61 protein-coding genes and 3 pseudogenes (2 of these 64 only partly in view) are annotated in these 57,223 nt (G+C 42.4%); 26 read left to right on the forward strand and 38 right to left on the reverse strand.

What is annotated here, in order from left to right:
• From V7K85_RS27605 to V7K85_RS27630, 6 genes and pseudogenes are all read right to left on the reverse strand, one after another.
• Positions 1-130, reverse strand: the beginning of a protein-coding gene (locus V7K85_RS27605) for a Uma2 family endonuclease (protein WP_334818505.1). Its footprint begins 440 nt before the window's first position; the window shows 130 of its 570 coding nt (coding positions 1-130); it begins with the start codon at positions 128-130; its stop codon lies off the left edge, out of view.
• Between the two features lie 13 nt (positions 131-143).
• Positions 144-290, reverse strand: coding sequence for a DUF5615 family PIN-like protein (locus V7K85_RS27610; RefSeq protein ID WP_334818506.1), 147 nt, complete (start codon positions 288-290; stop codon positions 144-146).
• 16 nt (positions 291-306) lie between these two features.
• Positions 307-654 (reverse strand): DUF433 domain-containing protein, encoded by a 348-nt coding sequence (locus V7K85_RS27615; RefSeq protein WP_334818507.1) that lies wholly within the window; start codon positions 652-654, stop codon positions 307-309.
• A 184-nt stretch (positions 655-838) separates the two neighbouring features.
• Positions 839-4,166: pseudogene (locus V7K85_RS27620) on the reverse strand (NACHT domain-containing protein).
• A gap of 96 nt (positions 4,167-4,262) precedes the next feature.
• Positions 4,263-5,270 (reverse strand): SPFH domain-containing protein, encoded by a 1,008-nt coding sequence (locus tag V7K85_RS27625; RefSeq protein ID WP_334818508.1) that lies wholly within the window; start codon positions 5,268-5,270, stop codon positions 4,263-4,265.
• Positions 5,271-5,435: 165 nt separating this feature from the next.
• On the reverse strand, positions 5,436-5,870 hold the full coding sequence (locus V7K85_RS27630) for an NfeD family protein (RefSeq protein WP_334818510.1): 435 nt from the start codon (positions 5,868-5,870) through the stop codon (positions 5,436-5,438).
• 233 nt (positions 5,871-6,103) lie between these two features.
• Between V7K85_RS27630 and V7K85_RS27635 the strand changes: the two genes are divergently transcribed.
• Together V7K85_RS27635 and V7K85_RS27640 are read left to right on the forward strand one after the other, a co-directional pair.
• Positions 6,104-8,077, forward strand: coding sequence for a protein phosphatase 2C domain-containing protein (locus tag V7K85_RS27635; RefSeq protein WP_334818512.1), 1,974 nt, complete (start codon positions 6,104-6,106; stop codon positions 8,075-8,077).
• Positions 8,078-9,484: 1,407 nt separating this feature from the next.
• Positions 9,485-9,706 carry a ferredoxin-thioredoxin reductase variable chain gene (locus tag V7K85_RS27640; RefSeq protein WP_334818725.1) on the forward strand — a complete coding sequence of 74 codons (222 nt, stop codon included), beginning with the start codon at positions 9,485-9,487 and terminating at the stop codon, positions 9,704-9,706.
• A 5-nt stretch (positions 9,707-9,711) separates the two neighbouring features.
• On the opposite strand, the gene V7K85_RS27645 is transcribed toward V7K85_RS27640, so the two are convergent.
• The 6 genes from V7K85_RS27645 to V7K85_RS27670 form a co-directional block, all read right to left on the reverse strand.
• Positions 9,712-9,933: a hypothetical protein gene (locus tag V7K85_RS27645; RefSeq protein WP_094329446.1), complete on the reverse strand. Its 222-nt coding sequence runs from the start codon at positions 9,931-9,933 to the stop codon at positions 9,712-9,714.
• Positions 9,934-9,993: 60 nt separating this feature from the next.
• Positions 9,994-10,671, reverse strand: a complete 678-nt coding sequence (locus V7K85_RS27650; protein WP_334818727.1) for a YdcF family protein — start codon at positions 10,669-10,671, stop codon at positions 9,994-9,996.
• Between the two features lie 285 nt (positions 10,672-10,956).
• Positions 10,957-11,466, reverse strand: coding sequence for a hypothetical protein (locus tag V7K85_RS27655; protein ID WP_334818514.1), 510 nt, complete (start codon positions 11,464-11,466; stop codon positions 10,957-10,959).
• A gap of 82 nt (positions 11,467-11,548) precedes the next feature.
• A complete protein-coding gene (locus V7K85_RS27660) occupies positions 11,549-13,117 on the reverse strand; it encodes a bifunctional aminoglycoside phosphotransferase/ATP-binding protein (RefSeq protein ID WP_334818516.1) in 1,569 nt (522 codons plus the stop codon).
• Positions 13,118-13,208: 91 nt separating this feature from the next.
• On the reverse strand, positions 13,209-13,826 hold the full coding sequence (locus tag V7K85_RS27665; protein ID WP_334818518.1) for a 50S ribosomal protein L25/general stress protein Ctc: 618 nt from the start codon (positions 13,824-13,826) through the stop codon (positions 13,209-13,211).
• 69 nt (positions 13,827-13,895) lie between these two features.
• On the reverse strand, positions 13,896-15,239 hold the full coding sequence (locus V7K85_RS27670; RefSeq protein WP_334818520.1) for an adenylosuccinate synthase: 1,344 nt from the start codon (positions 15,237-15,239) through the stop codon (positions 13,896-13,898).
• Positions 15,240-15,443: 204 nt separating this feature from the next.
• On the opposite strand from V7K85_RS27670, the pseudogene V7K85_RS27675 reads away from it, so the two are divergent.
• Together V7K85_RS27675 and V7K85_RS27680 are read left to right on the forward strand one after the other, a co-directional pair.
• Positions 15,444-15,898: pseudogene (locus V7K85_RS27675) on the forward strand (Uma2 family endonuclease); the annotation flags it as partial.
• A 270-nt stretch (positions 15,899-16,168) separates the two neighbouring features.
• Positions 16,169-18,370, forward strand: coding sequence for a PAS domain S-box protein (locus V7K85_RS27680; RefSeq protein ID WP_334818522.1), 2,202 nt, complete (start codon positions 16,169-16,171; stop codon positions 18,368-18,370).
• Between the two features lie 282 nt (positions 18,371-18,652).
• On the opposite strand, the gene V7K85_RS27685 is transcribed toward V7K85_RS27680, so the two are convergent.
• On the reverse strand, positions 18,653-18,973 hold the full coding sequence (locus V7K85_RS27685) for a hypothetical protein (RefSeq protein WP_334818524.1): 321 nt from the start codon (positions 18,971-18,973) through the stop codon (positions 18,653-18,655).
• A 647-nt stretch (positions 18,974-19,620) separates the two neighbouring features.
• Here V7K85_RS27685 and V7K85_RS27690 point away from each other — a divergent pair.
• The gene (locus tag V7K85_RS27690; RefSeq protein WP_334818526.1) at positions 19,621-20,499 is read left to right on the forward strand and encodes a phosphodiester glycosidase family protein; all 879 of its coding nucleotides are present in this window, start codon (positions 19,621-19,623) and stop codon (positions 20,497-20,499) included.
• Positions 20,500-20,635: 136 nt separating this feature from the next.
• Here the strand turns inward: V7K85_RS27690 and V7K85_RS27695 are convergent, their stop codons facing one another.
• Complete coding sequence (locus V7K85_RS27695; protein ID WP_334818528.1) at positions 20,636-20,833, reverse strand: hypothetical protein; 198 nt, start codon at positions 20,831-20,833, stop codon at positions 20,636-20,638.
• Here V7K85_RS27695 and V7K85_RS27700 point away from each other — a divergent pair.
• Positions 20,832-21,143, forward strand: coding sequence for a threonine dehydratase (locus V7K85_RS27700; RefSeq protein WP_334818530.1), 312 nt, complete (start codon positions 20,832-20,834; stop codon positions 21,141-21,143). The two genes, V7K85_RS27695 and V7K85_RS27700, sit on opposite strands and share 2 nt — an antisense overlap.
• A gap of 440 nt (positions 21,144-21,583) precedes the next feature.
• Here V7K85_RS27700 and V7K85_RS27705 read toward each other — a convergent pair whose 3' ends face one another.
• Together V7K85_RS27705 and V7K85_RS27710 are read right to left on the reverse strand one after the other, a co-directional pair.
• Positions 21,584-21,832 (reverse strand): PIN domain-containing protein, encoded by a 249-nt coding sequence (locus V7K85_RS27705; protein WP_334818729.1) that lies wholly within the window; start codon positions 21,830-21,832, stop codon positions 21,584-21,586.
• Positions 21,833-21,950: 118 nt separating this feature from the next.
• Positions 21,951-22,199 (reverse strand): hypothetical protein, encoded by a 249-nt coding sequence (locus tag V7K85_RS27710; RefSeq protein ID WP_334818532.1) that lies wholly within the window; start codon positions 22,197-22,199, stop codon positions 21,951-21,953.
• Between the two features lie 332 nt (positions 22,200-22,531).
• Between V7K85_RS27710 and V7K85_RS27715 the strand changes: the two genes are divergently transcribed.
• Positions 22,532-25,435 (forward strand): tetratricopeptide repeat protein, encoded by a 2,904-nt coding sequence (locus tag V7K85_RS27715; RefSeq protein WP_334818534.1) that lies wholly within the window; start codon positions 22,532-22,534, stop codon positions 25,433-25,435.
• Positions 25,432-26,355 (forward strand): trypsin-like serine peptidase, encoded by a 924-nt coding sequence (locus tag V7K85_RS27720; RefSeq protein ID WP_334818535.1) that lies wholly within the window; start codon positions 25,432-25,434, stop codon positions 26,353-26,355. Before V7K85_RS27715 ends, V7K85_RS27720 begins: the two co-directional genes overlap by 4 nt.
• 407 nt (positions 26,356-26,762) lie before the next feature.
• Here the strand turns inward: V7K85_RS27720 and V7K85_RS27725 are convergent, their stop codons facing one another.
• Complete coding sequence (locus tag V7K85_RS27725; protein WP_334818537.1) at positions 26,763-26,972, reverse strand: hypothetical protein; 210 nt, start codon at positions 26,970-26,972, stop codon at positions 26,763-26,765.
• A 386-nt stretch (positions 26,973-27,358) separates the two neighbouring features.
• Here V7K85_RS27725 and V7K85_RS27730 point away from each other — a divergent pair, with 386 nt between their 5' ends.
• Both V7K85_RS27730 and mutL read left to right on the forward strand, forming a co-directional pair.
• Positions 27,359-28,408: an adenosine deaminase gene (locus tag V7K85_RS27730; protein WP_334818539.1), complete on the forward strand. Its 1,050-nt coding sequence runs from the start codon at positions 27,359-27,361 to the stop codon at positions 28,406-28,408.
• 246 nt (positions 28,409-28,654) lie between these two features.
• A complete protein-coding gene (gene mutL / locus V7K85_RS27735; protein ID WP_334818541.1) occupies positions 28,655-30,358 on the forward strand; it encodes a DNA mismatch repair endonuclease MutL in 1,704 nt (567 codons plus the stop codon).
• A gap of 546 nt (positions 30,359-30,904) precedes the next feature.
• On the opposite strand, the gene V7K85_RS27740 is transcribed toward mutL, so the two are convergent.
• The 4 genes from V7K85_RS27740 to V7K85_RS27755 all read right to left on the reverse strand — a co-directional run bounded on the left by V7K85_RS27740 (position 30,905) and on the right by V7K85_RS27755 (position 32,986).
• Positions 30,905-31,555 carry a hypothetical protein gene (locus V7K85_RS27740; protein ID WP_334818543.1) on the reverse strand — a complete coding sequence of 217 codons (651 nt, stop codon included), beginning with the start codon at positions 31,553-31,555 and terminating at the stop codon, positions 30,905-30,907.
• A gap of 412 nt (positions 31,556-31,967) precedes the next feature.
• Positions 31,968-32,096 (reverse strand): hypothetical protein, encoded by a 129-nt coding sequence (locus V7K85_RS27745; RefSeq protein WP_334818545.1) that lies wholly within the window; start codon positions 32,094-32,096, stop codon positions 31,968-31,970.
• A gap of 52 nt (positions 32,097-32,148) precedes the next feature.
• Positions 32,149-32,304: a hypothetical protein gene (locus tag V7K85_RS27750; protein WP_334818547.1), complete on the reverse strand. Its 156-nt coding sequence runs from the start codon at positions 32,302-32,304 to the stop codon at positions 32,149-32,151.
• 499 nt (positions 32,305-32,803) lie between these two features.
• Positions 32,804-32,986, reverse strand: a complete 183-nt coding sequence (locus tag V7K85_RS27755; RefSeq protein WP_334818549.1) for a CsbD family protein — start codon at positions 32,984-32,986, stop codon at positions 32,804-32,806.
• A gap of 428 nt (positions 32,987-33,414) precedes the next feature.
• Between V7K85_RS27755 and V7K85_RS27760 the strand changes: the two genes are divergently transcribed.
• Both V7K85_RS27760 and V7K85_RS27765 read left to right on the forward strand, forming a co-directional pair.
• On the forward strand, positions 33,415-34,302 hold the full coding sequence (locus V7K85_RS27760; RefSeq protein WP_334818551.1) for a TIGR02587 family membrane protein: 888 nt from the start codon (positions 33,415-33,417) through the stop codon (positions 34,300-34,302).
• On the forward strand, positions 34,299-34,697 hold the full coding sequence (locus tag V7K85_RS27765; protein WP_334818553.1) for a TIGR02588 family protein: 399 nt from the start codon (positions 34,299-34,301) through the stop codon (positions 34,695-34,697). Before V7K85_RS27760 ends, V7K85_RS27765 begins: the two co-directional genes overlap by 4 nt.
• A gap of 164 nt (positions 34,698-34,861) precedes the next feature.
• Here V7K85_RS27765 and V7K85_RS27770 read toward each other — a convergent pair whose 3' ends face one another.
• From V7K85_RS27770 to V7K85_RS27785, 4 genes are all read right to left on the reverse strand, one after another.
• Positions 34,862-35,629: a ChaB family protein gene (locus V7K85_RS27770; RefSeq protein WP_334818555.1), complete on the reverse strand. Its 768-nt coding sequence runs from the start codon at positions 35,627-35,629 to the stop codon at positions 34,862-34,864.
• Between the two features lie 161 nt (positions 35,630-35,790).
• Positions 35,791-36,330: a Dps family protein gene (locus V7K85_RS27775; protein ID WP_334818557.1), complete on the reverse strand. Its 540-nt coding sequence runs from the start codon at positions 36,328-36,330 to the stop codon at positions 35,791-35,793.
• 387 nt (positions 36,331-36,717) lie between these two features.
• Complete coding sequence (locus V7K85_RS27780; protein WP_334818558.1) at positions 36,718-37,074, reverse strand: hypothetical protein; 357 nt, start codon at positions 37,072-37,074, stop codon at positions 36,718-36,720.
• Between the two features lie 742 nt (positions 37,075-37,816).
• Positions 37,817-38,917, reverse strand: coding sequence for a glutamate--cysteine ligase (locus V7K85_RS27785; RefSeq protein WP_334818560.1), 1,101 nt, complete (start codon positions 38,915-38,917; stop codon positions 37,817-37,819).
• Positions 38,918-39,355: 438 nt separating this feature from the next.
• Between V7K85_RS27785 and V7K85_RS27790 the strand changes: the two genes are divergently transcribed.
• From V7K85_RS27790 to obgE, 3 genes and pseudogenes are all read left to right on the forward strand, one after another.
• Entirely contained in the window at positions 39,356-40,033 is a 678-nt protein-coding gene (locus V7K85_RS27790; RefSeq protein ID WP_334818562.1) for a Mo-dependent nitrogenase C-terminal domain-containing protein, read from the forward strand.
• 33 nt (positions 40,034-40,066) lie between these two features.
• Positions 40,067-40,439 (forward strand): annotated as a pseudogene (locus tag V7K85_RS27795) (four helix bundle protein).
• 167 nt (positions 40,440-40,606) lie between these two features.
• Entirely contained in the window at positions 40,607-41,635 is a 1,029-nt protein-coding gene (gene obgE, locus V7K85_RS27800) for a GTPase ObgE (RefSeq protein WP_334818566.1), read from the forward strand.
• A gap of 15 nt (positions 41,636-41,650) precedes the next feature.
• Here obgE and V7K85_RS27805 read toward each other — a convergent pair whose 3' ends face one another.
• From V7K85_RS27805 to V7K85_RS27845, 9 genes are all read right to left on the reverse strand, one after another.
• Positions 41,651-44,479 carry a PAS domain S-box protein gene (locus V7K85_RS27805; protein WP_334818568.1) on the reverse strand — a complete coding sequence of 943 codons (2,829 nt, stop codon included), beginning with the start codon at positions 44,477-44,479 and terminating at the stop codon, positions 41,651-41,653.
• Between the two features lie 367 nt (positions 44,480-44,846).
• Entirely contained in the window at positions 44,847-46,037 is a 1,191-nt protein-coding gene (locus V7K85_RS27810) for a tyrosine-type recombinase/integrase (RefSeq protein WP_334818570.1), read from the reverse strand.
• 120 nt (positions 46,038-46,157) lie between these two features.
• Positions 46,158-46,559 (reverse strand): hypothetical protein, encoded by a 402-nt coding sequence (locus V7K85_RS27815; protein ID WP_334818572.1) that lies wholly within the window; start codon positions 46,557-46,559, stop codon positions 46,158-46,160.
• A gap of 293 nt (positions 46,560-46,852) precedes the next feature.
• The gene (locus V7K85_RS27820) at positions 46,853-47,536 is read right to left on the reverse strand and encodes a hypothetical protein (protein WP_334818574.1); all 684 of its coding nucleotides are present in this window, start codon (positions 47,534-47,536) and stop codon (positions 46,853-46,855) included.
• 118 nt (positions 47,537-47,654) lie between these two features.
• Positions 47,655-48,017 (reverse strand): hypothetical protein, encoded by a 363-nt coding sequence (locus tag V7K85_RS27825; RefSeq protein ID WP_334818576.1) that lies wholly within the window; start codon positions 48,015-48,017, stop codon positions 47,655-47,657.
• Positions 48,007-48,129, reverse strand: a complete 123-nt coding sequence (locus V7K85_RS27830; RefSeq protein WP_257798110.1) for a hypothetical protein — start codon at positions 48,127-48,129, stop codon at positions 48,007-48,009. Before V7K85_RS27830 ends, V7K85_RS27825 begins: the two co-directional genes overlap by 11 nt.
• Positions 48,126-48,341 (reverse strand): hypothetical protein, encoded by a 216-nt coding sequence (locus tag V7K85_RS27835; RefSeq protein WP_334818578.1) that lies wholly within the window; start codon positions 48,339-48,341, stop codon positions 48,126-48,128. Before V7K85_RS27835 ends, V7K85_RS27830 begins: the two co-directional genes overlap by 4 nt.
• A gap of 4 nt (positions 48,342-48,345) precedes the next feature.
• Positions 48,346-48,507 carry a hypothetical protein gene (locus V7K85_RS27840; protein WP_334818580.1) on the reverse strand — a complete coding sequence of 54 codons (162 nt, stop codon included), beginning with the start codon at positions 48,505-48,507 and terminating at the stop codon, positions 48,346-48,348.
• A gap of 459 nt (positions 48,508-48,966) precedes the next feature.
• Positions 48,967-49,362, reverse strand: a complete 396-nt coding sequence (locus tag V7K85_RS27845) for a hypothetical protein (RefSeq protein ID WP_334818582.1) — start codon at positions 49,360-49,362, stop codon at positions 48,967-48,969.
• A gap of 193 nt (positions 49,363-49,555) precedes the next feature.
• Between V7K85_RS27845 and V7K85_RS27850 the strand changes: the two genes are divergently transcribed.
• Positions 49,556-49,843, forward strand: a complete 288-nt coding sequence (locus V7K85_RS27850; protein WP_334818584.1) for a hypothetical protein — start codon at positions 49,556-49,558, stop codon at positions 49,841-49,843.
• 152 nt (positions 49,844-49,995) lie between these two features.
• Here V7K85_RS27850 and V7K85_RS27855 read toward each other — a convergent pair whose 3' ends face one another.
• Complete coding sequence (locus V7K85_RS27855; RefSeq protein WP_334818586.1) at positions 49,996-50,343, reverse strand: KGK domain-containing protein; 348 nt, start codon at positions 50,341-50,343, stop codon at positions 49,996-49,998.
• 375 nt (positions 50,344-50,718) lie between these two features.
• Between V7K85_RS27855 and V7K85_RS27860 the strand changes: the two genes are divergently transcribed.
• The 10 genes from V7K85_RS27860 to V7K85_RS27905 all read left to right on the forward strand — a co-directional run bounded on the left by V7K85_RS27860 (position 50,719) and on the right by V7K85_RS27905 (position 55,431).
• A complete protein-coding gene (locus V7K85_RS27860; protein WP_334818588.1) occupies positions 50,719-50,940 on the forward strand; it encodes a hypothetical protein in 222 nt (73 codons plus the stop codon).
• A 112-nt stretch (positions 50,941-51,052) separates the two neighbouring features.
• On the forward strand, positions 51,053-51,334 hold the full coding sequence (locus tag V7K85_RS27865; protein WP_334818590.1) for a hypothetical protein: 282 nt from the start codon (positions 51,053-51,055) through the stop codon (positions 51,332-51,334).
• On the forward strand, positions 51,331-51,594 hold the full coding sequence (locus V7K85_RS27870; RefSeq protein WP_334818592.1) for a hypothetical protein: 264 nt from the start codon (positions 51,331-51,333) through the stop codon (positions 51,592-51,594). Before V7K85_RS27865 ends, V7K85_RS27870 begins: the two co-directional genes overlap by 4 nt.
• A 31-nt stretch (positions 51,595-51,625) precedes the next feature.
• The gene (locus V7K85_RS27875; RefSeq protein WP_334818594.1) at positions 51,626-51,934 is read left to right on the forward strand and encodes a hypothetical protein; all 309 of its coding nucleotides are present in this window, start codon (positions 51,626-51,628) and stop codon (positions 51,932-51,934) included.
• Positions 51,925-52,431 carry a hypothetical protein gene (locus V7K85_RS27880; protein WP_334818596.1) on the forward strand — a complete coding sequence of 169 codons (507 nt, stop codon included), beginning with the start codon at positions 51,925-51,927 and terminating at the stop codon, positions 52,429-52,431. Before V7K85_RS27875 ends, V7K85_RS27880 begins: the two co-directional genes overlap by 10 nt.
• Complete coding sequence (locus V7K85_RS27885; protein WP_334818598.1) at positions 52,385-53,305, forward strand: hypothetical protein; 921 nt, start codon at positions 52,385-52,387, stop codon at positions 53,303-53,305. Before V7K85_RS27880 ends, V7K85_RS27885 begins: the two co-directional genes overlap by 47 nt.
• A gap of 2 nt (positions 53,306-53,307) precedes the next feature.
• A complete protein-coding gene (locus tag V7K85_RS27890; protein ID WP_334818600.1) occupies positions 53,308-54,288 on the forward strand; it encodes a hypothetical protein in 981 nt (326 codons plus the stop codon).
• Positions 54,289-54,392: 104 nt separating this feature from the next.
• Complete coding sequence (locus V7K85_RS27895) at positions 54,393-54,545, forward strand: hypothetical protein (protein WP_334818602.1); 153 nt, start codon at positions 54,393-54,395, stop codon at positions 54,543-54,545.
• A gap of 17 nt (positions 54,546-54,562) precedes the next feature.
• Entirely contained in the window at positions 54,563-54,928 is a 366-nt protein-coding gene (locus V7K85_RS27900; RefSeq protein WP_334818604.1) for a hypothetical protein, read from the forward strand.
• 215 nt (positions 54,929-55,143) lie between these two features.
• The gene (locus tag V7K85_RS27905; protein WP_334818606.1) at positions 55,144-55,431 is read left to right on the forward strand and encodes a hypothetical protein; all 288 of its coding nucleotides are present in this window, start codon (positions 55,144-55,146) and stop codon (positions 55,429-55,431) included.
• 87 nt (positions 55,432-55,518) lie between these two features.
• Here the strand turns inward: V7K85_RS27905 and V7K85_RS27910 are convergent, their stop codons facing one another.
• From V7K85_RS27910 to V7K85_RS27920, 3 genes are all read right to left on the reverse strand, one after another.
• A complete protein-coding gene (locus V7K85_RS27910) occupies positions 55,519-56,556 on the reverse strand; it encodes a DUF5331 domain-containing protein (RefSeq protein WP_334818608.1) in 1,038 nt (345 codons plus the stop codon).
• Positions 56,557-56,604: 48 nt separating this feature from the next.
• Entirely contained in the window at positions 56,605-56,943 is a 339-nt protein-coding gene (locus V7K85_RS27915; protein WP_334818610.1) for a (2Fe-2S) ferredoxin domain-containing protein, read from the reverse strand.
• Between the two features lie 87 nt (positions 56,944-57,030).
• Positions 57,031-57,223: the end of a cysteine synthase A gene (locus tag V7K85_RS27920; protein ID WP_334818612.1), read on the reverse strand. Its footprint extends 782 nt past the window's final position; only the last 193 of its 975 coding nucleotides appear in the window; its start codon lies off the right edge, out of view — the gene reads right to left on this strand; its stop codon occupies positions 57,031-57,033.

Genomic DNA, 57,223 nt, shown 5'->3' on the forward strand with positions numbered 1-57,223 from the left:
TGTGTTTTCCTTGTGGCATAGGCTTTTGGTAGATTTGTCTGTTAAAATACTCGCTTGCTGGTTTTCTTTCTGGTAGTTTTAAGAACTCTTCTACATTTAGTGCTGTGGTTGGCTGAATAGATAATGTCATAACTTTTAACTTATCAAAGCTTGATTATTTTCTCACTCACCATATCATCAGAAATTCCGGCTTTGCCTGCTTCTTGTATGGTGATAATATCATGTCCAAAAGTACGTAATAATTCTACTGATTTACGGGGAAACTGCTCATCTGCTAACAACCTTGACATACATTAACAGGATATTTTAAGAAGCATTTAAAATAGCATCAGCTTGTTCTTGTTCGTGAATAGGAGTATCAATTTCGTCAGGGAATGCTTCAGCATAAAGCCATGCTATTACTAAGTCAGCTGCACTAAGTTGAGGATATTGATCTAGAATATCAGCATCTTTAGCACCTTGTCGTCGATAACTTACCAACAACCAAACAGGAATGCGCGTTCCGGCAATACAAGCATCAGCACCCATTACACCAGGGGTTTTGGTAATTCCATGATTGTTGGTATTAATACCTTGGGTTAAGATGCGAATTGATTCAACCTTTTCGGCTGCTGTTAGGGATAGTAACTGTGTTTCTAACTCTTGGGCTGTCATTGAACACTATCTAAGATTAACTATATTTTAACGGGGCTTGAGAATTTACTACACAAACGCGACGCCGAATAGCCCGTCGGAGACATCGCACGAACTTACCGTCAGGTATCGCCTAAAATTTATTCCCCATCTCCCACAAGTGCATTAACTCCACAATTATCAGAAGTGTAATAGGCTAAAAGTATTAAGCTCCATCTTCCATAGCACCTAATGCTTTGAGAGTTGCTTTTTTAGATTCGGTTAAACCTGTAACGCCTGTAATGTTCATCTCTTCGTAAGGTCTTTTTGGTCTAAGGGTTCTTATGCAATTACCTGTGCTAGTATCCCAAAGCATTATTGTGCCATCACAACTACAACTAGTAAGCATTTATACTATCCAGACTAAAAGCAATTGAACGAATCCAAAGAGAATGACCTTGTAAAATTTTCCGGCATTTACCGCTGTTTATATCCCAAAGTATTACAGTTTGGTCGTCTGCACCACTAGCTAGAGTTTTACCATCTGGACTAAAGGCAACTGCCGATACTGATTTAGTGTGACCTTGTAAAGTTTTCCAGCATTCACCCGTGAAGGGACACCATAACCCAACGCTTTCATTAAGAGTACCACTAGCAAGAATCTTACCTTGAGGACAGAAAGAAACTGAATTTACAGAACTATTGTGTCCTTGTAAAATTGTTAAGCATTTACCAGTGCAGGTATCCCATAGCCTTATAGTTCTATCATGACTACTGCTAGCAACTTTATTACTATCGTGACTAAAGTCAACCGAAAGTATTGCGTTAGTATGTCCACTAAAAGTCAAAATTTCTTCGCCAGTAGCAACTTTCCATATACGAATAATGCCTTCACCATCACCAGTGGCTACAAATTGACTATCAAAACTATATACAACTGAGAAAATTGCACCAAATAGTTTAGTAAAAATACTATCAACCAAATTTGCTTGTGCAAGATTAACATGACGCAAGCTAGCCTCAGTAAAATCAGCACCTTTAATTACCGTACCGCTTAAATCTCTTCCATCCAACGCAGCCTTATCCACTTTTACCAAAACTGTCGCTGCATTCCCCCCGACATAACCCACTTCATCTTCACTTTTTCCCCGTGTCCCCTCGATAATCTTGATAACTGACTCCTCAGGGTCAATATCAACCATCCCCAGCAACAAATCCATCACCGCTTTCGTTAAAGGTGCTTGACCAAAAGTTACTCTCAACTTCTCCAACGATTCGCTTATAAATCTCTTCAATACCACAGTTGGCAAAATCTCTCCAGCCGCATCTACCTGACGACTGAAATAAGAAGACCAACTATAATCAACAGGCGCAACATCATGATTTATCTGGAACCGCACCCGCGCTAAATCCGTAAAGTCATTTGCTAATACTCCCAACTCTGCCGCAAATTTATATGCAACAAAAAACTCTAATAAAGACCGATGCGCTGGAGTATAATCACCATCAGCATTGCGAATCAGCATTGTTTGCCCCATCATGTCGTAATGCCAATGGTCTAAATCCTTCTCTTCTTGCACCACCGAACCAAATAACCGCCGAATTCTGTCAGGGAAAAGCCGATAATTGAGGCTCATTTGGTCAGTAGACAGCATTTACCAAGAAAGTTCGCACAAAAAGTATAGCTTTTCTGCCAAAGATGTAAACGTGCGATCGCTCTTAATATCCCGTTCCATTTTCCGCCGCACTGCATACAAGTAAACTCGCGACATATCCACAGGTTTACCCGCCTCAATATCTGGCAAAGCTTCCAAAATTAACTCTGTCATCACCGGACGACGGGCTAAATCCAATAATTGCGGATTTCCCATTACTTGTTCAACCGTTGCAACTTCCGTTTGATGCGACAACACTAGCCGAATTTGCTCGTCGTTAAATTTTTCCAGTTCCAGCACTTCAAACTGTGGTGTTTCCCCTGTTAGTTGCTTGGTAGATGCTTGCAACTCGGCATTGAGTAAAGCGCGTCCTTCCTTCGCGTCGGGAAAATGTTCCGTGCGACAAGTCAGGACAACCTTAGCACCGGGAACCACCACTTTAGCCAGTTCCCAAAAGTTATTAATCATCTGCTGACGGTCAACTTTTGCTGCCATTTCGTCAAAACCATCGAAAATTAGCAGCAATTTACCCATGCCGTTCAACTGGTCAAAGACTTCGCTAGTTAAACGAATATTGTGTTGTGTAAAAAAGAACCCTGCCAAAACGTTCTCAACATTTATTGCTTTGGCAAAATCCCGCAGCGTAATTACCAAAGGCAAACGGGGACGCTCAATACCGCGTTTTTGGGCATCTCGGTAACGTTGCAATGCCACCCAAGCATAATGGAAAGCAAACCAAGTTTTCCCCGTACCAAATTCTCCTAGTATAGAAATATGCTCTTTGGCAGGATCGTCCAACCACACATCAATATAACCATCAATCCAACCATCGCGATCGCCATAGTGACTAATACCGATGCGTTGCTTAGTATCAGGGTCAATTTCCTCTTTTGTGCAGGCTAAAGGAACGTATTTTGTATCTATTTGCCGCCGGATAATTTCTGCTTCCAACCAATCGAGATAATCGCTAAAATCGGCATCTTGATCAATGAGTTCGTCAAAAGTGTAACAACCTAAATGGCGATTTTCCTCCTTTTCTACCTCATTCCGTGCCGCTCGTGCAATCCGTCTGGCTGTTACTAACCAACCTTCATCAGTTCTCTGCTGCTCCACAGAAGAACGCAAAACAGCGACATCTTTGAGTCCAACTTCGCCCTCAATTCCCCGGATCAGGATGCGGTCATATCGGTTACGTCGTGTTGGCACATTGATAATCCACTCAAAATATGAATCACCCCAAATTTCATACTTTTCAAAGCGGTAGCCCAAGGTTTCAAACCAGCCGCGCATTTGTTGAGCTAAAGCTATAGCTCTACATTGATTTTCGGTGGATGTTTCGGCCTCCAGCAGTGCGGGGGAACTTTGTGCAGCCAACCGCGCCATTTCTGTACGAATACCTTCCAGCGTCGGCAACCTATCGAGTAGTTCTTGGATATTTGCAATGCGTTTTTGCAAAGAGCCAATTTGTTGACTCATAAGTGTATCTGCTGGGTTGCGAGTGCGTTTAGCAACTTCCGCAAAAACAATATAAAACGCGGCAATTTCTCGTCTAATGTCAATTCCCAAACTTCTAATGTCATCACCCAACGCATAAGCATCAAGCCAAGCATCAACTCCAGAAAGCAAAATTGAGGGGTTATTATGGTCAAATGCTTTGCGGAAAGCTTGTTTTATTGCTTCTTGGCGAAAAAGTTCTAAAAGAGGCTTGGGTTTCCCAACGCCGTACTCTACCAGTGCATAAGCATAAACCCCACTAAAATCTGCTGGTGGATGCTCTGGGTCAAGTTTAAACTGCTGAAGTAATTTAATTACAGTCTCATTGCGCTGAATTTTTTCCTTAATTAAAGGATTAGCGATCGCAATAATAGCGTTGATGACCTGTTCTGGGTTAATTATCATTAGTCATTAGTCATTAGTCATTAGTCATTAGTCATTAATCAGGAGGCAGGAGTTATTATTCTTCCTCTGCTCCTCTGCTTTTCTGATCCCCTACTCCTAACCAGGGCGGTTATTTTCTAATCCTGGTATTTGTTTAGAAAACAACTCGTTAGAGTTAACCTGACCATCTGAAACGACAGAGCGTATACCCTCTAAGGCAGCAGGAATGGAGCGCGGATCTATAAAAATTACCTTACTGCTATCGCTTTTACCAATTGTCGCGCCCATATCGAGATAGCCCAAGGCAAACAGAACTTCTACTGCTTTATTCGCATTGGGGTTAGTGTGGAGTTTTTGGGCAAGAATTTCTGCTGATTCTGCGATCGCCTGCGCTTTTAGAACTTGTTGCTGACGTTCTGCTTGAGCTTTCAGAACGATCGCTTTTTGTTCAGCTTCTGCTTGCAGAATTGTCGATTTTTGACGAGCTTCTGCATCCAGGATTTGCGCGTCAGCTTTACCTCTGGCGCTATTAACAGCAGCTTCGCGTTCCCCCTCAGAAGTTAAAATTGCTGCCCGTTTGCGTCGTTCTGCCGACATTTGCAATTCCATCGATTCTCGCACTGCCTGAGAGGGAATAATATCTCGCAGTTCTACCCGCGTCACTTTCACACCCCAAGGATCGGTAGCAACGTCCAAATCCTGTAATAAAAGTTCACTGATGTGGGAACGAGCAGTAAAGGTTTGATCCAACTCCAGTTGCCCCATTTCGGCGCGAATTTGAGTCAGCACCATGTTTACCATTGCCGCCTGAAGATTTTCTACCTTGTACCAGGCTTTTTCCATATCCACGATCCGCCAGTAAAACACTGCATCCACCTCAATGCCAACGTTGTCACGGGTGATGCACTGTTGGGGAGGAATATCTAAGACTTTTTCTCGGATAGTTTCTCGGTAGACAATTCTATCTACGAAAGGAATGACAAAGTTTAGTCCTGGTTCCAGTTTTTTGTTATAACTACCCAATCTTTCTACCAAAGCTTCATTGCCCTGATTGACGACTTTCACAGACCCCGCTACGGCAGAACCACCAAGGGCTAAAAAGACGAGCAAAAAGAACTGTTCCATTGTGAATCTCCTGATTTTTAACTAAAAAGGTGTCACTAGAAAGGAGAAGGGGCAGGGGCGAGGGAGAAAAACGACTAATGACTAATGACTAATGACTAATGACTAATGACTAATGACTAATGACTAATGACTAATGACTAATGACTAATGACTAATGACTAATGACTAAGAATTCAACAAATTTTCTGGTATCACAATCAAAGTAGTACCTTCTCTCCTAACCACATAAACTCTTTGATGGGGTGATATGGTGAATTTGTCATCGTCACATCGTGCCTGCCAAGAATTTCCCTCATACAGCACCCGCCCTGTTTTCCCAGGCAGAATTTCTGTTAAGGTTTCAGCTATAACTGCATCCCGAATTTTAGATTTGCGTTGTCGCGGTTGCAAAAACCGACGGGAAAGCAAAACTAGTGTGGTGGAAAATAATAGCCAAACTATAACTTGCAACCATACACTTCCCAAACCCACTCCAGACAGCAGCGCCACTACAAAAGCGCTAATTCCCATCATGAAGGCGACAAACGCCGATGGTAAGAACAGTTCCATTAGACACAGAACCGCTCCCGCCAGAAGCCAGATTAAGGTAAGACTTGGCATAGCGCCATCCTAAACTCTACATTGACGTAAATGCATTTCTACGATTAGATACAGCCAGACTTAAGTTATTTACAGAAAGCAAAACTTGGTTTTTTTACCAATAATTTTGATTAATTTCAGTAACAAGGTATAGCTAGCGGTACACAAATCCAGTCTATTCTACCCTTCAAGTCATTGCCAGCTAAAATTAATCGAAGTTCATGAGTTGATTGATTTTTTAAATTTATAGCTTTATGATTTCTACTCAACTGATAATTTATTGCATAAATCCAGGCTGTAATCGCCCCATTAATCCTATGGGAGATAGTGTTTGTGCTAGTTGCCAAACTCCTTTAGTTCACCGCTATCTTTGGGCTACTGGCTCATCGTCTGCTCAAATCCCACCAGGTACAAAGGTTGCAGATAGATACGAAGTAATTAGTCACCAGATTTGGCTAGATACTCAACCGGGACTGCCGCCAGATGTATCTGAAGAATTGCCAAAGGAAGTAATTCCTTATCTACGATTATATCAAGAGCGGTTGCATCTGCCCCAGGCTTATGGATTTGCTAGTGACCTTGAGGGAAATACAACTGATATCCTCTTATTGGAAAATGTGCCGATAGATGAGACAGGAAATATCTATCCAACTATTGTTGAGGCATGGGAGCAAGCAACGGGGGTACGACAAGTTTATTGGCTGTGGCAAATTCTCCAACTTTGGACACCTTTATCAGAATTGGGACTTAGCCACAGTTTACTGGTAGTAGATAATTTGAGAGTCCAGGGTTGGTGTGTGCGACTGTTGGAACTCTACCAAACACCAGCAGATGAGAAACTGAGTTTACAAAATCTGGGTGAGTGTTGGCAGTTTTGGGTAGCGTCTGCAAAGGCATCAGTAGCCAAAGGCTTACAGAACATAGTCCAGCAGATGTGTGAAACTGAGGTTGAGTTAGAGGCTATTAATATTCAACTCAATAATTTACTACTAGCATCTGCGGCAGAATTACCATTAGTCCTGAAGGTGGCAGGCTCTACAGATATTGGGCCAATTATGGCACAAAATGAAGACGCTTGCTACCCCAATGTTTTGAGTGACTTAGATGAACTCTTATTGCCTTACTTGTCGATTGTTTGCGATGGCATTGGTGGACACGAAGGCGGCGAGGTTGCCAGTAAGTTGGCAGTGCAGTCTGTAAAGTTGCAAATTCGCGCTTTACTAACGGAGGTTACAGAACAAACTGTACTTGTACTACCAGAGTTGTTGCAGGAACAACTAGAAGCAAGCTTGCGGGTGGTAAATAATCTGCTTTGTGCCCGCAATAACGAACAAAAACGCCAAGGCAGAGAACGCATGGCTACAACCATTGTAATGGCGCTACAAGTTCCGCAACGAGTGCAGACTAGTACTGGATGGCAATCAAATAATACCCATGAACTTTACTTGGCTAATGTTGGCGATAGCCGTGCCTATTGGATTACTCACAATTATTGTCAACTACTGACAGTAGATGATGATGTGGCAACGCGGGAAGTCCGCTTTGCTAAAAGCTTGTATCGAAAGGCACTTCTTAGACCAGATGCTAGTGCCCTAACTCAAGCATTGGGGACAAGAGATGCAGAATCTTTGCGTCTCAAGGTTCAGCGATTCATTGTGGAAGAAGATGGCATCTTGCTACTGTGTTCTGATGGTTTAAGTGACAATAACTGGGTGGAACAATCTTGGCAAAATTATGCAATACCGGTGTTAACAGGTGAAGTGACAGTTGAAGATGCTGTCCGCAACTGGATTAACTTGGCAAACGAAAAAAATGGGCGTGATAATACGTCGGTTGTTCTCACTTATTACCGTGTCTCCCCGGAATACTTAGTACCTATGACTCCGGCGTTGCCAGAAGAGATTATAGAAGCAGAAATACAAGAGGAACAAGAGGAACCAATTTCCTTGACAGAAAGTTCGCGATCGCTTCTAGATTTGGATTTAGATTTGGATCTAGATTTGGATCTTTCAGAAGAACCATTTACCAGCCCAGAAATCCCACCAACCGTAATTACAAAACCTAATCGGGGTAAACGTTTGGTAATGCTAGGGGGAGTGTTGGCGTTGCTTGTGGGAGGTACAAGTTTGGGATTATTTGCTTGGTGGCAATTTAATCCTCAAGGATTCCAGCAGATGTGTCGGCAACTTCCTCAAAGAATACAGCAACTTTGTCCGCCTGGAAAGTAAAGAATGGGGACTGGAAAATATATTACACCAAAATATTGTAATGTTGATGATGAATATTTTAGTATTGATAAGAAATATTCTCATGTTGATTAGGAACATTGCAATATTCCTTATGAATGTCCGAATGTTGATGATGAATATTCCAGTATTGATAAGAAATATTCTCATGTTGATCAGGAACATTGCAATATTGCTTATGAATGTTCCAATGTTGATGATGAATATTAGAATGTTGGTAAGAACGGCTTCTACATTTAGGATGACGGACAATAAAGTGGCGATAACTAGTGAGCCAAGTTCTAGAAAATTGGCGTGAGTTTTTAACACTCCAGGACGGCACTTGCTTCTCCCTACAGCCCTTTGGGCATCCTACGGCAGGCGCTAGGGACTGTTTTCAAACCCCAAATTAGACTTAAAAGTAGGTTGGGTTGCGCTACGCTTAACCCAACCTACTTTTTGAGTTTGAAAACACGCCCTAGCCTTTCACGAATGAGAGAAGGGGAGACGCGCAAGGGTGCAATGCCTCAAATTGATGGGGAAATCCGCTACAGTCTTTACCATTCCAGCTTCCGCGATTTTATTAAGCAAGCAAATTTTGGTTATACTCTATAGCGTTTCTGTGTTGAGTCCAATAAAGACCTAACCCCCAACCCCTTACGCCAGTTGCTACAACTCTTGGAAAATACGCAATGCACTGGCTCCCCTACAAGGGAAGGGGGGTAAGATTCAAAGCTAATATGCTTGAGTTACGGATAATTGTAGGTTGGGTTGTAGCTTGCTTGTATTGTAGGGGTACGTAGTGAAACCCAACAAAGTCGCTAAAATGTTGGGTTACCCTTCGGGATCTTGCTACGTTCCTCAAACGCCACTTGCTATCATAGCGGGAACGCTAAGAGCGAACAACTCTTGGAAAATACGCAACGCAGTGGCTCTCCAACCTACGCTGGTTTTGGTTTTTGGCTTTAACCCAAGCGTATTGGATTCAAAGCCTCTCTCATTTTAGGAGAGAGGAATGGAAGTGAGGTCAGAGTACATTCGATAATAACAGCGCGTCTGCTATCCACGAAAATTGGTGAGAGAGTTGACCTGGGGAACATCCTAGAGTGAAGATAAAAGGGTTATATCTCTTGTCAAAGTACTAAGCACATTTGATATCGCTTCATTTTCTTTCGTTTCCCAGGTTATGGGGTAAAACCGGAAGGTGGGAGCGATAAATATTAACGCGGCAAAAACTTGCAAAAGTATGCACGGATAGCTAAAACGTGCCTGGATGCAGAGGGTTAAATGCGCCGTCGCACCCCTGTGAAGCGTCAAGAAATAACTGATTAAATCAAATTTTAAGCAATTTAATCATATATTTTGTAGCAGATACTTGTGAAAAAGCAAATGCTAGGTGTAAATGTTGTTATGAAAGTTGGCGATCGCATCCGCGTTAAAGATTCGGTAGTAGTGTATCATCATCCTGAACATCGGAATCAGGCTTTTGACATCAAAGGCACAGAAGGCGAAGTTACAGGTATTGCCACCCAATGGCAAGGCAGACCCGTAAGCGCTAATCTGCCGATTTTAGTTAAGTTTAGTAAAAAGTTTAAAGCCCATTTACGTGAAAATGAGTTAGAAGTCATCTAAATGGCTCATCGGCGGCGAAACCACTGGAAAATATTCAGTTCGCCGCGCATTCTTTTAAGCTCTTGGCGGTGCTGTTCTGCTGTTGTATAATACCATTCACAATAACGCTGAAACTCTGACCGTGACCGAACTTCGTGGTAGAACTGGTGGGTTGTTTGGTAAGCGGCAAAAGCTTCCTCAACTTGAGGTTGAGGGGATGGCATAATATAAGGTAAGTTTTTAGACATAATGTTAATAAAGTTAGGAGTTAGGAGTTAGGAGTTAAAAATTCATAATTCATAATTTGATTAAAGCCAACCGCGTAAGCGATAAACTAAAGAACCAATGTACTCTTTTAAAGCGGTGGTAAATTGGTGTAAGTTGTCGGTATCAGGTAATAAATTTAGTATAGCGGCTTTGGGACTGCTGGCGAGTTCTTGCAACTCACCCTCAGTAACCAGAAAGTCAGTGGGTGCAGGAATGGCATTGATTGCTTGACGCTGGAAAATCTGAAGCGATCGCGGCATGTGTATTGCCGAAGTAACTAATAATACTTGACGAATCCCACGAGATGACAAAATTTTTCGGACATTCACTGCATTTTGATAAGTATTCAGAGAGTCAGGTTCTTGGACAATCGCCTCAGATGGAATACCAATAGATGTGAGTATTGTTGCCATATCTGCCGACTCTGGTGAACCACTTCCACGCCAATCAATGCGGCCTCCGCTCAGAATGATTATAGGCGCTCTTTTCTGGCGATATAGTTGTGCAGCATAAATCACGCGGTCGCCTGATTCACTCAAATCGACGGTAGGTCTTGGGGGAAAAGCGGATTTGGTTGCGCCACCCAAAACCACAATCGCTTCTGTAACTGGTATTTGGGCTGGTGGAAGATTTTGCCATTCTAGCGATCGCACTAATGATTTAGCAGTCCAAGCATTACTACAAAATAGCAATAAAGTTAGGGCAAAAGCAATTGCGATCGCCGCAGTGCGCGGTCGTTTCTACAATGTTACTAATGCTACTACCAAGCTCGCGCAGGCTAGTCCTAGTGGATAAAAAAATAGTGGCAGTAATTTAGATAGATATAATAAACATATTATTGGGGCATGGGGAATAGGGAATAGGGACTACGAAAGAAGCAGGGGAAGAAGAACTATTGATTATTGACCAATACCCAATGACGCCAGTCGCCTCTTTGAAGGGAGACGCTACGCGAACAAGTCGGGAAACCCGCCCACGGCGCTGGCTCCCCAATGCCCAAATTACTACTTTTTTTCCCAAAACCTGAAATTGAAACTACTTCCAGCAGTGCGACGGTAACGACGGGCGGTTCTTCTTGTTTGCCGTTTGTTGTTCCTCTCGTTCGTTGGTTCAACTTCACCCTCTTCTGACTCTTCAACTTGCAACTGAGTTCTAGTTACTTCCTTACTTCCCCACCAAGCAGTAATCCAGCCTCCAGCTAAAGCGCCTATTCCACCTAGCAAGATACTCATGGGTGCTGGATATCCCAAATATACAAAGCCAAGCATGAAAAATAACCAGTATTTCAGTCCCGTATCGACGCCATCAGAAGAAGCTACAGTTGGAGCTTGGGTGCTATTATTGGTTACATTTGTGATCCAGCTTAAGATGAAACCCCCCATGATACCTAAGAAGATGCCCAGAGCTGGTGCCGAGCCGGTCATTATTAATATAAATGTTAAAAATGCCCCAAATAACAGCTGAGAAAAGAAGCTGGGAGAAATACTGAATAAGTCGTTCTTTTTGTCTGCCATAGGTAAAAAAGGCTATTAACTAATTACTAATTCCTAATTTGTAATTTTCGATTCAATTAAAAATTACGAATTAAGAATTACGTTAGCGCAGCGTTAGCGAGTCCGCGAGCGTCATTACGAATTCTTTTAATTGTGCCTGTCGTGGTTGAGTTGTATCGAAAATCTTTACGTAGGATTGTTCTTCTTCAGTGAAAGGTTGAGCTTGTTTGATTTGTGAGGCTAATAAATCGGCGGTGGCATCAGCGATATCACCAGTGCGATTGTTCAAACGCTCTTTTAAAACTTCAAGAGGTGCTGTGCATTGGATAATCTGAAGGGTAAGTTGGTGCTTTGTAGCTTCTGCGATCGCTTCTTGCCGTAACTGCTGTCTATCATATTTGGCATCTAAAATTACCGAAAAACCTTGTTTAGTCAGTATAATTCCCAGTTCCAACAGTCGTGTGTAAGTTTTCTCGGTCATCTCAGGTGTATACAAATCATCGCCACCCTTTTCCCACAGGGGAATTCCCCCTAAATGCTTCCGCACTGCATCTGAACGAAGGTGAATCGCTCCTAGTTCACGGGCTAAATACCTTGCTGTGGTACTTTTACCAGAACCCGACAACCCCGACATCAAAATTAGTTGTCCCAGTTTTGGTTTAGTATAGTCCCAAGCCTGTTTGTAATAGTCAGCGGCGGTTTTTGTCGCCTCTTCCTTTACTGTCGCGGGTACACTCGGATCATCTAGCAAAAATGAAGTTACCTTTGCCCGGACATAAGCCTGACGACTTAAATACAAGGGTAGCACCTGCAAGCCTTCCCAGCCTCCAGTTTGCTCTATGTAGGCATTCAAAAACGCATTACCCAAGTCTTTGCGCTGCCGCGCTGACAAATCCATCACCGTAAACGCCACATCGTACATCACATCGACAAAGCGAAACGGCTCATTAAACTCAATGCAATCGAACAGCAAGATTTTATCGTGCCACAGGGCAATATTTCTTAGGTGTAAATCCCCGTGACATTCACGAATATAGTTGTTGTGAATTCTGCTAGCAAATAATTCTGGACGTTCTGCAAAAAAGTTATCTGTATATTGCTTTGTTTCTGTAAATTGCGCCTGCGTTTGGGGGCCACCAATATACTTCTCAGTTTGCTGATAATTCTCGTCAAATGCAGCCCGAACTTTTGGGACTTCACCAAAAGTGCGAATGTAATCATTCGTCTGTGCTTCCGCATGGTATTGAGCCACCACCCGTCCCAACTCTTCTAGGCGTGTCTCATTTAACTCACCCTGTTCAAAAAGTGTACTTAATAGCGACTCTTGAGGAAACTGGCGCATCTTCAGCACGTATTCTACAGCCTCGACCGTTCCCCCTAACTGATATTGCTCCCCTACCAAAGTTATAGGCAAAACTTCTAAATACAGTTCACCGGCACCCCGTTGATTTAACCGTAACTCTTCCTGACAAAAATGCTGCCGCTTATCTAAGGTGGAAAAGTCCAAAAAGCCAAAATTCACAGCTTTTTTCAGCTTATAGGCGTAATCCCCAGTTAACAGCACATAAGAAATATGGGTTTGAATTAGTTGAATGGGTTCTGTTACCGCATGGGGATAAAATCCCGGCTGCAACATTTGCTGAATTAAGACTGGAAGAGTCGCTTCTGTCATCTCTTTCCTCTGCGCTCTGGGCGCCTTAAGCGGTTCAAATACAAAAAAACCAGGAGTTCCCCCCTGGTATCATCAAAAATTATTACACACTTTACGTAGGTTCAGGGGCTGTTTCACCCTCTAACTCAGCCTCATCCTCAGCAGCAGCGCTGATTTGCGGCTGTGAAACGCTAACTACGACTTGCTCCGTATCACCAAGCACTGTAACACCTTGAGGCAAGACTAGCTCCTGAATACGTAAGCTATCTCCGATTTGCAGGTTAGAGACATCGATTTCAATTATTTCAGGGATGTTTTCCGGCGCACAGCTCACTTGCAACTCAGTGATAACAGTGTCTAAAAAACCACCTTCTTGTTTAACACCAACAGCATTTCCCAGAAAACGCAGCGGTACTTCTACAGTCATGTCGCCGTGGCCTGCAACTGCAAAAAAGCTGAGGTGGTAAGGCGTACCTTTTGCTGGATGCATCTGAAGTTCCCGTAGCAGGGCTTTACCGCGCCAAGGTACATCAGTAATATTTAAATCAATCAAGGTGTTGTTGACTGAAGCCCTTTTGAGCAAGCGCTCAACAGTTTTGGCATCAATAGTCAAAGAAATTGACTCTGTACCCTTGTGACCGTATAAATTGGCAGGTATCAATCCAGAACGGCGTAAAGCTCTTGGCTTGCTGCCTTCTAGACGTTTTTGAGATTCGACTGTAATCGCCATAAAAGTTGTCCTTAGTCATTAGTCATTAGTCATTAGTCATTAGTCATTAGCAAAAAACTGATGACTAATTTACGCACTCAGCAAAGTAGCAGGTGTGCCATCGGGGTGCAATAAAGCGCGTTTGGGGCCGTGGATGGGGTCTTCTACAATTATGGTTTGATCGCGGCTTGCTCCTAGTGAGACGATCGCAATTGGGACTTCCATTAATTCGGCTAAGAATTTTAGATAATCCAGTGCTTGCTGTGGCAAGTCTTCTAGGGTGCGGCAGTCAGTTGTTGACACTTGCCATCCTGGTAAGGTTTTGTAGATCGGGCGACATCTGGCAAATTTACGGGAACTGGTGGGGAAGTGTTCGGTGCGATCGCCATCAATGTCATAGGCGACACAAACTTGGATTGAGTCTAATTCATCGAGGACATCCAGTTTGGTGAGCGCCATACAATCCATGCCGTTAATCTGCACGGCATAGCGACCGATGACAGCATCAAACCAGCCGCAACGCCGTTTGCGTCCGGTGGTTGTGCCAAATTCGGCACCGCGATCGCACAATAATTCTCCCAACTCTCCATCCAATTCCGTGGGAAATGGGCCCTCTCCCACACGGGTTGTATAGGCTTTCGACACCCCAATTACCCGGTCAATTATTGTCGGCCCTACCCCTGTACCAACGCAAGCCCCCCCCGCCACAGGGTTAGAGGAGGTGACATAGGGATAAGTTCCGTGATCTAGGTCAAGGAGGGTACCTTGTGCGCCTTCAAACAAAATATTGCGCCGTCGCCCTATTGCATCAGATATTTTCAACGATGTATCAACAACGTAAGGTCGCAAGCGTTCTGCATACCCCAAATACTGTTCAATCACCTCTTGTGCATCTAGAGGTGGCAAGTTGTAAAGCTTTTCTAAAATGACGTTTTTATAATTAATCGTCCACTCCAACTTCTCACGTAGCCCATCGGGGTCCATCAAGTCTAAAACCCGAATGCCTGTACGTTCTGACTTGTCAGCATAAGTCGGTCCAATGCCCCGACCTGTTGTACCGATCTTATGGCTTCCCCGTCGTTCTTCGGATGCCTGGTCAATCAACCGATGATAAGGCATCGTTACGTGGGCTGTCTCAGATATCAGCAGGTGGTCAGTGGAAACATTTAATTCTTTTAGTTGGTCGAGTTCTCCGATCAAAATCTGTGGATCGATGACTGTTCCACAGCCGATAATGCAATCGGTATTTGGATACAAAATACCAGAGGGAATCAAGTGCAGCTTAAAGGTCTGACCTTTGACTACAATCGTGTGTCCAGCATTGACACCCCCTTGGTAACGTACCACAACATCTGCCGAACGGCTGAGTAAGTCTGTTATTTTACCTTTTCCTTCATCGCCCCATTGGGCACCTATGACAATGACGTTAGCCAAGAGCTTATATTAAGAAGTAAAGTTTCCACAGACTACAATTATCAACATATTGCTTGAATCATGTCAAGCTTATTGGAGAATAACTTCGCTGTTTTCAATTCAGTTAAAAGGGCGGTTAGAAACCACGTCTACACGAGGCTTTACCCACAAAGGTGGGTTTCAAACCTACTTTCCAGCCAGAAGCTGGAAATGCAAATCAAAAGCGGAGAATTAATTGTAATGCCACCAACTGAGGGGAAACTGGAAAATGCAATGCCAAACTTACTACACGGTTTGTGGTGTGGAACGAACAAACCCAACTTGCAGAAGTATTCGACTCCTCGACTTGTTTTAAACTTCCTAACGGCCCCGACCGTTCCTCCGATGTATCCTGGATACAGTTAGAAAGATGGAACGCCCTCAGTACCGAACAGCGCGAGAAATTTCCTCCCATTGCTCCTGATTTTGTTTTAGAGCTAATGTCCCCATCTGATAGTTTGAGCCAGACGCAAGCCAAGATGGGCGAATATAAAGTGCGACTTGGTTGGCTAATTGATTGAAAAATACATTGCGTCAAAATTTCTAGACAAGGACAATCAAAAGAAGTATTAGAGTTTCCTACGAGCTTGTCTGGAGAAGATATATCACCTGGTTTCGTTTTGGATTTACGGATACTGTAGGGTTAATTACAATTTAAAACAAGAGACGTTGCATTGCAACTACAAATACTATGCATAGGCAAATTATTTGAACCAAACTGCATTGGCTATACTACTGTTAAAAATGAATTTATATTAAAAATTAGCGGATTTGTTTGTGATTATTATGTATAAATTATCATCGCCTAAAATCCAGATATTTACAACTATAACAGATTGTATTTTGTTACCCGTGTTATCAAAATCCTTAAAATATTCTCAGTATTTGTTTTTAATCTTTAATCTTAACTGATGAAGGTTATCTGCGGCAGAAAGGGCGATCGCATGATCAAAAAATGGTATCAAGTCCAAAAGCTGAAAGTAATATTCGTCCTAGCATTGGCAGTTATATTTAGTAATGCTGTAGTCTCCTATGCCAACACTGTTAAGCTGATTCACAATCAGCAATGGGTCACATATTACTATGAAGTTATTACCCAACTTGAAAGTATCCAATCTCTACTTAAAGATACTGAAACGGCACAACGTAATTACCTAATTACAGCAGATGCAGATGATCTCCAAACCTATTTTGCAGCTGATCAACAAACTAATAGCAATATTCAGATTCTCAGCAAGTTAACTGCTGATAACCATCAAAAGCAGCAGTGGATTTCTTTGTTGGAGCCGAAAATTACCAACAGACTCAACATCCTGCAACAAGAAATTTACCTCAGACAAAACCAGGGATTAGAAGCAGTTCGGCAGCAAATCTTATCTGGCAAAGACAAGCAAATTGGCAAAGAGATTCAACAGCTGATTCACGACTCTTTAAAGGCGGAGCAAAATTTATTACAGCCGCGAATGCAGGAGTCACAAGCAAGTTCCCAAAAGGCGATAGTCACATTTTTTATCGCTGTGATTGTGGATTTTGTGCTGGTGGCGTTGCTGTATGACTTGTTGTGGCTTTATATCAGGCAACTTCAGCAAACTGAACTGGCCCGACGCCAAAGCGAAAATCGTTTAGGAGCCATGATAGATGCAGAACCAGAATGCATCAAGTTAATTGCCAGGGATGGTACCCTTTTAGAAATTAATGCCTATGGACTGGCAATGATGGAAGTGGAAAGTGCTGATGTCTTGATTGGTAAACCAATTGATACCGTAATTGTGCCAGAGTATAGAGCAGCCTTTGCCGAGATGCATGAAAGTGTCTGCCAAGGTAACAAGGGGACTTTGGAGTTTGAAATCGTGGGATTTAAAGGTACCCGCCGCTACATGGAAACCTATGCCGTACCACTGCGTAACGAATCTGATGGCACGTTCATCCATTTGGCATTGATGCGAGATATAACCCAGCAAAAACAGGCAGAACAGAAAATTCGTGAACAAGGGTTGCTGCTGGATGTATCAACTGAGGCGATTCTGGTGCGAAATATCCACAACCAAATCTTGTTTTGGAATAAAGGTGCTGAACGTCTGTACGGCTGGAAGGCTGAGGAAGTTATGGGTAAGAATGTTTTGCAACTTTTGGATAAAGACACTTCACCACAGCTAGAAGATGCTTACTTGAGGGTGATGAATACGGGTGAGTGGCGAGGTGAGTTGCATCAACTAACAAGGGAAGGCAAAATAATTATCGTTGAAAGTCGGTGGACACTGATACCAGATGATCATGGACAACCTAAATCCATTTTGAGTGTGAATACCGAGATTACGCACTACAAACAACTGGAAGCTCAACTTCTGCGATCGCAACGTTTAGAGAGTATCGGCACTCTAGCTAGCGGTATCGCCCATGACCTCAACAATATACTATCCCCAATTTTAATGTCAGTTCAACTGTTGCAGAAGAAATTGCCCGATTCGCAGAGTCAGCAAATACTGCAAACTTTAGAAAATAATGTTAAACGTGGTGCTAATTTGCTCAAGCAAGTTTTGTCCTTTGCACGGGGTATTGAAGGCAAACCGACAATTGTGCAAATTCAGCCTTTGATGGCAGAAATCGAGCAAATTATCGCTCAAACATTCCCCGAATCCATTATTTGCCAAATAGATATCCCTAAAAATCTGTGGTACGTCCGTGGAGACACAACTCAACTGCATCAAGTGCTGATAAATTTAGTAGTCAACGCTCGTGACGCTATGCCTAATGGTGGTATATTGAGGATTGCGGCGGAAAATCTGGTGATTGGTGAAGATTCTGCCCAGATAAATATTGATGCGAAAGTCGGTTCTTATATTGCGATCATAGTGACGGATACTGGTATGGGGATGTCGTCGTCAGTCCAGCAACGGATTTTTGAACCATTTTTCACCACCAAAGAGGTAGGCAAAGGTACAGGTTTAGGACTTTCTACGGCGTTGGGTATTATTAAGAATCACGGTGGTTTTGTCAATGTTTACAGTCAGGTAGGCAAAGGTACTCAATTTACAGTCTACTTGCCTGCCTCAACATCCAGTGACGTACATTCGCTGTCTCAAGAACTGGAATCGGTTATAGGAGATGGCTAATTTATTTTGCTGGTGAAACTATCACAAACTACAAAAATCCTGTCAACCAAAACTTTCTGCCCATGTTGGAAATTAGTTAATAGAAATAAAAAATATCAGTTAATATGATACGCCGTTATCACTATTCTATTGTCTGGACTATATACGGATTCGACTCTTGGGTATTCGTTATGAATCCACCATACTTTTATTCTATTAGACTGTGCAGGTGCGCTACCTGAGATTGAATACCCTGCCTGAGTCATTAAGGTTTCAAAAGTATTTGAGTCGAGAACCGTACAATTAAAAGCTGTTATCCCCTGTATTTGATGTCTGTTTAGGGTCATAGCTACCCTGGTAAGTCGTAAAAATTCTATATCCTGGTAATACTAAAGCAATTCCAGTTAACTCGTGAATTTTACCGGGGTATTTATAGGGAATATCATCTGGTACGCTCCCACCAATGCGAAAACTAAAACCAAGTAGCCATATATACAAACCAGGGAGTAGTAAATCCATGCTATATGCGATCGCTCTCATTGCCTCATTTTCTTTGAAAGAAGCACAATTTCTGGCTATAGCAAATTTTTTGGAGATATTTTTCAGGTTTATGATTTTTAACATGGTCTTAATTTCAATCCCCAATAAGTAAGTCGGTGGAAATAAATCAAACTATGTAACAGAATGTAAAATCAGTGAAACCCTTGCGATTGCTTCATTACACTTCGTTTCATTCGCAATGACATAGCGTGAATTATTTAAGTCGTTCTAATTAATGATTTTAGTAAGTTTCAAGCGTTTCAATCCCTATGATGAATAAGATGTTTTGCAACATCCTAATTTTAACAAGTGGATAGCATAACGACCTGGAAATCTCCGCTAGCAAACGGGTATTATTTCAATATCCTAATGTTCTAAATCACTCACAACGGATTCAAGACTGCTCGGTTAAGCCTAAAAAATCACTTCGGTGTAGGTGTAAGTTGGGTTGAGAAACGAAACCCAACATTTTCAAGGATTTGTTGGGTTTCACTCCGTACCACTTCTGCTTCTCCTGACGGAGAGGCTGCGCCAACGGAGACGCTAGCGCGAACGTGGAAGCAAGGTACAACCCAACCTACAAATCTTTGAACCGAGTAGTATTGACAACGGATTTTAGTTGACTGTTCATATCTGAAACATCATCTAATTCAAGTTAATCTCTTATTTTTCAGCTTAAAGTATTTCAACTAAATTAACTTTGTTTTAGCTAACTGCTAGTGAGTTTAAAAATGAGAAAAATTAAACTACTGGGTTTGATATTAATTAGTTTGGCAATGGTGTTGTGGTTTAATTTGCGTTCCTCAACACCATCAATACCGACTGTTGTGTCTTTACCAGCAAAAACTATCCGCTACTTCGAGCGCACTTTGCCTCAAAGTATAGCTCATATCCTGTTAATTCCAGCTAATAGCAGATTTTTAGTAACTTCTGCACTATCACAGAAGGTAGCCACTGTAGAGGAATTTGCCCAGAAGCATCGAGCCGTAGCTATCTTGAACGCAGGCTTTTTTGACCCAGTTAACCAAAAATCTACATCCTATGTTGTCCTACAAGGGAAGTTAGTAGCTAACCCCAAGGAAAACGAGCGGTTGGTGAACAATCCCAACTTAAAACCTTACCTTAGTCAAATTTTCAATCGCACAGAATTCCGCCGCTACTTATGTGGGCAAACTATCCGCTATTCGATTGCCCTACACAGTGAGTCATCACCAGCAGGTTGTCAGTTAGTCGATGCCATAGGTGCAGGCCCACGCCTATTACCAGAACTCACGTTAGTAAAAGAGGGCTTTGTGGATAATACCAACAAACGAGATGCACTTGGCAGCAACCAACCCAATGCCAGAACTGCCGTGGGTATCACCCGTGATGGCAGCGTTGTTTTAGTTATGGCAGCTCAAAAACCCTCGGCTCCCGCGAACTCTGGGGTGTCCTTGCCAGTATTAGCTGATTTTATGAAAACTCTTGGTGCTGATCAAGCGATGAACCTGGATGGAGGGAGTTCATCTTCGCTTTATTACAATGGCAAAACCTTTTACGGGAAGGTTGATTTGGAGGGAAATTCTATCAAGCGTCCCGTGAAGTCAGTTTTGCTGGTTCAGGAAAATTAAGGGCTGTGGGAATTGAGAAGACAGAGCGATGAGCAATTACCACATTCATTAAATCAGTCGGATTATCCATAACGTGTGCTGATTCCTTAACTGCCTCTACCGCTAAATATAATGCATTTTTGGGACTATCAAAGCCTTAATCCTCGTCAGCAGATTGCAAGACAATTGCATACAGTTCTTGGCTAACCCGAAAGTCAGCAGTAATAATGAGTGATACTTGCGTAAGTCCTAGTTGAGCTACACCTACCCACTGGTAGATTTTTGCCATAGCATCAAATCGCGCGATCGCAATTGAGTCACAATGATAATAGGCAATCATTGAAGGTGCTGTCATGCTTCGTCTAACTCAAACTGTTCGGAACTTGTTCCTTCGTTTTCAAGGCTTGTTTGGTGTTTTATTCCAAAGTGTTTCCAATTTTGTCGGAAATTTATTTGGTTTTTTTGCCAAGCTTTTCGGATTTACTAAATCTGGTTATTTCTTGGAATCTGATCAGGTGCAAGGTATAAAACAAGCTTCTCCAAAAGAGCCAATTGAAACGAATCAGGATAACATTGCTACAATTTCCGCCACTAACCGCCGTCGTCCTAATGCCAAACTTGACGACTACTTCCTCAACATGGCTCGTGATGTGAAAAAGAACTAACAAAAGCCATTATCATAATTAGTAATTCGTAATTCGTAATTACGAATGATGATGAAATGATACCTTGTCAATTTTGCAGCGTGTACGGTTTGACAAAAACTGACGAAAGCGCGGGCTAAATCAAACTTTAGCGCCTAAATCTGTTACAAAAAAAGTCGGTTAGCCATCGCGGTAAGCCTTTTGCAGCTTTACTTCCTCAAATAGAAAACTTATTGTAGCTTTTCAGCTTAATTAATCTCAAATAAAGCACGAGCTAATCTTGATTGGCGAATAATAGAGCGCAAAATACCAATCCGTAATTCTTCGTAATTTCTCATTTTCCCCTCTTCCCCAGCCCCTAACCCCTAAAAAAATCTGTTACCAAAACAGAAACTACAGATGAGTCCGCTAGCTGCACCTATAAAATCAACATTGAGATAAGGTTATTCTTAATGTTAAATTTACCAATTAATTACGGTTAAAATTGTTACCTTCGCAAATTCTAGATCGGTAGTCACTAAACTTGCTGAATTTTGAATCGTCATTGCTGCAATTACTGCATCTGGTAGTTTCAACCGATATTGCTGGCGAATCTCAATAATTTTTTCAATTAAAACAGCATCACTCGCCACTAAACTGATAACCTCAACTCGTTGCAAAAACTGCTCAAAAAGTTGACGATCCTCTTGACTCAGCCCAGAAAAGGCCAGAAATTAAATTTGGCTAATAACTGAAACTCCAATCCAATCAGCATCTTGAAGTAATTGAATAAGTTGAGAACTTCCTTGAAGCAGAGATACAATCGCATTCGTATCCAATACGTAGCGATTACCATTCATCGCGTAGATTCCTCTGCATTCCTACCGCATCTCCCCGCCAAGTTAATCGCCCCACCAAATCGGAGAAATCATAATTAGGTTGCTGCTTTCCCTCTGAAGAAACTGGATTCAAAACAACTACAATATTCACGTCTCCAGCTGCTAACTCCGTTGGAATATTAAGATTTAAATATCCTGATTCATCAATTTTAGTCGTAAATTTTAAAATTTCCATTGCCAAATAATTAGTAAACCTCATCTTATTCTAGATTTTGTAGAGCGAAGATTGCGAACATTTAATCTTCCTAGCACAGCACGGCGTAAATAAACCTACCATTCAAAATGGCGCAAAACCCCGGAATATAATTATTTTGACTTTTGACTTTTGACTTCCGCCTTGCGGTACTAGCCCCTAAAAAAATCTGTTACCAAAACAGAAACCACAGATGAGTCCGCTAGCTGCACCTATAAAATCAACATAAAGTTTCAGCAATATTACTGGCGACAATTAAATAATTTACTAATAATCGGAATTGATGCCGACGGGATAGGGCTGTAAATAATCACTGATTGAGGGTGTGAGGCTAAAGAATGAAGAGAAGTGCAAAGTCTCAACGAGTTTACTGGTGGTTTCTACCAAAATTGACCCGCTACAGTTTAACTTTATTGCTGAGTGCGGTAATCCTTGCTGCTGCTGTGGGGGCGACACCGAGAAACCGAGGGTTGCAGATGGCACAGCAGACAGAAACCACTCAACAAAATGCCACTCGCGCTGCTGCAGAACGGTTTTATCAAGAAGGTTTGGAACTTTATCAACAAGGGACAGCAGAATCACTACGGCAGGCAAGGGAGAAACTGCAAGAAGCGTTAAAACTTTGGCAACAAGTTAATGATAAACCTGGGCAAGCACTTACCCTCGTTGGCATTGGCAGAGTCTACAACGATTTAGGAGAAAAGCAACAAGCAATTCAATACTACAATCAAGCTTTACCCATAATCCGTGCAGTGGGGAATAGGGAAGGGGAAGCCATCACCCTCAACAATATTGGCTTAGTCTACAACGATTTAGGAGAAAAGCAACAAGCACTTAAATACTACAACCAAGCTTTACCCCTATACCGTGCAGTCAGGGACAGTGGAGGGGAAGCCAACACCCTCAACAATATTGGCGCTGTCTATGACGATTTCGGAGAAAAGCAACAAGCAATTCAATACTTCAACCAAGCTTTACCCATATTTCGTGCAGTGGCGGACAGGCGAGGAGAAGCCACCACTCTCAACAATATTGGCTTAGTCTACGACTCATTAGGAGAAAAGCAAGAAGCACTTAAATACTGCAACCAAGCTTTACCCCTATACCGTGCAGTCAGGGACAGGGGAGGGGAAGCCGCCACCCTCAACAATATTGGCAAAGTCTACTCCGATTTAGGAGAAAAGCAACAAGCAATTCAATACTTCAACCAAGCTTTACCCATAAGCCATGCAGTGGCGGACAGGAGAGGGAAAGCCGCCACCCTCAACAATATTGGCAAAGTCTACTCCGATTTAGGAGAAAAGCAACAAGCAATTCAATACTGCAACCAGGCTTTACTCATATACCGTGCAGTGGGATACAGAAGAGGGGAAGCCATCACCCTCAACAATATTGGCTTAGTCTACAACGATTTAGGAGAAAAGCAACAAGCAATTAAATACTACAACCAAGCTTTACCCATACGCCGTGCAGTGGGAGACAGGGAAGGGGAAGCCACCACTCTCAACAATATTGGCGCTGTCTACAACGATTTAGGAGAAAAGCAACAAGCAATTCAATACTACAACCAAGCTTTGCCCATAAGCCATGCAGTGGGGGATAGGGAAGGGGAAGCCACCATCCTCAACAATATTGGCGCTGTCTACAACGATTTAGGAGAAAAGCAACAAGCAATTCAATACTTCAACCAAGCTTTACTCATAAGCCGTGTAGTGGGAGATAAGGGAGGGGAAGCCATCACCCTTTTTAACATGGCTAAACTAGAACGCGATCGCGGTAATCTAGAACAAGCCCAAACACATATTCAAGCAGCTATTGAAATAATTGAAGATTTACGCACCAAAATAGCTAACAAAGAACTACGCGCTTCTTACTTTGCCTCAGTCCAAAATTACTACAAGTTTTACATCGACTTGCTGATGCGACTGCACAAAAAAGACCCATCAAAAGGATACGATGCTTTAGCACTGGAAGTTAGCGATCGCTCCCGCGCCCGTGGTCTAATAGAACTACTAACCGAAGCAAACATCGATATCAAAAAAGGCATTGACCCACAACTTTTAGCACAAGAAACTAGTTTGCGATCGCAAATTAATACTAAGGAAAAATTATTATCAGAACTAGCAAGTAAAAAAGAAACTTCAGAACAACTTTTAACCAACACCAAACAACAACTTGAAGACTTACTCAAACAACAGCGAGAACTTGAGGTCAAAATCCGCGCCAATAACCCTGAATATGCCGATTTGAAATATCCCCAACCTTTGACTCTCAAAGAAATTCAGCAACAACTAGATAAAGACACACTGCTATTGCAATATTCTGTAGGTGAAGAACGTAGCTATCTTTGGGCTGTCACACCCAACTCTCTCTATAGCTATGAACTTCCAAAACGTGAAAAGATAGACAAAGCAGCCAAGAATTTATACAACAATTACTTAAGAAATCCGGGGATGCAGGGAGTTTCCCCAGAAGAAACGGCTAAAGCTGCTAATGAACTCAGTCAACTTATCCTCGCGCCTGTTGCTGATAAGTTGGGGCAAAAACGCCTAGTAATTGTTGGCGATGAAGCCTTACAATATATTCCCTTTGCGGCATTAACTACATCAAACAAATCGGCGGATGGGTCAGATTATCAACCATTGGTAGTCAACCATGAAATTATCAGTCTACCTTCTGCCTCCACCATTGCCATTCTCAGGAAACAAATTAAAGGGCGGACAAAAGCACCCAAAACCCTTGCCATCCTAGCAGATCCAGTGTTTAACGCTAGTGATGAGCGATTTACTGGCAAATCCGCCAATGTTGCTAATAAGAACATTGACCTGCAACTAGAAGAGTCTGCCCTGAAGCGGTCTACTAGAAACATCAACCGCAGCGAAATTCAAAGACTCGAAGGTACAGAAGAAGAGGCGCGGGAAATTCTCAAACTTGTCTCACCCTCAGAGAACCTCCAAGCCTTTGGTTTTGACGCTAACTACAACTGGGCTACCAGTAAGCAACTAAGTCAATACAAGATGCTGCATTTTGCTACCCACGGCTTTCTAGACAGCACTGACCCAGAGTTATCAGGAATTGTCCTTTCTCTGATAGATAAACAAGGTAAGTCCCAAAGAGGCTTTGATTCTTGCTCCCTTTCCCTCGCTCTTAAGGGGCTGGGGGTTAGGTTTGAAACAAAGTCGCACAAGGCGCTTTGTAGTAAAGACTGTAAGACAAAATTTATCAGGAGTGATTTTTCATGAAAAGCATATTTTCCAGACAATTTATTCTTCCCTGCATAGCCACAATTGGTCTAGGAATTTTGGGGATTTGGGCTTCAGTCTCAGCCGAACCACAAACCCCACACAAGTTTACTAAGGTTGAAAATCCCGGAGAATTTAAACTAGAAGGAAAAGGGGAGCCTTCAGTGCTAAATCAGAAAGAAGAACTCCCTGGAGAACGAGCAATTATTGGTTCAGATGACCGTATTCCCATGACTAGCAGAGACTACCCTTGGTCGGCTATTGGTAAAATCGAGGGGGTAGGTGCTGATGGTGGCGGTTACAGTTGCACAGGAACGTTGATTGCTGAAGACGTTGTTTTGACAAATGCTCACTGTGTAGTTAACCCGGAAACGCGAAAAGTTAGTCAAGCGATCGCATTTGAGCCAAACTTAGTTAATGGTGTCGTCAAAAGTAAAAATGATGTCGCTTATGCTACTGATGTTCATTACGGCACAGACTTTAAAAATGGCGATTTAGTCGATTATGCAAACGACTGGGCAATTTTGAAGCTCAACAAGGCTATCGGTAAAAAATATGGTTATTTAGGCTGGAAATCCCTACCATCTTCTCGTTTAGTTGGCGATACAAAAAGGTTCTCTTTGGTAGGCTATTCTGGCGATTTTCCCAACCCCAAGAAAAAAGGTTATGAAACTCTAACTGCTGGTGAAAGTATGACTGCTGGCGTTCACCTGCAATGCAGCATCTTACGCCATCAGAATAACTTGTTGTACCACAACTGTGATACTAATCACGGTGCTTCTGGAGGTGCAATTATCAGTAATATAAACGGCAAATATTATATTTTCGCCCTCCACTCCGGCTCAAACGAGGTTAATGGATTGCTGTTGAACCGTGCGGTGGAAATGTCTCGCTTGGATGAGTGGTTGCAAGGAAATTAAGGAAGTACCAAGCCTTATATTCTCTAGAACTTTATCAAGCTAGTTTTTAGGATTTGTAGTAAGCACTTTAACGCTTAGAAAATAAGGACTAAAGTCCTTACTACGAACTTGCTTACCTATTAATTTAAACTTGAAATACTACTATAAACTAAGCACAATTATACTTATTTTGTGCCTATCTCTTGATTTCTTAATGGTGCATGAGCATACTATCAATTTGTTTAAAAATTCTTGTCGCCTGCAATGGTGTGGTGTGAGGGCGCTTTTGGGGAAAATTATCCAGCCACAATTAACGGATTTGGATGTGCGTAGCCCATCGCAGGCATCGCACCTTTAATAAAATAAGATCCAGTTTGAGGCTGAACAATAGCGAGAAAGATTTTTGAGATTGAATCTTTACTTGATTTTTAACTTACCAAATCAACTAAGGCGTTTGACCGGAAGCGGACTATAGATGAAACTGAGCAACCGCGATAATTCTCAGAGGTGAATACTGATAGTGTGATATTAGCTTCACCGGGATCTAAAATGCGTTTTACCTTGCAGGTTTGCATTTTGTTGTTGCAGTAAGCAATGATGCGATCGCCAGCCTTTACTTCCAATGCTTGAATTTTCAATTAATACCAACCTTGCCCAGAAATTTGCTTAGTTAAAGCAAAAATATATTGCTATATTTTACTTGCTCAACAATCGCAATGTTTCTTTGAGTGTAACACAAAAACTAAAACCATTAATGCTATCAATTTAATCTTGCTTATGTCAAGTTGATTTATGCTCAAAACACTATTAAATGCTGGATTTTCAGAAAAATAACCATAAAATCCCGACCTTCGCGCAGCGTCTAGGTCGGAGCCTCGGTTGAAAAATCCAGATGGTGGGAAACCTCCGCTCCAACTTCTTTGGATTTAAGGGAACGTCTTTGCTCTAAATTTTTTCGAGTCGAGATTCTTTATTCTGATGTTTTTGTTACAATTATTGAAATTTTATATCTAAAAATACAACTATGGCTTTATATGCTGAATTACATAGGCATCTGGGCGGCTCGGTCGTACCACGAGTTTTATGGCGATATTTCGAGCGACATTCTTCGGAGTTGATTTGCCGCTTTGCTGACTATTCAGAATTTGAAGATTTTTATACCCGCCCACGCAATACCTTAGATGAGTATCTAGAATTACACACCCTGGTAGAAAGTGTGCAAACTGTGGAGACTTTGCCTTACTTTATCTATCGCTTGGTGCGGGGTGCTTACATTTTTGAAAATTTGGCTTATTTAGAACTGCGCTACACTCCTTATTTACGGACACCTGAGCATCTGAATCAATCACAGAGAATTGACAAGATGGCAGAAATCGTGCAAGTAGTAGGACTTGCCAGCCACCAGCCAGAATATCCGATTGTTACTAGCCAAATTCTCTGTATGCACACGCGCCTACCCTATGAGGTGAACAAGGCGATTGTTGATTTGGCGGCCCAAAATAAGCAATATGTCTGTGCAGTAGATGTAGCGGGGGGTGATAGCTATTATGCTGATCGCTTAGAAGAATGGATTAGCTTATATGATTATGCGCGATCGCTAGGCGTTAACACCACTGGACATTTATATGAAACCACCGCCGGTTGTTACCCAGAACTGTTACCCTATTTGATGCGAATCGGTCACGGCATCCAAATCCCTCTACTGTATCCAGAGTTACTTAATGATGTGGCTCGACGCGGACAATGTTTGGAGGTTTGCCCCACAACTTACCTGAAAACTGGTACTTTGCAGGATATACGTCAACTCAAGTTAGTTTTTGATCGTTGTTTTGATGCTGGGGTAGATATTGCTATTTGTACTGATAATGCTGGGTTGCACAATATGCGTCTGCCATTTGAGTATGAGAATCTCTTGACTTACGACATTATTAATTTTGCACAACTACAAGCTTGTCAGGATGCAGCTTTCTGTCATGCCTTTGCTTGGCCTTACAGTCAACGCCCTGCATCCCTACTGAATGGGTTGCTCAAACCCGAAGCACCTAAAGTTTTAGCAATGAGAGATACTAATTAACTACCACCTAGAACACCAATTCAGTAATCCTGGAAGAAGCTCTCCCCCAACTCCCAATACGGTTTGGTTAAGATTCCCCCGCCTGCGGCGACTCCCGATAAATTGGGGGTAAATAGGAGACACAAGCCTTAAAAAAGGGGGGTTGGGGGGATCTCCGATAGCCAAACATATTAACCGAACCGTATTGCCTCAACTTCCTCATTTTCCCGCACTTCCCTTGTTACCAGAAGCTATAAACTATAATTTATGGCATCTACTATTCAAGCTCTACCAACAGAAGTCGTATATCTCATTACAGCTGGTGAGGTAATCGACTCTTTAGCTTCTGTGGTGCGGGAATTGATAGAAAATTCCCTAGACGCAGGTGCAACGCGAATTGTGGTTTCTCTATGGCCGCAGCAATGGCGAATTCGTGTGGCAGATAATGGTTGTGGAATGAACCTAGATGATTTGCAACAAGCAGCCACAGCCCACAGCACTAGTAAAATTCGCTCTAGTGCCGATTTATGGAAAATTAACAGTTTGGGGTTTCGTGGTGAGGCGTTGCACAGTTTGACGACTCTGGCAAATTTGGAAATTTTGAGTCGTCCTGTGGATGGAAAATTAGGATGGCGGATTAGCTATGGCAATGGCGGGGAAGTTGTACAAGTTGAAGTAACTGCGATCGCACCTGGTACAGTGGTTACAGTTTCTCATCTTTTCGGCAATTGCTCATCTCGTCGTCAGGGATTGCCCACAGCAGCACAGCAAATCAAAGCCGTGCAAGCCACAATTCAACAAATCGCCCTATGTCATCCCCACGTCACCTGGCAGATTTGGCAAAATGACCGTCAATGGTTCACTATCTCTCCGGCTGCTACAACTGGGCAACTGCTACCGCAGATTTTACCGCAGGTGCGACAGGGTGATTTGCAAGAAGTGAAATTAGAACTCCCCAACCCGCCAAACTCAGCACTCCAAACTCCTCACTCTTTACTCCTAAGTCTTTACTCAGCACTAAATTTAGTGGTAGGATTACCCGATCGCTGTCATCGTCATCGTCCAGATTGGGTACGTGTAGCCATCAACGGACGGATGGTTAAGACACCGGAACTAGAGCAAACAATATTATCAGCATTTCACAGAACATTACCACGCGATCGCTATCCAATTTGTTTCTTACATCTTGCCATTTCCCCGGATCAAATTAACTGGAATCGCAATCCAGCAAAAACAGAAATTTACCTTAACGAAATCATTTATTGGCAAGAGCAAATTACCCAAGCAATTAACCAAGCACTCAGCATCTCTTCTACTAATCTTAAAGAAGCTGTTCACACAACACGAGTTAGTAAATTACTCAAAGCCGCAGAAGCCAAAGGCGGTTACAATTTCAATCCTCAAAATCCCAACGAAGATCACAAAAATCCTAACTCCTTGAAGGCTGTCGCTCAAGTTAGCAACACCTATATTGTGGCGGAACATTCAGGTGGTATGTGGTTAGTAGAACAGCACATTGCCCATGAGCGAGTTTTGTATGAGCAATTGTGCGATAATTGGCAACTAGTTTCCGTCGAACCACCAATCATTCTTTATCAATTATCGCCAGCGCAAGTATCGCAACTGCAACGCATCGGTTTAGAAATAGAACCCTTTGGCGAACAACTTTGGGCAGTGCGAAACATACCTGCACCTTTGCAACAGCGAGACGATTGTGCAGAAGCAATTTTAGAACTTAGTTGGGGAGGCGACTTACAAACAGCCCAAGTAGCTGTCGCCTGTCGCAGTGCTATTCGTAATGGTACACCTATGAACCACCAAGAAATGCAGACACTTTTAGATAATTGGCAACGCACTCGCAACCCTCGCACCTGTCCCCACGGACGCCCAATTTATCTATCTTTAGAAGAATCAGCTTTAGCCCGATTTTTCCGGCGTAATTGGGTAATTGGTAAAAGTCACGGAATCTGATATTTTTAGTAAGACTCTTTTACCTAATTTCTGTCGAATACTATACCCGCATTTCTCACAAGCTTTGCGATCGCCTATCTCGTAATCTTTACTCATAACCGATTTCAAGCCTTTTTCGCGGCTAATAATTTTAGCACAGTGCGAAACGCATAAATCTAGGTTTTATAAAGCTTTAAGAGATGTGGTGAGAAATCCGAGTGATTAGGGACTTCCAAAGAATAAAATATTCCAAAAAAAACAAAAGACAGCATCTTTGTCAGAATGATAATCATTATTTTTATGATATAATCAAGAGATTGAGCTAAGGTAGTCTAATTTTCTCTGGAATTTGGGGTAAGAGTTATGTATAACTTACGCATCAAGTACGAAATGTAGGGGCAATACCCTGCCTTAAGCCGCTTGTCTACAAGACGCTTTGCGAATGCGTCTACATAAATTGCCCCTACGGTAAATCAAGGCTTTCACTGCCTTTTTGCGTAAGTCCTGTTATGAATCCATTTAATAACTCCTCTTAGGGCAATATAGCAAACACCAAGGGTTTAAATCCTAATTTAAATACCAAGTTAAATATGAATTTAACAGAATCAATTCAACTTCAGATTCAGGCATTTCTAAATATTTTAAAATGAGGGGATTGACGTTATTTCCACAAAAAAATAAATCAGAACCCACATGAACAAAAGGGAGTTTTTGATAAAAACTTTCAGATGATTTTAGAGAATTTAAAGCTATTCTTCCTTGAAAACCCAAGTTGATACTGCGTAAAATTGCAAATGTAAGCAGAACAGTTCCTACTCCTTTATAATTCCGTGTACCTTGAAGAGATACACGATTCCAAGGAGCTACATTTAAGAGATTTAAATAAACTAAATTTTTACCTAATTCTAATCGGCAAGGGCATTTATTAATTTGTAAAACTATTATGCCTTGAGCAACAGAATCGCATTCTAGTACATAAACTTCATAAGTTTCAGGCAGATTTAAATATTTGTTAATGTTGAAATTTTTATCCCACCATTTCTCCTTTTGAAGTTGGGGTTTCCAAATTGTTTCAATTTCTTGAAGATGTATTGAGGAGATAGGTATAACCCTGGCTTCTACATATTTATCTCTGAAATTATGGAATATTTTTACAGATTCTTCTGTTAACATAGGGAAAATTAAAGTTTTACTAAAAATATATATATTTTTAATCATTTCTCCAGAGCAAATAGTTTCTCTCAGAAATTCGCGCTTTCACAAATTTCTTATTAAGAAGCCAGCGAGATTTTTCGGTGCTACTTGAGTAAATCGCTATAAAGTAAGTATTACAGATGACATTGACAGCACTATTACAAAGTCATGACAAAAGCATTAAGATTGCTCGATTTGATAGAGTGAGTGCTAATAATAAAGCCCCCGGTAATTTACCGAGAGCATTCTGTCTCCTGTCTTAACTCTGTCTTGAAGTCTGTCTTGAAGTCTGTCTGGTCTGTCCCTTGCTGTGTAAGCTTTCTGTCTACTCCTGTCCGTCCTGCCCTTCTGTCCTATTTTCAGTGATTTCGATGGTCGAGGCATCTAGCCAGACGGCCATGTCCAAATTCAATATAGGAACTTAGCAAAGTTGCTTTTATGAAACACAAAAGCGATGGCTTTGCCAACGCCTGCCGTAGGATGCCCGAAGGGCTGTAGGGCGAGGCGATCGCCAGAATTGAACTGATACAAAGCGTAGACGCAAAGGGGCTTGTCGTTTCCTCATGCTCACCCTATGTAATAACACTTAAAAAACTATTTAAAGGTATAATATTAAACTATATATTTACTAAGAAAGGCGATCGTCCTCGCCCAAGAATTTGCGATCGCCTTTCATTTATAGCGGCTGCCATACTGGTTAGGACAAGTCTGCTATGGATAGCTTTGACAGCTGCTCTCTTACGATTTGCCAATGTCCTAAGCTGTCTGACCACTGCTATAACCCCTACAATTGGGAGTATTTTAAGCCGTCAGATTTTGATGCAATAACTCAGTCAAACACTATTTAGTCCCCTCCCCTTTCTTTATAAGGGGAGCCACTGCGGTCTTGACAACGTATTTCAAAGGAAGCCGCTAGCGCGTATGTACCCGTTTAGGCAAGACTTACAATCATTATTGACTTTTCACATTGTAAAAGTCCACGAAAACCTAACCCTCCCCCCCGACACGGGAAGGGGGAAAATTCAAAGTCTCTCTCCTTTTAGGAGAGAGATTTAGAAAGAGGTTTTTCAGATGCCGTGAAAAGTCAGACAATCATTAGTATTATTGCTAAAATAATTTTTAGATAAATCAATCATGCTTAAAACTAATTATTTAGTAATTTACCCTTTTCAAATATTACGCCAACAATACAAAAACTCCACTTTATAAAAAATAGTGGAGTAATAAATCCATCGCTAATCTACTATTTCTATTTACACTGCAAAAACTAAATTAATCTAAAGTTTTCTTAAGTTCGTCTTTAATGTTTTCTACAGTGTGAGTAGCTTGGGCTTCAGCTTGCTTTTCTTTTCCTTCAGCTTTATCTTGTGGATTACCGGTTATTTCACCCACAACCTCTTGGATTTTTCCTTCAATATTTTTTGCAGTAGCTTCTACTCTTTTTTCGGTACTCATGGTTTTTATTTCCAGCTTGTAGTTTATTAACCTATTACATAAACTAACAATAGTGTATTCTTATTTACTTCCATCAACCGATAGAATAATCTGATGAATTATATTAACCTAAGATAGATGCGGAGTGCTACAGAAGTACGCAACGTCAAAAAATCTGAACATATGCATGGATAAGATATATTATATATTTTAAAAAATGACTTTTTACCAAATAAATGAACTTTAATATCAATTCTATGTGAGGCTGCACATTAACACCCTCAGGCTGGAAGCTTGGGGTTACATAAAGAAAGCCTGCCTAGCCAATTGAGCGGGATGCTGGGTGTAACTTGCTTCCCAAAGGGGTACTGCTTCGCAGGCTAATAAATATGCATCTTCAGAGATTAGTATAAGTCAAAGCAAATTTTCAATAAAAGGAAAGTAAAGGAGTGGCAACAAAACGTCAAAAAAATGTATGGAGGAGTGAGATTAATGACATCATTCGGGGTGCTTGTGGAGGTTTTTTATTTGGCATCCCTTTACTGTACACAATGGAGGTTTGGTGGGTTGGATCACTGGCAAAACCACAACTGATGATGATGGCGATCGCATTGATGTTTATTGTGGTTTTCTTGCTCAATCAGACAGAAGGCTTTCGTAAACGCAGATATAGCTGGCTAGCTTATCAACCCGCAATGGATACCGTACAAGCGATCGCGATCGGACTAGCTTGCTCTGCCTTTGTACTGCTATTATTGCGAGAATTGACGCTAGAAACTTCCCTAAAGGAATCTTTAGGGAAAATCATCTTTGAAAGTGTACCCTTCACTCTCGGTGTAGCATTAGCAAACCAGCTTTTGGGAGATACCAGAAATGGCAATGCAGAAGGACAAGCAACCGATCAGGAAAACAGCACAAGCAAGAACAAAGGGGATGAGTTACACGCCACCTTCGCCGATGTGGGTGGAACCCTGATTGGTGCAACCATAATTGCCTTTAACATCGCTCCAACAGATGAAATTCCTATGCTTGCAGCCGCAGCCTCGCCACCTTGGCAGTTGGCAATAATCGCCACATCTTTACTGATTTCTTATGGCATTGTATTTCAGGCAGGCTTTTCTGACCAGCAAAAGCGTAAACAGCAAAAGGGAATTTTCCAACGACCATCGAGCGAAACCATTATGTCCTACCTAGTGTCACTGCTAGCAGGCGCTTTTATGCTGTGGTTCTTTCAAAAGTTAACTTTTAGCGACCCTTGGACAATGTGGTTAGATCACACATTGATGCTGGGGTTACCTGCAACTATTGGCGGTGCAGCCGGAAGGTTAGCAATATGACTAAAACAGAACAAAAACCAAAGCTATCAATGGCTGAGTGGGTGACATTCAGCATCGCCTCACTTATCCTAGCAATCATTGTGAGTTTGGTAGGCTACACTTGGCTGAACGAAAAGAATCAACCTCCAATCCTTTCTGTCACCAAAAAACAAACAATTCGAGAAATTGATGGCCAATTTTATGTTCCCTTTGAAGTTGTGAATACTGGAGGAGATACAGCTGAATCAGTTCAGATTATGGCTGAGTTACTGATTAACGGCAAAGTTACAGAAACAGGAGAGCAACAGATCGACTTTTTATCTAGTGGAGAAAGTGAAGGAGGCGCATTTGTATTCAGCAAGAACCCACGCCAAGGTCAGTTAAATCTGCGTGTTGGTAGCTATAAATTGCCATAATGAGGATTTGGAACCGCACACCAACGCGGACTAAGATAATATATGTATATATGTCGCAGAGAACATAGCTTATTGATAGGGGTGTACACATGTGCACCCCTAAAGCGTGGGATTACTAATTACCAACAACACGCAAAGATATATAATTGCTGACACGCAGTAGTTTAAGCTTTGACTTTGGCTTTTGACCAGACACCATTTTCATCTTCATCATATTGCTGGTGAACAGTCTCCCAAGCAGCTTGTTCAGCCGTAAATTCGTCACTTTTCTCATTGAGTACAGTGTTATAGCGCTCAATGAATGTACTCTGAGCTTCATCAGAAAGATGAGCGCGAACCTCAGGAGACAAGTCCTCTGGGCTGTTGCATTGTCCAGGACAAGGGCGAGCAAAGATTTTTTCAATTGTGTGAATTTCTTCGCCACTAGCACTTTCAAGCAGCAATTGAAATTCGCCAGCGCGATCGCTCGGAACTTCTGCCATCAATAAGAACTCGCCAGCTTGTAAGCGGGTTTGGTAGATAGTCGCTTTATCTTCTGGCATCCCCAAAGTAGTTAGAACCGATACTAGACCGGCACCTGCACTACCTGCGATCGCTCCACTGGCAGCCCCCAACAGCACCGCACCAATAGGCCCTGCTGCCACGATTGAGCCGACAAAAGGAATAAACAATACGCCTACACCCGTGAGCAAGCTGAGGAAGGAACCAAACAAGGAACCAAAAACTGCCCCTGTTCTCAAACCTCCCAGAATCACATCTTTTTTAGTAATAAAGCCAGCGATTCTAGTTTCCGACTGGAAGTTTCTGCCCATGACCGAAATATGATCTCTAGGCACACCCCTGTCTAGTAAACGTCGAATCACATCATCAATTTGCTTCTGTTCTTTAAATACAGCAGAAATAGTACGTTCTGCTTTATACACTTCTGGCACTTAAATACTCCTGGTCTTATGTTGTTTTGCAATGAATATGGTCAAGAGGTAGAGGCAGGCAGATTAGTTATTTCACACGAATTGAGGGAGGAATAAATCCCCCCTCAACTCACTACACAGACTGTCCCTCAAATCAGAGGTTCTGTCTTTATACTCTTAAGCTACACACCTACAGGTGTCTTAGCTCCCGCTGCTGGCTGTCTACCATCTGCGTCTAGTGCTTCCCCTTCAATAAATGAACGCAGCATCCAAGCTATTTCCTCATGCTGTTCCAGCAGTCCAGTTAAAAAGTCAGCAGTTCCCTGATCGTGGAACTTTTCACCACACTGATCCACATGATCCCTTAAATTCCGAATAACCTGCTCGTGATCGTCCACTAGATTAGCTACCATCCCTGTTGATGTGGGAACACTACCAGCATGTTCCTTCAGGGAAGCAATCTTGAGAAATCCTTCCAATGTGCCAACTGGGAAACCGCCCAAAGCACGAACTCGCTCTGCCAAAGCATCAATATTTAGAGTCAGCTTTTGGTAGTGTTCTTCCCAAAGCTGGTGCAAAGAGCGGAACTGAGGGCCAACGACATCCCAGTGGTACTTTTTGGTCTTCACCAACAGTAGATAGGCATCTGCCAAATCTTGATTCAACAGATTAATTACACCTTGACGCTGTTCTTCTGTCAAACCAATGTTTATCGAACGCATTGTTTTCCATCCCTAAGCAAACTTATTCATTAATTTATCAAATTTTCCACATAATCCACATCAACCAAAAGAAATATTGTAGGTTGAAATTAATTATTACATCCATAATCTTACCTATGCCTTAATAGGTAGTATTAAGGCAGTAATCTCGTAATTAGCGAACTTTATTTATTTTTTTAATTAGAACAATAAAAATATTAAATATAATTATAAATCAAGACATCTGTAATCAAAACTATTTAAACGCAATTTTCCCAAAAATGCTCAGGCTGAACATATTTTTATACTTAATTGAAGTTGCTAGCTTAACATTACTATTTAGTGATGGGTCACTGCTTTTACGCAATCACCCATTACTACCGAAAAATTACCAACCAATTATTTTTGTTACTTACCTGTAACTTTCTCCAAAAAACTCTTTACTTTGTCTTCTGCTGAGGTTGCACCCTGTGAATTATCAGGACGCTTCTGCTTGTCAATATCAGCAGCTCCCTGAACCTCATTGAGTCCTTCGTTTGACTTCTTTTGAACTTCTTTCAGTCCAGCTGGTGGCTCTTTAGCGGCTTTGTCAGTTTCGTTTTGAATACCAAGCAGTTGTGTAGTAGCTTCGGTCGGGTCACTTTGGTTGCTTTCGATTGCAAAAGCAGGAAAAGCACTAGATAACAATAGTAAGGCACAAGTAAAAGCTACAACTAGAAAACGTGCTGGACGTAACATAGATAAAACAGAAGCAATAATTTTCATTTGAAATCCTCGATAACAGCTTTAACAACACAAAACTTTTACTTAAAGAGCGGAGCTTATACCTTTATTTGGCACATTTGAGCAATAATAAAACTAGCAAGCTACGCTTTAATCTTGAAGTTTGTTTTTTTAAAACGAACCGGAGAAGAAATTGTCTTGATATTTCTGCATTGAATTAGTAAGGGATAATAAGCAAGTCCCACCTTAATTCATTAGCAAAAATATTACATTTCGTATTTGACATTTCTTTTCTCAAAGTTCCCTGTTTCTACTTTTACTTTGAAAACGCTAAAGCCTGCATCAATCTCTAGAATGAAATTTCCGGGATCTGTATTAACAATAAAATCAGTCTCTAGGTATATCGACTTAATCTAGTTTTGGCAGGTTAATGGCTCTACTATAGCAATCCTAAATCATTCGTGAGAAATTTTGAAACAATTGGGCGAATAGAATTCGCTACTAGACAAACTCTCGTCCACCTCCGTGGACTTCATAAAAACAACCTGCAAAGGCAGGTTTAGGCTGTGTAGCCGCGATTTTTAATCGCCAGGGCTGAATAAAATTTTACTTTGATATTTGATGTTTAATCTACGTATTTTCTGACGATTAAATTCGGATTGCTATATATATCTTCAGTTAGCTCGACTTTATCGAATCAAACCTTAGAACTCCACTCTTTTGCTCCTCTGCCCCCTATTCCCCCTCTTCGCTGCCTCTTAAGAGTCCCCATTCACAATTTTCTCTAAACTTGATAAGTCTGCCTTATTACCTCTTCTATTGAACTTAGACGATGGAACATTTCTATTAGTTCATGGGATTTTGTTTTTCGCTTCGCCAGCAGCACTTTTAACGGCGTTAAATAATCAACATCTGGGTCATCTTTCAAGGCAATTTCGGCTGCTTGCAAGACTTTTGTCGCCTTCCCAAAAATATCCTCGTTGTCAAACCCTTCTTTTGCAGAAAGTTGGTGTAATTCTGCATTGGGTACAGTTGCTCTACCCAGCAAGGTTTCATCTAACACCAAACCTTTCAACAATGTCAGCAAAGCCGCATAGATGGAAAAATCATCACAACTATCACAAGCCTTAAATTCAATGCGTCCTACTTCAGCCGGAATGCGGGCGATTTTTGTCAAAGAAGGTATGCTATTAATCAGTTGTTCCTGTTTCTGAACAAAAACCAGAGCTGCTGGTCTTTTTCCGGTTCTGATAAACGTTCGTACCGATAGCCCATCCCATAAACCTCCGTGATAAAAAGGGGAACTATAACTAAAAGGGACGATATAAGGACTGTAATAAGTTAACTTTCTGCCAATATCAATCACACCTTCAGTAGACAAATCTGCCACTGAAATATTTAAGTCTGGGCCGTATGTCACCATGTGAATGTTAGCAGTTTGTTCGTCAGGATCAGCCTCTAGCTGTCTGATTTCATAATCGTTTAATGGGGGTTGAGGCTCAAAAACCGGATTGTAAGGATTAAAACTGACCAAAACTGGTGATAAACCAAAGTTAGCAGCAACCTCACGTAGCAAGTGAAAACTTTCTGATAATTCAGTAATAGCGCCTTGAATATCAGAATGTATAGTTGTTCTAATTTCGATACCTTTAGCATGACAGTCTATTACCTTGTCGGAATCTGCAAATCTTTCAAAACCCTCAATATACCATCTCTTCATCTTAATACCCGCATCCCCGACGCGCAGTTGAGGATAGTCACTGGGGTATGTAGGTAGCTTTTCAATAATTTGATTGAAATCCGCAAACTTGGTGTGGGAAAAATCAGCAAACTTTCCTTCATTGTTCAAGAAAGCGACTTCATGCTCAATGCCAAATGAAAACATTATGTATACCTAATTGCTTATAGTTAACCTAATCTAACTAATGCCAAGCCATACGAATTCCACAGAGGAGGAAGTAACATCAGTAAACGATTCATTAGAGAAAAACGTCGGCATATTTAGCTGGTAGGTTCGCATGCTTACAAACTTCCATCACTTTGTAGCGCGAATTCCAATCTTGAATCTTATGAATATTTGAGATACCCCAATCAAATTCAGTTTAAGTAGAAAATATTATCAAGATTACTCTCAGATGGATTTTACCCTAAGACCGACTGTTGCGATTTGATAAACTTCTCTGGTTTATGGCTGTATGCAGCGATGCCTACGGCTGGCTACGCCTACGCGCTTTCTTAATTTTTCTGTGCTGTCCCTACCATCTTCATAGTCACTGGGTAGGCTAGCTTAGTAGTGACTGACGAAAGCTTGAGACGTGAGTTTATGACAAGTACCGTTCAATCCCCCTACAGCAGCCAACAGATTGCCGCTTGGTTGCGTGGACTGCTCACCATTGCTTGGGCAGATGGTAATTTTGATGCTCAAGAACAGGAATTAATTGCCAGCATCACCAAAGATGAATTAGCTTTTGGGATTAAATGGGACTTACTAGAGGTAATTACGCCAGAGGAATTAGCCGCAGTGTTGGGTAAAAGTACTCCAGCAGCGGAAAATTTCTTAAGGACAGCAGTGATGGTAGCGATCGCAGATGGTACTTATTCTCGCAGCGAAGATCAGCTTCTGCACCAGTTCTGCCAAGCCTTGGAAGAGCCAGAGAATTTCCTGGAAGCCCTTCGCTACACCTTGGAACACCCAGAGCAAATTAACTTAACAATCCCCAGCCCTGGACTTACAAAGCGTCAAATTAAGGCACTACACCCCCTGCGTGACTGGCTCGATAGGCTAGATATCCAAGACCCAAGAGTCGCCCGCTTTTTGTGTAAAATGATTCCCTCCCAGTGTCCCTTTGAACGGGATGTCACCCTATTTGGACGCAAGATTGTCCACATCCCACCGATGTGTAAAATTAACCCGTTGTATGAGCAACTGGTGGGCTTACGTTTCCGCGCCCTCTCCTGTCTGGCAGATAAATGCGGTGAAGATGTTTCACCATATATTTAGTCATTAGTCATTAGTCATTAGTTAAGAAGGATAATGTCAAGTAGGAGGTTTCAAGAATTACGAGTTTATCAATTGGCAGAACGATTAGCTGATGACATCTGGAAAATTGTTAATGGATGGGAGTCATTGCCACAAGATACAGTAGGTAAACAGATTATTCGTTCAGCCGATAGTATTGGTGCCAACATAGCAGAAGGAGTAGGACGAGGGAGTTATCAAGACAATCGACGATTTATCAGAATAGCAAGAGGATCTCTATATGAAACTCAACACTGGCTAAGACGAGCATATAGCCGTAATCTGTTAACAGAGCAACAGGTAGATGCACTCAAGAGCTAATCATTAATGACCTAGCACCTCAATAAACGCCTACCTAAAATCAATTGGCAATATTCCAGATGACTAATGACTAATGACCAATGACCAATGACCAAATAGACATCTCCAGAAAAGAATGTAGAGACGCGAAATTTCGCGTCTCTACAAGGGTTTGAGTGAACGCATAATTAATTATTCACCAGATGTCTAATGACCAATGACCAATGACCAATGACCAATGACCAATGACTAATTATGCAATTTATCGACCAAGCAGAAATTGAAGTTGAAGCCGGTAAGGGCGGCGATGGTATTGTCGCCTTCCGGCGAGAGAAGTACGTGCCGACTGGTGGCCCCTCTGGTGGTAATGGGGGACGAGGCGGTTCGGTATTTTTCGTTGCCGATGAAAACCTGCAAACCTTGCTGGACTTCAGATACAATCATCGCTTTCAGGCAGAAAAAGGTACTCGTGGTGGGCCAAATAACTGCACTGGAGCAGCAGGAAAGGATTTGATCATCGAAGTTCCCTGTGGTACAACCATTTATGATGCTGAAACTGGCGAATTACTGGGGGATTTAATTAAGCCTAAACAGACTTTGCGGATTGCCCAAGGTGGAAAAGGCGGACTAGGAAATCAGCATTTCTTGAGTAACCGTAACCGCGCCCCAGAATATGCCCTCCCAGGATTACCAGGGGAAATAAAGCAGCTACGCCTGGAGTTAAAACTTTTGGCAGAAGTGGGGATTATTGGCTTACCAAATGCTGGTAAATCCACTCTAATTTCATCTTTATCAGCGGCACGTCCAAAAATCGCAGACTACCCCTTCACTACCCTGATCCCAAATTTAGGTGTAGTGCGGAAACCTACTGGTGATGGTACTGTTTTCGCCGACATTCCCGGACTGATTGAGGGAGCAGCTCACGGGGCAGGGCTGGGACATGATTTCTTGCGCCATATCGAGCGCACGCGAGTGCTACTTCACTTGATTGATGCAACTAGCGATGATGTTGTTGCGGACTATAACACAATTAAGCAAGAATTACAAGCTTATGGACGGGGTTTAGCAGAACGCCCGCAAATTTTGGCACTGAACAAAATTGATGCAATTGATCGGGAAACTGTTGATTTGGAGGCGTTAGCTATCCAACTTAATCATCTTTCCTACGCTCCGGTTTTTGTGATTTCAGCGGTTACCCGCACTGGCTTAGATCCGATGTTACAGGAAATTTGGGGAATTCTCGACCAAATGAAGGTTGCCCAAGAAGTTGAGGTATTTAGCTGACGAAATAATTACGAATTATGTTGACGTATGTTGAATCAGGGGAATCTTAATCATAAACTCAGCGCCTTGTCCTGGCTGCGAAATACATTCTAAGGAACCGCCATGTCTTTTTGTAATGATTTGGTAGCTGATGGCAAGCCCCATTCCCGTACCTTTGCCAATGGGCTTGGTGGTAAAGAAGGGGTCAAATAGTTGTTTTTTAACATCTTCTGGTATTCCCAATCCGTTGTCGGCAATCCTAATTGTTACCTGATTTTGCTCTTGTAGTTGAGTGCGAATGCAAATTTGCGGGGAAGTCATTTGCTCTACCCTACGGGCGTTTTCCCAAAGGATAGGACAAATGACGAATGACTCTTCCAAGGCATCGATCGCATTTGTCAAAATATTCATGAATACTTGGTTTAGCTGCCCAGCGTAACATTGAACCAGCGGTAATTTGCCGTATTCTTTGATTATTTCAATTGTCGGACGTTGGTCATTACCCTTGAGACGATTTTGCAAAATCATAAGAGTACTGTCGATTCCCTCATGGATATCAACAGCTTTCATTTCGGCTTCATCTAAGCGCGAAAAAGTTCGCAGGGAAAGCACAATCTCCCGAATGCGGTCTGCCCCAACTTTCATCGAGCTGATTATTTGTGGCAAATCTGATTTCAAAAAGTCCAGTTCGATTAGTTCTGTAAAATCCTCAATTTCTGGCACAGGTTGGGGATAATGACTTTGGTAGAGTTGCAAAAGTGAAAGTAAATCTTGGGTGTATTCCTTGGCTGGGTTGAGGTTGCCATAGATAAAATTGACCGGGTTGTTGATTTCGTGTGCCACTCCTGCGACTAGTTGACCTAAGCTGGACATCTTTTCACTTTGAATTAAGTGAGTCTGGGTGTGTTGAAGTTGGCGGAATGCTTTTTTGAGGTCTTGAGCTTGTTGTCGTAGTTGCGCTTCCGACTTTAGCAGTGCTTCCTTGGCTTGTCTACGTTCTGTGATGTCCCTAACAACAGCTACCCGACAGAAAGGCTCTCCTGTTTCAGGATGTTTAACCATAAACAGGCTGCAATCAGTGGGAATTTCTATACCCGTTTGAAAATGTCTATGGCGAAACTCGCCTTGCCAGAAACCATGTTGAAATATCAAAGGAGTAATTTTTTGCTGAAACTCTGCAAAAGCTTCTGGTGAATAAAAATCAACCAATGATTTGGTTTTGGCTGCTTCCAGGCTACTAAGTCCCACCATCTTCAGTCCGGCAGGATTCAGATAGAGAATTCGCCCTTCGATTGAAGCAATGCCAATAAAGTCGCTGCTGTTTTCAATCAACGCGACAAATTTTTGCTGTTCCTCTTCAGCTCGTTTGCGTTCTGTGATGTCTAACACCATTGAGGCAACGCCAATAACCTGGCCATCAGGAGTCACTAACGGGTTGTTATACCACTCCCCGACTATCGTCCTACCATCTTTAGTGACGTTCTCGTTAACACTAAAACTCCCTCCTCCTTGTGTTAATAGGGCGGTGATAATCTCATTTACGTGCTTTCTGGCGTTTTCAGGTACTATGATCTCAAAAGGATTCCCCAGCATTTCCTCTGTGGTGTATCCAAAGATTCTTTCTGCTGCCCGATTCCATGTCTGAACCTGAAAGTTGGTATTCCATTCAATAATTGCTAAAGGTGTTTGTTCAATCAGCAATGCCAGTCTTTGCTGTGAAGCCCTAAGTTCTGCCTCCGCTTGCTTGTATTCGGTAATGTCGCGAAAATACCAAATCCTACCGTAATAGTCTCCTAAAGGTGATGTCTCATTACAAGCTCCTTGGTGTTTACGCACAGGTGCAGAATAGCGGTCAAAAATCTTTCCAGACTTCAGGAAAATTTCATCACGGCTGCTTTCCTCTGGATGCTGGTAAAGATACTCCACCTTAGCCAGAAATTCGTCTGGATTGATTAGTTGATCTAGTACCCATCCCAGGAGTTGGCGATCGTCGCGTGTTTGGAGCAGTGCCGCAGGAATTTGCCACAACTGGGACAATTTCTGATTGAATGATGCAATTGTACGATTTTCATCAATAATCAGAATTCCGTCGATGGAAGCTTCTTGTTGAGCTTGGAGTATAGCATTAGTGCGCTGTAGCTCTTTCTCTGCTTGTCGGTCTTGATGCAGTCCGGCTTGCTGTTCGCTAATGTCGCAAAGCAACCAACGCCAGCCGACCCACTGACCCTGTGAATCATACATAGCAACCATCCTGATCCGAGTAGGAAAGGCTGTACCTCCTCGTGGCTGTAGGTAGACTTCCCAATCCTGCACCTGCTGCAAATTTGCCAGTTGGGTCATGAAGGTTTGGCGGTCTGGTTCTTGCAGGGTTTCCCGAAGTGCGAGGCACTTTTGCATAAGTTCAGTAAGATCAGTAACTCTGCCAGTCACACCTAAAACTTTCCCGGCTTCATTCTGTAAAATGATGTCTCGAATACTACCTACTAGAAATTTATTACCAGTCTCATCCTCAAAGCAAGACTTTTTTGTAGAGATGAGATGGGTTATACCCTGAGCATCGGTAAAAAGATCCTGGTTCTCATTAGTAATATTTGCAGTAAAAACCAGTTCATCTTTTTGCCAGAACACATCAGCTTCTGCTTGAGGAAAAAAATCATCGTCTGACTTCCCAATTAATTCTTCTCGGCTATGACCTATGAAATCACAGTAGGCGTCGTTAAGTAGTATCCAGCGATGTTGACGGTCTTTGACAAAAATTGGGTCAGATATGCTGTTAATCATCTGATGCAGAAACGCTGGGGAGAAGTTTTGCTGCTGCGTATTTTGTTTTTGCGCGGAGTTATCTAAAAATCTGGGATGGTTCATACCCGAATTTATGTCTAAAATCGAGCTAAACAAAAGCTGTTTAGCTCCGTGTGTGTAAGTATAAGTAGTATTTATTATTCCCAAACTAAATACGGTTGCAACAACCAAACCAATCTCTAACTTTTAGTGTTTCTAGGGGATTGGGGACTATGAAGATTTTCTTCTCTGCGGAAACAAAGACGCACTAGCGAGCGCATTCATCAACTGTGGCGCGGCTTTTTTGATTAGCATGATTGATACAAATACTTAAAAGCCTTGCTTGGTCGTAAAAAAACGGAGTTAGACTAGAATCACAGGGAAAAGGTTTGAAGCAAGGTTGAATAACCTTTTAGAGAATTTTTGGTTAAGCCTGCTACTCATTTGCTACTCAAAAATCTGGGCATTCAAAATCGACTATTTCGGGGTGGCAGTAGTACTTTAATACCGTCTGTACTGTGTCGCCAATGAGATTTGCAACCTTATCAACAGATAGTCCACTGGTAATGGCCCACGTTGCAAAAGTATGGCGTGTTGCATAAGGCTTGAGATAAGGCACTTTGCCCTGAGTAGCCAATTCCATAACTACTCCAAGGTAAAGGTAGCTTTTACCGTGAGATTTCGCACGGTCTTGCTTCCAAAAAAGAATGAAGGTATCGCTATTAATTGGCTTTCCTGTTTTTGATGAAAAAATTAATTCTGTGGGTTTTGCATCCGTCGGTTTAATGTCTATAAGTAGCTGATGCAGCTTAGAATCTTCTTGAACGGAAAACACGCGCTGTTTGCCGTTTTTTGTGCCTTTTTTGATGCCTTTGAAATTTTGTGATTTATTGATACTTATGCGGCGATAGTCCGGGCTGATGTCACCCCAGGTCAAAGCAAATGCTTCACCAGGTCTTGCCCCAGTCCAAAAAAGAAATTTTACTAACGGAGCATGGCGTTGATGAAGTGCATGTTGCTCGAATGGCTCAATAATCAAGTCTCTCTGATCTAAGGTAAAAGCTTTGCAGTCCCTAGATTTGATTTTGGGCTTTTGGACTTGAAGTTTCTCAAAAGGATTGTATGTGATTAGCTCTGAGTCGCAGGCCCATTTGCAGCAGCGGCTATAATCCGTCAGGTTTGCCCACGCTGTAAAGTGCGAAAAGTGAGCCAGCAACCAATCCCGTATTTTAGGAGCTTCATTCAGATTTCGGGTAGGCGATCGCCTAATCATGTTTGCAATCTTCCTGTATCTACCCAAAATCGTAGTCTGTTCCAATTGGGAGGATTGAAACTCAGTAAATTTATCCCAAAGTTGCTCTAAATCCAGTTGCTGTTTAGGTTTTAGTTTTTGAAAATCCACAGATGCAGGGTCAATTTGTTTTGTGGCTTTGAACTGGTAACTGTTAAGGGTGGGGTCAAACCGACCCAACGCGATATCAGTAGTGATCGCGTCTCTCTTGGATCTGACAATTTCCCGATTGCGCTTAGTATCCTTTAGCCCAGTGCTGATAAAAAATTGCTTGGTAAATCCTTTGACCCAGAAACGAATAACTAGCTTTTTTGTCCGAGAGTCGGAGCTAATCCACTGATCTTCAGTCACGATTTTTCCGTGTTAGTAATATCTTCAAAAGTTAAATAGATTCTGCTTTCCAATTGCTTAGGTGGTCGGCATGGGTAAGGTGGGGATTTTTCTATTAGTCTCAGCCCATTGCCTTCGGCACTAAATTTTCCCCGTGCCCCAGCACTCAGGGCAACTAACAGTTTCTTCGTAGGCGTCTAATTCTTCCTGTGTCAGTGGCTTGCTTTGTTCTTCTGGTTTTCTATCAATGTCTTTTACGATTGCTACCAGCAAAGCTTCTTTATTTTCGGTACTGACATTAGCTTTGATTCCTTTGACTGTCTTAACTAATTGATTGCTGCGCTTGCACATATCTTTAAAATCTGGGTGTTCGCACTTGGTTGTTTCTCCTTTCATATCGTTAAGAATGGACATAGCAATATGTCTGATGAAATAAAGCCTTTCACCTTTGTTTAAATTCTCTAGAGTTATGCCGTGATGTTCTGCTATTTGCTTCAATACCGCATCGAAGGAGACAATTTGATTTTCAAATGATTGAGTCATTATAATCCCCGAAAAATTGGAATTTTTGAGTTTTTAAAAAGTTGTCTATAGTTGCCAAAAACCGCTCTGGGGGCAATTTCTAGCGTCTATAGCTAAGTTTTTGGCAAAAAACAATTGTAGATAGTGTAGATAGTGTAGACAGCGTTATCAGTGGCTATCGGCGATGTATTGAGCGATGCCTGCGGCGGGCGTAGCCATCGCACTTCCACTTAAGCACTGCTTATTTAATAGGTAATTGACCCTCGTTAGCATTGCCTACAGCCTGTAGACGGACTGTAGGCAAACTGTAGACATTATTTTGACCACCTCCAGCCAAGGCGATCGCCACTATCTACCACTTCCCCAACTCCCCTGTCAGCCATAGAAACGAAGAAAATCCGTATTTCATCTGGCTGCATATTGTCAAATAACCGCGTAGCCCGACTAAAATGAGCGGCCTTTAAAACCTGACCTGGGTGCTGTTGACCCCAGTCAAGGATAAATTGCTCGAACTCATTCATGGTTGTAGGCTGCGATTGCACCTCATCTCCCCCGGTGGAGTTTTCCACCTGCACCGTCGCTCCGGTTCCCCAGTTGCTCAAATCAAGCTCACAGGGGCAGTCATCGACCATAAACCGCTTCTTGCCACCAGCTTTCAACCACTGCTCTAACTGAGGATCTTTAAGTTTAGTCCTGGCGTAGTCGCGCCCAAACTGCCCTAATCTCACTAAACAGAAGCAGCTGTAAAGGGTGTCTTTGTCACCTTGCAACCCAAAGTTCTCTGCGGTGTCGTTTTGGCCCAGCGCACAAATGAACTGTTTATATCGCCTGCCCCGTTTGGCGTGGCGTTTTATCCAGTGGGGGGAATTTCCGCACTCGTCCACCAAAATGGGGAATTCCTCTGCGATCATGAATCGTTCTCGACCAGCGATCGCGTTATCTCCCCCCTCTTTGCGCAGTTCTACAAGCTCCTCTAAGGTTTTAAGGTCATTACCCATCGCGGTGTCGATGGCTTTGAAATTTCCTTTACGACCTTAGCGGCATCCTTGGCTAAGTCTTGCGGACACCAGGCATCTGTCAAAACGTTAACAATCGCTTGCTCGATATCTTTTTTGCTCATGACCCCAGTAATACCCCCGCAAATACTAGTCCAAGGCGAATCAGCAAGATAGGTTGAATCTCTGGAATCGTTTCTCTGAGATAACAAGCGATAACGCCTGATAACACCACCACACCCATTACTCCCCAGCGAATAAAGTTAGGGAGGGGAAGCGACACCCAACAGCTGGTCAAAAGGGCGGGAATTGCTACAGATGTAGTGATATCAAAAGCCATGTCTGGCAGATTGTCTGGGAGGGCGATCGCACTTATCCATCCCTTTTTGAATTTCTCCAACTGTGATAATTCAACTGTGCTGTTTAGTGGGGAATAACCGCTGCTGCTCGGAACCTCAACGACAATTTTTTGCTCATCTGCCATACTGCACCTCGATTTTCAGGTAGAAAGGGCGATCACTCTGCTGCTTGCACAGTGCGGCGATCGCAATTACTAGAGCGGCTATGGTGCAAATAAGAATGATTGCTTGATTCACTCCTCCTTTTGGCGTATAGCTTTCCAGGTTTCGGGGTAAGTTTTCTTGCTCAGACGCCGAATCTCTACTTGAACTTCTGGCGGTTGTTTCTTTAAGTCCTCAGACATCGTTATAGCCGCTATAAGCCAAGGGGAAGATGTGTTATTCTCAGTCATTGCTTTTCCCCCAATCGCTGTACAAGCCGTAGCCGCTGGTTTCGGTAAGACGGTCATTGATTCAGTTGATAACTTCGTTATCACTAGTGGGCAGTGGTTTCCCTTGGAGGTAGGCGGACGAGATTTCGGCGCACTCTGCGTCTGTTGCACCGTTGCCTAGTAATTGCCCCTCTGGAAAGCCGACGTGATGGATCTCGTTGCTGGGATTTGGTCTGTCCGTCATATAATACAAGGTGATGTTTAGTTTTCTAGCGGAGACGACATCGCATTGGATAGGCGATCGTGAACCTGTGCGGATGGCGATCGCCTTTAAAAATCGGCTTTTGACGCAGAAGTTGAGTTGAAGTTAGTCACAACCCAAACCTGTGTACTATTTCTGATTGCGGGTTTGAATTCAATAGGTCGGCGAGTATCCAAGCACATGGCACGTCCTTCATTGAGCTTGACGTGTAAGTTTTTCCCACTTTTGGAACGGGAAAACAGTTGACCAACTTCGAGTAATGCCCAGGTAATCGGGGCTTTACCTACCACGTAGTCGGCTTGATGGCTGTCATACCCCTCTGAGAGTGGGTCGAGTAGTTAAGTCTTTCCACTCCTTCTTCTTGCCTCTACGGCTGTTAATGGGGCTTGGTCGTTGCCCGTTAAGTGGTTTATCGCTAATCTGTTTCTCAGTCATAGTGCGTTAATAGTCGCTCAATAAAGTTGGTTGATTTTGCGGCTCAATTACTTGTGCAGTAGCACTTTGGGCGTTTTTTGTGGACAGTGCTGCGGCGGCAATTTCGTCTAATGAGTAGTACAGTACCTGTGTTTCGATCTCGAGGAGGTCGTCTAACAAGCTGGCTGTGATCCGGGTTGCCAGTTCGAGCAGGACATCTTCATCTTGCTCATCGCACCAGTTAACGATCCGCAGGGGGATGTCGTCAAAGCCCAATTCTTCATGCTGGAAGGCGACGGTGGTCTGTTCCCTCATGGATAGGAAGATTAGGCAATTTAAGTCGGTGGCTTGGGTGCGGCTAAAGTTCTGCTCAATGTAGGTGATGATGTTAACTCGCTTCATGTCTGTTAAGCTGTTAGACACCCTGGTTCCTCCTTAGTTACAACCTTTTATAGAAAAGCCAATTAAAGGCGATCGCTTTGTAGAGGGCTGTCGCCTTTTCAATACTCATTCGTCTTCCTCCTCCTTCTTTTGGATATCAAAATCCACGGTTCTTTGACTGGCTCCAGCCTCAATACCAAATATTGAAAACTCCTGCTGATCCTCAATATCTGTTATGAATATCTCCGCCTCAGGTGGGAGTTCTTGCAGGATTTCAATCAGTTCGGCGAAAGAGCAGAGCAATAAGGAACAAGTCCCCCGTAAACCGTCCGGCAAGGTTTCTCACTCATATCGCACCGACCCCAAAAACAGAGGTTTGCAAGCCGACTTGCTCATCCTGCTCGACAATGATGTGCCAGCAGCCAAGCGCCTCTTACTACAGCAGCGGCAACGTAACCCTGGCAAATCAGATAACTGGTATCTAGAAAAAGTAATTTACGACTTGGAACGCGACCGGCAATAGCTAACTCCAGCGATGAAGTTTAGCGGCGGCTGACCAGCACCAAGGTCAACCGCCATTTTTATTGATGAAAGGAATAAAACCAATGAGCAGAGTTAAATTCACCTATTCATGGATATGTCGCCTACTGCCATCAGCAGGCGACGCATCTGTGACTATTGGGTATCTAATTGCGATCGGAGATCATGCAGTGGTGACTGTGGCTTTTCCTCTTCTGGAGAAGAGTTTTTAAAAAAGGCCTCTGGGTTGTCAGGAATAAATTCCATACGGAACATAAATCGTCCTTTCTGCCAGCCTCCACCTTGGGAACGCAAAACTTCGCACTTAAACCCCTGCTCTCTAAACCACTGAGGCTCTGGAGTACCCGTACTCTCCATTCTTTTTACCCAAGCAGCTATAGATGCCTTGAGTTCGCTAAATTTCAATATTGCGTGAGTTCCAAAGCCTAGCGTTGACACCGCAGTTATAACATCATCGTCTGAGAGGCTGCACTCTTTATTCATTTCGATTTTCTCTTTCGGTAAACGACTTGGCGGATCAAGCTACCAACTCGATCCGCCTTCCCTAATCTTTCCCCCCGACCACCAAGGAATAAAACCAATGATCAGAGCTAAATTCAGCTGCCAGCAAAATACTCTCGACACGAAACCCAGACAGCAACAGTCATCCTCACCCCTGTAACCACCAACCCACCCAGTGAAGAAAACCTGACTTTCTGGAAAGCGACACCAGCCGGTCAAATTGAACTCCAAATCACCAACCCAGCGGCATCGTCCCAATTTTCTCAGGGGACTAACTATTACGTTGACTTCACCTCTGTACCGCCTAACTCCTAACCAAAGTTAATCAAAGACCTAGCCCAATCAACCAGCCTGCTGGTGAACTATATCAAAACTCAGATACCGTTGATTTGTGACCCGCACGCCGAAAGATTAGCCGCTCAGGTAATCGCGGCGCTACCTCAGTTGTTCACAGAAAATCCAGAGATTTTTAGTAAAGCCTTGCTGATTGCTGGAAACAAGCTCAACGCTGACGTGATAAATCAGATAGATGCCAATAGCGATTGGGCTGGACAGCTGACCAGGGTCGAGAGCATTTGAAGAAATTTTACGGGGTGCGATCGCGATCGCTCCTCTCCTCAGAACAGCTAGACAATTTTCTCTTATATCTCCAACTTACTGACGTTGACGAATCTCCAACGCCCAATGCCCAATGACTACAGAAGAAGAAATAAAAGCTGCGATCGTCGTTTTTCCCGACGCTATTGTCTACGCTTCCCCAGAATTAAACACCGCCACAGACTTTGCCTGCCATCGGCTACACAAATTTGTAGACTACATTCAAACCCTAGATCCAGAACTAGAACGCTACGAGGCGATCATCCTGGGAGCCGCAGTTTTGGATGGGTTGCCGGCATTGTTTGAAGCAAATCCAGAAATTCTTGCTGGTATTAAGTCCGAGGCTAAAGTCATAAGAGGCAAGCGCCAGAAGTGAGCGACGAAATTAGAGTAGGCTTCCACCATCTCAGGCGAATACCGAATATTTATCGCCCATCTCTGGGCTTGCCGCTCAACTGGAGAGACGAAACATCAGGAGAACTGCCCCGTGTAGTTTCTAAATACTTTAGTTCCCAGTACCTCAACACCAACGAAATCGCTCTTTTAGCCGAATACTGTCGGCATTACATCAATGCCCCTTGCTGGGATAGCAACGAGGGATTTACCACCGAGCTAGCAGCGCTGCGGGAAACGTGACGGCTGGGGAGATGGTTTACGCCTCAACCAGATGAAAAATCAGATTGAGCTAGCAGGTACTGCCCTCGACCTCGACCTAATTCGCCTACGCATGGCTTTGGAATTCAAGGAAGCCGTACCAATTGGAGATGCTCAGGCAGCAGTCCAAATGCTTGCTAGCCAGAACACTTATCACCCCGTTGCTGATTACCTAGAAAACGTTACTCAGGCTTACCCAGACGTAGATACAAGTATTTTGGACAACCTGGCTACGCGGTACTTTGGCTCTGACAACGAACTGCACAATATAATCATAACACAGCTAACAGTGCTACCAAGAAAGCGGGTGAAGTGGACGTAGCGGAAAAGCAAGACCGCAAGGATATTGTTGATTTCAAGAAACATATAGGTGAATTAAACGAAAAAGCAGTAACAGCACTAAATACTGCACTCACGGCACTAGCACTTTACCAGACGGTCAGAGCATTAAGAGGTGTACCCGGTATTCCCGGCGCTCCTGGTAGCAATGGTAGAGATGGTATCAATGGCAGGGATGGCATTACAAGCATTGTTCAGGTTCCCGGTAAACCTGGCGATCGCGGTTTCCCTGGTCTGAGTGGCTTACCTGGACGTAACGGCAAAGACGGTACTAACGGATTAAACGGTAAAGATGGCAAGGATGGCAAAGACGTGAACCCAGGAGACTTAGCAGGCTTAAAAACATTTATTTATTGCAGCACAACATGCTCAAACAAGGGCATCGGGTACAGCGCTGCACAACGTTACGAGAACATACATTTTGACGCCCATCATGGCAATACTTGCACCTGTGTTAATACTGTGCCAAAAAATATTTGACATTGTTAGCAAGGCAGCCGATGCAGCGCAATTAGCACTTTTGAATATCATTAATAACAAACTTGGTAAACAAGTAACAGGTGGTTTAAGTGGCTTTATTGAACAGATAGCTAAAAACACCTATATCGAGAAAGTACTGTCAGTTTTAACTTTTGCAGCAACTGTACATAATGCTTTGATGTTGAGCAACAATTTAGGGCAAACATTGGGTGGTGTTATCAATCAAGTGTTGGCATTCATCTTACCCAAGGGAATTGATGGTACTCCTTTGGATATTAATGAAATTATCAAAAAGTCTGTAGAAGAAATACTGGAAACTGCTATTGGAGAAGACAATTACAAGACAATATCACAAGACTGGGCGTTAGCTAATCGCATTTATCAAGCAGGTTCTAATGTATTCAATCAAATCAGCAATGCTATGAGCGTAGCTACCGCCGCGCTAGAACTTATTGGCGGTAATGTTGGTAAAATTGGCAATGCTCTTAAAATCTGGGGTGTTATAGGTGAGAAAGCCTACGGTTTCATGAACCCACAACCTAACCTCAAGGGCAAGTTTTTTCACTTTATGGAAAATGCCAACAATGAACTAAATACTATCGCAATGGTGGTAGCTGTTCCCATTGCCATGACAGAAGCAGCTAATGGAGTCAATAGCGCAATTATTGATTTAACTAAAACACTTGACCAGGAAGACCCCAAAGATAAAAACGGTAATCCTATTGTAGACAGATTAGGCAATGTCATCAAATACCAACCGGGCATTACAGTGCCTACGCCTATTGTTACCGTCAAAGGTTATGCACAAGCAAAAGCTGACAGCATTAATTCACCCAAAATAACATCCGATGACACGTATAGCGCTAACGATTAAATATGCCTGAAGGTATCCCTACTTATATTCCACCGCACGACGATCAAGGTAGACAACTCTCGTACACCTCAGATATTGTTACAGGAAGCACTCTCAAGCCAGCCGCTACGCCAACAATAAAGGTTGATAATCCAGCAGAAGAATCGTTACCCGATAATTTCCAAGCTTTTGAACATCTGCAAAATATCTATATTCCCCAACACAACGCTTTAATCCGGCGATATTTCAGTGACCATCCTGATGATTGGAAGCCCAATATACAAACGGCTCGTAGCAGCTTAAGAGTTGCTTGCACAATGTTGGATGGTGATAATCAATTAATGATGAATTTACATCATCATTTATTATTTGATTTATTGGGATATGGCAGAAAAGGATTAGCAACATTTTATGGTAGTAGAGAAAGTATAGATCCTCCTGTTACAGGACATCCAAAAATAACTTTTTATTTTTCACAAGATTCTGCTTCAACGACAGAAGAGCAAAATTATAAAGCTGACGCTGAATGTAGTGTTAGGCTGATGAAATTAGAAAACACTTCCTTGAATTTACATGAAAAACTAATTGAAATAGCTACCGAAATAAAATCACAATTTCTTCACAACAAACAAGGAATCGTTTTAACTAAAGGTAATCTATGTATCAGTTATAAAGACGTGAAAAACGGCTTTCCAAACGGAACTAAAATACTTGCACAAACAGAAGAAAATGCTATCGATATTTATCAAAAAAATTGTAACGTAATTGATGTAGTTTTTAATGAAAAAAATATAAATCTAGGTAATCCAAAAAAACCAAGTACAATTGGCGAAATTACTGAAACTCAGACAATTATGGGTAAAAAGCGAAAATTGAAAGCTTATCGGCGAGTCACAAATGTACGATTTCGGTATGCTTATTGTCTGATACCTGGTGAATCTAACCCTGTGTTTCTGATTGACACTACGGGCAGATACGATTCTTTGGTAAAACTTAGCTATTAATATAGCGAGAGAATATACTATATTCCCGACGGAAAATAATTTAAAATATAGCGTTAGTCTAAAGAAAATAAGAGGTACAAAAGACTATAATTAGATATCGTGATATGTCCAGAGGCAATGAGTTAGCAGCCGACTGGGAAAAAGTACTGGCGTGGCAAAAAAAGACTCGTGCTAAGAAGCAAACTTTATATGAAGCAAATAAAAAAACCCAGGCCCACCAAAAAGTATTGATGAAAATTGAAAAAGTTAATAACTAATTTAATCAATCAACAAAATGAGTATTGCAATTCCTGCTGGTGGTAGTTTTCAGAATAGTTCACAACCTTGGTTGACTCCTCAAGTATTAGTAGACATTAATTTAGAAAATTTTGAAATACTTGCATCCCCAGGACTTACGCCTGTTTCTCAAGATTTAGCGGTAATTCGCTACGACCGTGTGATTAATGCTGAAATTCAATTGATATATATCGATGAGAATAAAGTATCAGCCCAATTAGAAAAAGTTTTGACCACTATAGCAGCCGCTTTAGTTTCAGATTGGAATCCTTCAGAGCGGCAGGGGATACCTTTTCTATCAATTAATGCAGCAGTCAATCCTACAAATTTTCAATTTGGCTTAAAAATCGATAACACTCAATAAATTCGATATATAAGCGTCTGGATTCAGATCAAGAAACTTAAAATCGAGTATGCGACACAAGCTTTCCAAAAGGTAAAAACTTATGTCTTGGCAGCGTTAGCGGCTTAAAAGGGTATTTTAAAACAGCTTCAGAATTGCAATACATGGGAATTTCCGGATATTAACCACAATGAAGTTTGATCTGAGCTTGGCCGGCTTTACACTTTCCTTTATTGTTGCTGCATCAGGTTGGTTTTTTCGATGGAGCGAATAAACAAAAATTTTCAAGACAGCAAGCTAGTCTTGAAAGACAGCAGGCTATTACTCAAGCAGAAGCCGCTGCTGAAAAAAAGGTAAATGAGGCACGCGATTTCAATCACCTTTTAAACAACCAAAGACAAATTTCAGAAGGCATCGCTACTGGGTTTGATGATGTTGAGGAAAAAATAGATCATCTTAAAGAATTAATGCTTAGAGTCGAATCTTATTTAATTCGCAACCAAGGCACTAATCACCATGAGTAACTCTGGGGATTCACCGAAGTTCAGTTCGGTTCGCCCTTGGGGTTGGCGATGCTCTAGCGCCTCCTGTATTTATTTTGGATCGGAGATTCAAATAAAAATATCTTTGTGTCGATCCCATGCAGTGCCGTGACAAAATTCATCTAACCAAGAAGCTAGACTTCGGGCATTAGTGGTTGGTAAATTCACTTTACTTTTAACGTGTTGTGGTTGGATATTCGCTTGTTTGCCGTTGCTCTTAACCTCGGCAGTAATTGCTAGCGATGCTGCTGAAGGGAGCCGCCCCTTGGGCGATGTCTGACGAGAAGCTACTTCTCTACGAGACGCTCCGCGAATGCAGCTACGCACTGGTTTGCGGTTACTACAAATCTCAATGGTAGTTGCCAGCAATGCGCCTACAGAGATTCCGCCAGATGGCGATGTCTGACGAGAAGCTGTTTTGTCGTTGCTCTTAACCTCGGTAGCTAATGCCACAGATGACATAGTTTTAGCTTTGCTGTTAACCTCAGTGGTCATTGTCAGCGATGCTCCTGAAGGGAGGCGTTCAAGGGGCGATTGTACTGGTTGATATTCGCTTAGGAAACCGGAGGATGGCGTTTTTACTGGAGTATCTGGAGCAATTTTAGTAGCAAATGCACCTACTAACTCCGGTTTGTGTGTCCGAACTACCTCAGTGGTAGCTGTAAATGATGGCACAAGTTCTTCGGTGCATGGCAAGTTGGAGTCTTGAGTCTTGACAACAGAATCAGGCGCAATCTGGCTGGCAGTTACAACCGATGACACATGTTGATCTTCAAAATATTTCTCATCTGGCGACTTGCTTTCAACTTGGCTTGTAGCCATAGAATGTTCTGATTTTATTAAACGTAACTCTTGATCAGGATTGAAGTTAAGACCTAAAGCGGCGACTATTTTATCTGGATCGTTATTCAGATCCAGCATAAAAGAAAGTATTTCATCAAACTGGGGTTCCAAAACAGATACTGTTGCCAAAATAAAACCGGACAAAGGACGCCGCAGACCATCGTAAGTGCCCCAAATTCGGATTTTGACCAGCCAGGTAATATTTTGCTCGTAGTAACTCAGCCACTTTTGTTTTAAGGATTGACGCAGCTGCTGGATATTCATTGGATGCCTCACTTCAGTCAACAAGATTGCACACCTTGATATTGTTAATTAGTTTGATTTCTGGGGATGAAACCGATGATAGAGCATCTGTTTGACTCTTTGACCACCTAGCAAATGATTTTCTACCAGTAGAGGTACTTCATCGGGTTGAACGCCGCTATACCAGACCATATCGGGTAATACCAGCACCATCGGCCCATTGCCACATTGTCCCAAACAGCTGCTAGCCGTTACCGTTACACCGGGGATTGGCAAAGCTGCAAAAGCTGCTAAAACCTTAAGGGCACCTTGCTTTTTGCAAGTACGATTTTGACAAACCCGCACACATCTAGGAGAAGAGGGTTGGTCTATTATCGGGAAGTTTGATGGTTGAGTGATGTTGGTCATTTATCCTTTATGCTTTGTCATTTATCCTTTATGCTTTGTCATTTGTCAAAAGTCGGTAGCTAATGACTAATGACTAATGACTAATAACTAATCTATTGAAAGTCCTTTTGAGGCTAGCCATTCAAGGTTGAATATCCGCGACTGATAACGGGAACCACTATCACACAAGATGGTGACAATGGTATGTCCTGGACCCAACTGCTTCGCTATGGCAACAGCTGCGCCAACATTAATACCTGTTGAACCGCCCATTAACAGCCCATCTTGCCTCAGCAGTTGG

The organism is Nostoc sp., assembly GCF_036917615.1.
Lineage (GTDB): Bacteria > Cyanobacteriota > Cyanobacteriia > Cyanobacteriales > Nostocaceae > Nostoc.

Coding starts and splice junctions, on each gene's coding strand:
- V7K85_RS27740 (WP_334818543.1), bottom strand. CDS start 31,555: ATGATTAAAAATATATATATTTTTAGTAAAACTTTAATTTTCCCTATG.
- V7K85_RS27730 (WP_334818539.1), top strand. CDS start 27,359: ATGGCTTTATATGCTGAATTACATAGGCATCTGGGCGGCTCGGTCGTA.
- V7K85_RS27825 (WP_334818576.1), bottom strand. CDS start 48,017: ATGGCAGATGAGCAAAAAATTGTCGTTGAGGTTCCGAGCAGCAGCGGT.
- V7K85_RS27655 (WP_334818514.1), bottom strand. CDS start 11,466: ATGGCAGACAAAAAGAACGACTTATTCAGTATTTCTCCCAGCTTCTTT.
- V7K85_RS27745 (WP_334818545.1), bottom strand. CDS start 32,096: ATGAGGAAACGACAAGCCCCTTTGCGTCTACGCTTTGTATCAGTTCAA.
- V7K85_RS27755 (WP_334818549.1), bottom strand. CDS start 32,986: ATGAGTACCGAAAAAAGAGTAGAAGCTACTGCAAAAAATATTGAAGGA.
- V7K85_RS27630 (WP_334818510.1), bottom strand. CDS start 5,870: ATGCCAAGTCTTACCTTAATCTGGCTTCTGGCGGGAGCGGTTCTGTGT.
- V7K85_RS27865 (WP_334818590.1), top strand. CDS start 51,053: ATGACTACAGAAGAAGAAATAAAAGCTGCGATCGTCGTTTTTCCCGAC.
- V7K85_RS27695 (WP_334818528.1), bottom strand. CDS start 20,833: ATGACAGCACCTTCAATGATTGCCTATTATCATTGTGACTCAATTGCG.
- V7K85_RS27660 (WP_334818516.1), bottom strand. CDS start 13,117: ATGACAGAAGCGACTCTTCCAGTCTTAATTCAGCAAATGTTGCAGCCG.
- V7K85_RS27910 (WP_334818608.1), bottom strand. CDS start 56,556: ATGAATATCCAGCAGCTGCGTCAATCCTTAAAACAAAAGTGGCTGAGT.
- V7K85_RS27615 (WP_334818507.1), bottom strand. CDS start 654: ATGACAGCCCAAGAGTTAGAAACACAGTTACTATCCCTAACAGCAGCC.
- V7K85_RS27680 (WP_334818522.1), top strand. CDS start 16,169: ATGAAGGTTATCTGCGGCAGAAAGGGCGATCGCATGATCAAAAAATGG.
- V7K85_RS27890 (WP_334818600.1), top strand. CDS start 53,308: ATGCCTGAAGGTATCCCTACTTATATTCCACCGCACGACGATCAAGGT.
- V7K85_RS27855 (WP_334818586.1), bottom strand. CDS start 50,343: ATGAATAAAGAGTGCAGCCTCTCAGACGATGATGTTATAACTGCGGTG.
- mutL (WP_334818541.1), top strand. CDS start 28,655: ATGGCATCTACTATTCAAGCTCTACCAACAGAAGTCGTATATCTCATT.
- V7K85_RS27775 (WP_334818557.1), bottom strand. CDS start 36,330: ATGCGTTCGATAAACATTGGTTTGACAGAAGAACAGCGTCAAGGTGTA.
- V7K85_RS27790 (WP_334818562.1), top strand. CDS start 39,356: ATGACAAGTACCGTTCAATCCCCCTACAGCAGCCAACAGATTGCCGCT.
- V7K85_RS27915 (WP_334818610.1), bottom strand. CDS start 56,943: ATGACCAACATCACTCAACCATCAAACTTCCCGATAATAGACCAACCC.
- V7K85_RS27665 (WP_334818518.1), bottom strand. CDS start 13,826: ATGGCGATTACAGTCGAATCTCAAAAACGTCTAGAAGGCAGCAAGCCA.
- V7K85_RS27895 (WP_334818602.1), top strand. CDS start 54,393: ATGTCCAGAGGCAATGAGTTAGCAGCCGACTGGGAAAAAGTACTGGCG.
- V7K85_RS27875 (WP_334818594.1), top strand. CDS start 51,626: ATGAAAAATCAGATTGAGCTAGCAGGTACTGCCCTCGACCTCGACCTA.
- V7K85_RS27820 (WP_334818574.1), bottom strand. CDS start 47,536: ATGGGTAATGACCTTAAAACCTTAGAGGAGCTTGTAGAACTGCGCAAA.
- V7K85_RS27715 (WP_334818534.1), top strand. CDS start 22,532: ATGAAGAGAAGTGCAAAGTCTCAACGAGTTTACTGGTGGTTTCTACCA.
- V7K85_RS27835 (WP_334818578.1), bottom strand. CDS start 48,341: ATGACCGTCTTACCGAAACCAGCGGCTACGGCTTGTACAGCGATTGGG.
- V7K85_RS27900 (WP_334818604.1), top strand. CDS start 54,563: ATGAGTATTGCAATTCCTGCTGGTGGTAGTTTTCAGAATAGTTCACAA.
- V7K85_RS27700 (WP_334818530.1), top strand. CDS start 20,832: ATGCTTCGTCTAACTCAAACTGTTCGGAACTTGTTCCTTCGTTTTCAA.
- V7K85_RS27815 (WP_334818572.1), bottom strand. CDS start 46,559: ATGACTCAATCATTTGAAAATCAAATTGTCTCCTTCGATGCGGTATTG.
- V7K85_RS27640 (WP_334818725.1), top strand. CDS start 9,485: ATGAAAGTTGGCGATCGCATCCGCGTTAAAGATTCGGTAGTAGTGTAT.
- V7K85_RS27785 (WP_334818560.1), bottom strand. CDS start 38,917: ATGTTTTCATTTGGCATTGAGCATGAAGTCGCTTTCTTGAACAATGAA.
- V7K85_RS27885 (WP_334818598.1), top strand. CDS start 52,385: ATGGCAATACTTGCACCTGTGTTAATACTGTGCCAAAAAATATTTGAC.
- V7K85_RS27635 (WP_334818512.1), top strand. CDS start 6,104: ATGATTTCTACTCAACTGATAATTTATTGCATAAATCCAGGCTGTAAT.
- obgE (WP_334818566.1), top strand. CDS start 40,607: ATGCAATTTATCGACCAAGCAGAAATTGAAGTTGAAGCCGGTAAGGGC.
- V7K85_RS27690 (WP_334818526.1), top strand. CDS start 19,621: ATGAGAAAAATTAAACTACTGGGTTTGATATTAATTAGTTTGGCAATG.
- V7K85_RS27840 (WP_334818580.1), bottom strand. CDS start 48,507: ATGACGGACAGACCAAATCCCAGCAACGAGATCCATCACGTCGGCTTT.
- V7K85_RS27720 (WP_334818535.1), top strand. CDS start 25,432: ATGAAAAGCATATTTTCCAGACAATTTATTCTTCCCTGCATAGCCACA.
- V7K85_RS27765 (WP_334818553.1), top strand. CDS start 34,299: ATGACTAAAACAGAACAAAAACCAAAGCTATCAATGGCTGAGTGGGTG.
- V7K85_RS27645 (WP_094329446.1), bottom strand. CDS start 9,933: ATGTCTAAAAACTTACCTTATATTATGCCATCCCCTCAACCTCAAGTT.
- V7K85_RS27610 (WP_334818506.1), bottom strand. CDS start 290: ATGTCAAGGTTGTTAGCAGATGAGCAGTTTCCCCGTAAATCAGTAGAA.
- V7K85_RS27685 (WP_334818524.1), bottom strand. CDS start 18,973: ATGTTAAAAATCATAAACCTGAAAAATATCTCCAAAAAATTTGCTATA.
- V7K85_RS27780 (WP_334818558.1), bottom strand. CDS start 37,074: ATGAAAATTATTGCTTCTGTTTTATCTATGTTACGTCCAGCACGTTTT.
- V7K85_RS27850 (WP_334818584.1), top strand. CDS start 49,556: ATGAATATCTCCGCCTCAGGTGGGAGTTCTTGCAGGATTTCAATCAGT.
- V7K85_RS27710 (WP_334818532.1), bottom strand. CDS start 22,199: ATGAGGTTTACTAATTATTTGGCAATGGAAATTTTAAAATTTACGACT.
- V7K85_RS27625 (WP_334818508.1), bottom strand. CDS start 5,270: ATGGAACAGTTCTTTTTGCTCGTCTTTTTAGCCCTTGGTGGTTCTGCC.
- V7K85_RS27805 (WP_334818568.1), bottom strand. CDS start 44,479: ATGAACCATCCCAGATTTTTAGATAACTCCGCGCAAAAACAAAATACG.